Source organism: Mycobacterium sp. URHD0025, assembly GCF_000426065.1.
In the GTDB taxonomy this organism is placed as follows: Bacteria; Actinomycetota; Actinomycetes; order Mycobacteriales; family Mycobacteriaceae; genus Mycobacterium.
In genome coordinates this window covers 57,672-112,386 of record NZ_AUEQ01000015.1, presented here as the reverse complement: position 1 = coordinate 112,386, position 54,715 = coordinate 57,672, and the positions used below count along the sequence as shown (strand labels likewise).

Sequence of the window (54,715 nt, the reverse complement as noted above, 5' to 3'; positions counted from 1 at the left end):
GCCGTCATCTTTATCCGGATCTCGGTGCCATCGGAATGAAAAATGAAGTGCGCGAGCAGTATTCCGCGAAGCCCGGTCGGCCCGCCATGTGCTTCTCGGCCAACCGGGCGCCGGTCGCGTACACCAGGAAGTACGTCATCAAGACCGGGGACAGCACCGTGGCCAGCGACAGCCAGCCGCAGATGCTCGACAGCCACAATCCCCACCAGACGCAGCAGTCGCCGAAATAGTTGGGATGGCGGGTCCAGGCCCACAATCCACGGTCCATGATCGCTCCCCGGTTGGCCGGGTCGGATTTGAATCTGTGGAGCTGATGGTCGCCGACCGCCTCGAACGCCAGCCCGACGGCCCAGATCGATACGCCCACAATCAGAACCGGTCGCAGGGCGGCCGGCGTCGGGCCGAGGACCGACGAAAGCTGCACCGGCAGTGAAACGAACCAGGTTGCCGCTGCCTGGATCACGAACACCTTGCGCAGCACGTGACCGGCCGAATAGTCACCATCGAGCAGCTCCTGATAGCGCGGATCTTCTCCTTTACCCGCGGACTTGAGCGCCATGTGCCAGGACAATCGGCCCGCCCAGACGGTGATGAGTATCAACAGCAGGACGCGCCGGAAGAGATCGCCGGTGCCGAGAACGGCGCTGACGGCGGCGACCACGATGAACCCGATTCCCCAGGCCACGTCGACCACGTTGTACCGCCCGAGTTTTCGGCCGATAAAGAAGGTCGCCCCGTGCACGACGGCCAGTGCGGCCAGGGATACCGCGGTGACGATGAGCAGGTTCACCGGGGTCCTCCTGTCGGGGCGAATGTCCACTGGTAGACGTCGAGATAGCCCGAGGCGAAACCGGCTTCGGAGTATGCCAAATACAGCTCCCACATCCGGGCGAAGACATCGTCGAAACCGAGCGCTGCCACCGTGTCGAGGCGCGAGACGAACTGTTCCCGCCACAGTCGCAGGGTCTCGGCGTAGTGCGGCCGCAGCGACATCATGTCGACGGTGCGCAGCCGGGTGTGCCGTTCGGTGAGACCGATGATCGCTTCGGTCGACGGCAGCAGGCCCCCAGGGAAGATGTACTTCTGTATCCAGGTGTGAGTGCCGCGCGAGGCCAGCATGCGATCGTGTGGCATCGTGATCGCCTGGATGGCGACCAACCCGCCCGGGGTGACGAGCCTGTCCAGTGTTCGAAAATAGGTGGGCCAGAACCGGTATCCCACGGCTTCCACCATCTCGACGGACACTACGGCGTCGTAGCAGCCGTCGACGTCGCGATAGTCGAGCAGGTCGATGTCGACTCGGTCTGACAGGCCGGCCGCCGCCACCCTCTGCCGGGCCAGCCGTTGTTGTTCGGTGGACAGGGTGATCGAGCGGACCTGCGCGCCGCGCTCGGCGGCGCGGATGCAGAGCTCACCCCAACCGGTACCGATCTCCAGAACCCGGCTACCCGGTCCTACACCCGCGGTGTCGAGCAGCCGGTCGATCTTCCGGCGCTGGGCGTCGGCCAGCCCGGCCGCCGTCCCCGGCAGTTGGCCGAACAGCGCGCTCGAGTACGTCATGGTCTCGTCGAGAAACTCCGAGAACAGCTCATTCGACAGGTCGTAGTGCGCCGCGATGTTGCGTCGCGACTGCGCAGGGTCGTTGTGGGTGGCGCGCGGCGAGCGGGGCAGCGTCACAGTCCGGAATCGTTGCAGCCCAGCGGGAATCAGATCGCCCATCGACCTGCCGAACTCGGTGAGCAACCCGACGAGATCGGTTGAATGCCACTCGCCGGCCATGTACGACTCGCCGAACCCGATCAGGCCGTGACAGCCGATCCGCCGGGCCAGGGCCTCCGGCCGGTCGATGACCATGGTGGGCAGAGTCGGATCGGCCGCCCCGATCACGGTTCCGTCAGGCAGCGCCAGCCGTACCGGCAACGTCGCGGTGGCCCGTCGCAGCAGTCGGTCGGCTATGACGCCCGACATCGCGGCTACGGGTCCGCGTGGCGGACGTGCCACGTCCGGCCAGCGGGTCGGATCGACGGTGGGGGGAGTTCCGGTCCGGGTGCTCACAGTGGCCTCCCTTGCTTCTCGGTAACGGACTCAACGGTTTCTTCGGCGGGTCGGGGGACCACCGGAACCCGGCGCAGCCACAACTTGATCCCTTCGAGTCGGATCGCGAGCGCGCCGGCCAGCGGAGCCAGCGGCGCAGTCAGTTGCAAGCGCAAGATCTGCCATGTGTTCGTCGGCCTGCGCTCACCCTGGAGGCTGGCGACGAAGGCCGGATGTCCTTGGCGGTGAAGCGAAATGGTCACGTCGAGATGTTCGTCGGGTAATGGCGCCAGGACCCGGTAGTACCCGTCGACGGCGTTGAACGGCGAGACGTACATGCGCTTGGGCACGCGTGTGGGCCGCCCCGCAGGAAGCAGGTAGGCATGCCGCCGGCCGTAGGTGTTGTGGACCTCGGCGACCACGAAACGCAGAGTGCCGGCGCTGTCGTGGCACCAGTACAGGCTCAGCGGGTTGAACACATATCCCAGCACCCGCGCCTGTAGCAGAGCGGTCACCCTACCGCCGCGGAGATCCACGTCGTGGGACAACAGAAACGTGTCGACACGTTGGCGCAGTGAGTCTTTCGGTCCGCCTGCGAAATGGTCATCGACCTCGAATCGGGCGAACGGTCCGAGCCAACGGGGTAGCCGCGGCATCTGGTCGAGATCGACGTACCAGCTGTATCCGCGGTAGCTGAAGCGATGATGCACGGGGGCTCGGCGCACGTGGGTGATCCTGGTGCGGTACAGCGCTGGGGTCAGCATGCCAGCGGCTCCGCAACCGTCCCGCCGGCCCATCGGGCGCCCAGCCGCTGCGCGGCCCGCAATCCCGACGCGGCACCGTCCTCGTGGAAACCCCAGCCGTGGTAGGCCCCGGCGAAGACGATCCGGTCGTCGTCGAGGTGCGGTAGGAGTTGTTGTGCGGCTACCGATTCGGTGGTGTAAGCCGGATGTTCGTAGACCATCTCGGCCACCACCTTCGTCGGGTCCACCAGATGGGCCCCACCCAGCGTCACCAGGTACCGCCGGCTGCCACTCAGCCTCATCAGTCTGGTGATGTCGTAGGTGACGGTGACGGCGTGATCGACGGGGTCGATCAGATAGTTCCAGGAAGCGCGCGCTTTCGGCAGGCGTGGCAGCACCGACTCGTCGGTGTGCAGCTGAGCCTGATTGAGGCTGTAGGGGATGGCCCCGAGGATGCGCCGTTCGTCCTCGCTCGGGTGGTCCAGCATCAGCAGTGCCTGGTTGGGATGGGTGGCGATGACAGCGGCATCGAACCGCCGCGGCTGGTGTCCGTCGACGGTGACCAGCACGCCGTCTGCGCCTCGGCGCACGGATCGCACGCGTGCGCCGGTGATCGCCTCGGGCAGCCGGGACACGATGGCGTCGACGTAGTTGGCCGACCCGCCGACCACCGTGCGCCACGTCGGGGAACCGAACACCGACAGCATCCCGTGGTGTTGCAGGAAGACGAACAGGTACCGCGCCGGGTAGCGCAGTGCCTCACCGGGCGCGCATGACCACACGGCAGCGACCAGCGGGGTCATGAATCGGTCGGTGAAATACCGGGAGAACCCGTGCCGGTGCAGGAACTCGTCGAGGGTTACCTCGTCTCCGGTCGCCGGGCGTCGCAGCAATTGCGTTGCCAGCCGGTGAAATCGGGTGATCTCGCCCAGCATCAGCAGATAGCGCGGCCGGCCGGCATTGGACCAGCTGGGGAACAACCCGCCCAGGCCGCGTGCCCCGGCATATTCCAGACCGGTGTCGTCGTCGCGCACGGACATCGACATGTCGGTGTCCTGCGTGCGGATCCCGAGTTCGTCGAACAACCGGCACAGGGTGGGATACGTGCGGTCGTTGTGTACCAGGAAGGCCGTATCGAGTGCGACGGTGCGGCCGTCTTCGACGACGTGCTGGGTGTGGGCATGCCCGCCGAAGCGGGCGTCGGCTTCCAGCAGAGTGACGCGGTCGCGCGCGGACAGGACATACGCAGCGGTCAGGCCGGCGACACCGCTACCTATCACCGCAACGGCGCGCCCGCCGGGTTGAATATGTTCCACACCCGGTATTCGGAGCCGGCCCGGACCCGGATGGGAAGAACTTCTACCGGAGTTCGGCGATCACTTTCCCGAACGTCTCGGCATGTGCGATCTGCACGATGATGTAGGTGATGCCGTACTTCTCGCGCAGACCGCGAATGTGGTCGGCCATGGCGCTGACCGAGCCCGAGAGCACCCCGGGGTGCCGCAGGAGCTGTTCGTCGCTGAGCCCCGGCAGGAAATGGCGGGGAACGTTGAGGATCGGCATCTCGCTGCCGGGAGCGGGCATCGCGGTGATGGCGATGTTGAGTTCAAGCTGCTCGAACCGGTCACCGGCAGCGTTGCGCAAGAAGGAAACTCGCTCAGCCAATGGGTCACTGTCGCCGTCGTTGACGCCGTCGCCTCCGGTGAGCCCGATGATGTCGGCGGTCTGGGCGGCCACCGTCAGCAGCCGGTCGCCGTTGCCCGCGACGAGGATCGGGATGTCGGGCGCATGCTCACCCAGGTATTCGATGGTGTGGCGCATATGGTCGATGCGGTCGCGCGCGCTGGGGAACGGCAGTTCGGCGGCCTCGAACTCCTCGCGCACATAGCCCGCGCCGAGGCCGAGGTCGAAGCGTCCGCCGGACAGGTCCCGCAGCGCGGTGGCGTCGCGCGCCAGCAACGCCGGCTTGTAGAAGCCGGCGTTGAGCACGAACGTCCCGATGCGCAGCCTGCCGGTCGCCGCGGCCACCGCGGTCAGGGTCGGGAACGGGGCGGGCGCACCGAGATGGTCGGGCACGTTGAGCACGTCGAAGCCGAGATCCTCGGCCTGCCGCGCTGCGTCGGCGATCTGGGATTGGGATCCGGTGGCGCGCAAGCTGACGCCAAAGCGGAAATCGTTGGGCATCACCCGATCTTAGGCACGGCGGCTGCAGGTTTGGGGGTGTCTTCGGCGGGCAATTCTCAGCCGTGGTGAGTCATCCGACGGTGGGTGTCGAGGAGGAGTTCCTGCTCGTCGATCCGGAGCGCGGCGAACCAATCGCCCGTAACAAACAGGTCGCCGCCTACGCCGCCGAGCACGGGGTGGACCTGCAACTGGAGCTGACCAGCTGCCAGGTCGAGACCACGACGGACGTCATGGACACCAGTGCCGCTCTGCACTCCGAACTGACCCGGTTGCGCCGGATTGCCGGCGAGGCCGCCGCCGGCGGGGCCCAGCTGCTGGCCGTCGGGCTGCCGCCGACCGTGCCGCACAAATTCCCCGTGACACCGACCGCGCGCTACCGCAGGATCGCCCACCACTTCGGCATGATCGCCCACGAGCAGGGCATCTGCGGCTGCCACGTCCATGTCGCGGTCCCCAGCCGACCGCATGCCATCTATGTCAGCAACTGGCTGCGGCCGTGGCTGCATGTGTTGCTGGCACTGACCGCGAACTCGGCGATCTACCGCAACACCGACAGCGGCTATGCCAGCTTCCGCAGCGTGCTGTGGTCGCGGTGGCCGAGCTCAGGCCCGCCGCCGCATTTCGATTCGGCCGCGCAGTACGACGCTGCCGTGGCGATGCTGGAGGGAGCCGGCGCTGCGCTGGACGACGGCATGATCTATTGGGATGTCCGTCCGTCGGCGAATTTCCCGACGGTGGAAGTGCGGGTGTCCGACGTGCCGGCCACCGTCGCCGAGACGGTGTTGGTCGCCACGCTGATCCGGGCCGGGGTGATGACCGCGCTGCGCGGGCACGACGAAGGTGAATCGGTTCCGCGGTTGGCGGATTACCAGATCCGCGCAGCCCATTGGAAGGCCGCTCACGACGGCCTGGACGGTGACGGCATCGATCTGTTGGGCGATCAGGCGACAGTGCCTGCGCGGCAGTTGCTCGACCGGTTCGTCGAAACGGTGCGGCCCGCGCTGTTGCGGTTGGGCGACTACGAGATGGTCCGTGACGAGATCGCCCGGATCGCGGCCGAGGGCAACGGCGCGATGCGGCAGCGTCGGGCCTGGCGGCGGCGGCACGAAATTGCCGACGTGATAAGCGAATTGGCGGCGGCTGTGGCCGACGGCTAAGCGGCCCAGCCGCGCAGGAACTCGACCCAGGAATGCGGAAGTTGGTGATGCGCCGCGCCGGCCAGGATACGTTCCAGATAGCCCGGCCGCGGCGGCCCGGGTTCGACGCGATGGTCGATGTAGACCCAGGCCGGTTCGTGGCCGCCGGCAGTGTGCACGGTCAGCCGGTCCCGGCGATAGCGCACCGGTACGCCCTCGGCGACGTCGAGTGCGGCCAGATCGTGGTCGGTGACGTGCCACAAGACGCCGTGGACCTGTGCTGCGCCGAGCGGCTCGATGGTGGCCACGCCGCGCTGGTTGATCAACCAGCTGTGGCCTTCCAGGCGGGCCGGTCGGGGATGGAGCGCCCCCGGACAGCGCCGGGCCATCTGTGTCACGCACAGATTCGAGCCGTAGGCGAAGTACGGGTGAAGCATTCAGCCCTTCACGGTCAGATAGATCAGCACCACGTTGAGCACACTAATCAACCCGGCTACGCCCCAGCCGAGTGTGGTGGTGACGCGGTGGTTGACGTCGTCGCCCATCAGGGTCGGGTTGCTGGTCAACCGCACCAACGGGATCAGGGCCAGCGGTATGCCGAAGGAGAGCACGACCTGGGACAGCACCAGGGCCCGGCTGGGGTCGACTCCGATGGCCAGGACGACCAGCGCCGGGATCAGGGTGACCAGCCGGCGCAGCAGCAGCGGGTAGGAGCGACGCAGCAGTCCCTGCATGATCATGGCGCCCGCGTACGCGCCGACGGAGGTGGAGGCCAGGCCGGAGGCCAGCAGTCCGATCGCGAACAGCAAGGCGACCGTCGGGCCCAGGGTGTCGCGGACGGCGGCGTGGGCACCTTCGATCGAATCCGTGTTGTCGCGACCCTGCAGGTTGGTTGCCGCGACCAGCAGCATGGCCAGGTTCACCGCACCCGCCAGCAGCATGGCGAGCCCGACGTCGTAGCGGGTCACCCGCAGCAGGCGCCGTCGCCGGGCGCCCGGCTCGGGGTGGCCGTGGCGATCTCGGGCCAGGCCGGAGTGCAGGTACACGGCGTGCGGCATCACCGTGGCGCCGAGCATCGCGGTGGCCAGCAGCAGGCTTTCGGCGCCCTGGAACCGGGGGATCAGCCCGCCCGCGACGTCGGCGGCCGGGGGAGCCTCGACGAACAGGCTGGTCAGAAATCCGATCGCGATGATCATCAGCAATCCGGTGATCACCCGCTCGAACACCTGCTGGCCGCGCTGGTTCTGCAAGCTCAGCAGTAGCAGTGACACCGCTCCGGTGATGACGCCGCCCAGTAGCAGCGGCAGGTCGAACAGCAGGTGCAGGGCGATCGCTCCGCCGACGACTTCGGCGAGATCGGTTGCGACAGCGACCAATTCAGCCTGTATCCAGTAGGCGACGCGGGTCGGGGTGCGCGTATGGTCGGCGACCACTTCGGGTAGGGAACGGCCGGTGACCAGGCCGAGCTTGGCCGAGAGGTACTGCACCAGCCCTGCCATGGCATTGGCCACCACGATGACCCAGACCAGCAGGTAGCCGAACTGGGCGCCCGCGCTGACGTTGGCAGCGACGTTCCCGGGGTCGACGTAGGCGATGGCGGCGACGAAAGCCGGCCCGAGCAGCAGCCAGCTCGGCGTCGTACGCGCCTTGATGTCCTCTAACAACGGCCCTACCTTCTATCCGGGTATGCGAATAGAAAAGTTAGGGTACCCGAAACCTGATCCGGTAATCAGCGGCGGTGCGGGTGACGCCCGCCGCCACCGCCATCGTGGTCTCCGCCGGCGAAGTCGATCGCGATGCCGGGAATGTTGTCGTAGCAGAGCGCGGCATACGCGGGATCACAGGCGTACGGCAGGTACGGGCCAATGACCTTCACCATCCGATGCCAAAGCCTCCGAAACCGAATCCCCAGCCGTACCAAGGACCGTAATTCATCGCCGGCGGCGAGGTGACGATCTGAGTGCTGCCATTGGTCTGGCACTGGGTGGTGTTCGGTCCGATACTGGTGCATTTCGGTGCGGCCGAACCAGCAGGTGCCATGAGGATCGCGAAACACGGCACCGCCAGCAACGCGGCCAGGCATCGAGAGGTATTGGTCATGACCTACTCCGATCGCTGGAGTAAGTCTACGTCTGAATGGTGTCGTCAGCGCTGGTCAGAGAACAAAAAACTCGTCGTCCCAGGGGAACATCCCGTAGCCCGGTTGTGGCGGCGTGGAATCGATCTGCACGTTGCCCTCGGTGGCGCATTCGGTGGTCTGGCCGCCCTCGACCGAGCTGCCGCCCGTCACCTCACACTGCGGCAGCAGGCGAGGTTCACTGGGCGCGCTGGGTTCGGCCGAGGCCAGTGGGGCCAGGGCGACCGCCGCGGAAGCGCCGCCGACGATCAGGCAACCGGTGAGCGTGGTGAGGCGGATTTTCATCGCAGCGATCCTTCCAACGGGGTTCTAGCCGCAGCGTACAGACCCCGACCGGTGATCAACGGCAGATCGAGCGTGGTCCGGATACCCGGATCCGCCGCCACGACCGCCGGGATCGCGTTGACCACCCGCGCCGCCGTGGCGACCAGACCGGCGTGGTTGTGGTCGCCGTTGGGGCTGCTCAGGCACAGGTCAAGGGTGTAGGACGGTTCGCCGGTCACCACCACCCGGTACGAGCCGCCCTCCTGGGCGGGCTGGGGCCACTCCGGGCACAGGTCGTCGCGCAGCCGCGTCACGTGCTCCAGCACCACCGCGGCCTTGCCGTCGCGCATGCCGCGCACCTCGAAACGCAGTGCGGCAGTGGTGCCGGCCGGGATGTGCCCGGCCGCGATGTCGAAGTCCTCCGGCGCCGGGACCCGGGTGTGCTCCTCGGTCACCTCATCGAGCTCGATGCCCAGGCCGGCGGCCAGCTGCCGGACCACCGAACCCCACGCCAGGCTGAGTACGCCGGGTTGCAACAGCATCGGGGTTTCGTCGATCGGCTTGCCGAAGCCCATCACATCGAACATCACCGCCGCGCTGTTGTACGTGGCGTAGTCGACGATCTCCATGCAGCGGATCTGCTCGATCTGCTGACAGGTGCCGGCAATGGCAAGGGGCAGAAGGTCATTGGCGAAACCGGGGTCGATGCCATTCACGAAGATGCTGGCGCTGCCCGCCTGGGCGGCACTCTCGATGGGCTCGATCAGCTCGGCCGGCAGGACTCCCCACGGGTACTGCAGGAACACCGCGGAACTGGCCACCACGTTGACGCCGGCAGCCAGGATGCGGCGGTAATCCTCGAGTGCCTCGGGCAACCGGTTGTCGGCCAGCGCGGTGTAGACCACGCAGTCCGGCTTGTCGGCCAGGATGGCGTCGAGGTCATCGGTGGCCAGGATGCCCGTCGAAACATCAAGGCCCGCAAGCTCTCCGGCATCCTTGCCGGCCTTGGCCGCCGAGGACACCCAGACACCGGTGAGTTCGTAGTCCGGATTGGTGACGAGTTGCGTGAGCGCATGCTTGCCGACGTTTCCGGTGCCGACCGCGGCAACGCGAATGGTCATTGTTCTCCTCAGAGGTCAGGGATGGGCAGATCGAGATTGGGCATATTCAGGCCGCCATCGACTTCGAGCACCTTGCCGGTCAGATAGCTGCCCGCCGGTGACGACAGGTACACCGCGGCGGCGGCGATATCGGCCGGATCGCCGAGCCGGCGCAGCGGGGTGGCCTTCTCCATCGGGTCGCGCAGCGCCTCGTTGGAGGCGACGATGTCGAGGGCCGAGGTGAGGATCGAACCCGGGGCGATGGCATTGACGCGGATGCGGGGACACAGATCCAGTGCCGAGAGCCGGGTGTAATGCGCGAGGGCGGCTTTGGCGGTGCCGTAGGCGGCGAATCCGCGCCCGGCCAGGCGCCCCACCGTGGAGGTGATGTTGATGATGCTGCCGCCGCCGGAGTGTTCGAGCATCAGCGGCACGGCCGCACACGTCAGGGCATGCGCGGTCGACACGTTGAAGGTGAACGCATTGCGCAGATCCTGGGTGGATGTGTTCAGCAGCGGTGCGGGCATGGTGCCGCCGACGTTGTTGACGACGATGTCTAGTTTCCCGAACGCCTCCACCGCGGCGGCCGCGAGTTCGGCGGTGGCCTCGGGGTGGGCCAGGTCGGCGACGACGACGTGGGCCTTGCGCCCGGTCTCGGCGATCTGCTCTGCGACCTCGTCGAGTTGAGCCTGTGTGCGGGCCGCGATGAGCACGTCGGCACCAGCTTCGGCGAAAGCCAGAGCGGTGGCGGCACCCAGCCCGCGCCCTGCTCCCGTGACGATGGCAACTTTGTCGTCCAGTCGAAATCTGTCGAGAATCACCTACACTCCGTTCCCTTGTTCGGCGCCACGCTAGCAGGGTGGGTCGACACGCGTGGAGCGTTTCTGAAACACGTTCTAGTCGTGCGGCATGTCGCTTCGCGAGTCACGTCGGGTTGCCCGAAGCCGCTGCGCGGCCGCGGTGGCGGGCGCACAATTGAGTGGTCAGCTCAAGACGGGGAGCCACGATGGCCCAGCAGCGATATGACTTCTTCGGCGACGTTTTCGCGCGGTATTTCAGGCCCGCGATCGACCACTACCCGTCGACGGCGGGCACCCTCGTCCACCGCCTGCTCGCGTGCACCGATGACCTGCAGGACCGGTTGGCTCAAGCCCGAACGGCCGCGGAGGTGTGGGGTGAGGAGGAGTTGGGGCACCCGGGCCATGTTCATCCGGCATCGGAGTTGTTCGTCATCACCCAGTGCGGCCTGATGTACGGCGCACGGTTCGCCGACGCCCGTCGCGGCCTGTACTACTTGGCGACTCCGCACATGATGTTCGACGGATTCGTCGACCAGATCGAACACACACCCCTGAGTGCGGGAGCGGTGGTCGCGGTCGATCGCCGGTGCAGCCATGACCTCGAATCCGCCCACCCCATGGATGCGGCACTGCGCCGGATTCTGGACGAACACGAGGCGCTGCGGGTCGACGTGCCAGCTTGACGGCGGTTGCGCCGGGTCGATGTAAACGTGTTGTTTCGGCGATGTTCGCTGCGCGTTAACCCGTATGGATTCGGTATGAGTCTGTCGGACAACGGAATTCGGCGACATACGTTTAGCCCACTTCAACGGGATCGGAAGGATGGGCTGAATTCAGTGACACGGAACATGAGAAATGTGCTGGCCGTCGGTGTCGGGCTGTGTGGACTCGGAACGGCGTCGGCTGCGACGGCCGCCGGCGCGCCGAGCGAGGCGTCGGCGAGCGAGACCATCAGTCAGCTGCAGAGTGAGGGGTACCGGGTGATCTTGAGCAAGGTCGGCACCAAAGGCATCGACGAGTGCACGGTGAGTGCTGTCCGTCAAGGACATTCGGTCACCGGGCCGCAGATACCGGTCGGTGCGGCAGGCGTCACGTCGTTCAACCCGGGGCAGAACCTGCAATACACGACGGTGTACGTGGACCTGGATTGCCGCCGCTGAGCTATTTCTTGGCGGCTGACTTTTTGGCCGGGGCCTTTTTCGCAGCCTTCTTCGCCGGTGCTTTCTTGGCCGGCGCCTTCTTGGCGGGCTCCTTGGAATCGCCGCTGCCGCGTGCCTTGACACTGGCCTCCAGCTTGGCCAGCAGGTCGGACACATCCTCGGTCTCGTCGAGTTCTGTGGGCTGCTCTTCGACCGCGAATGCTTCTCCGCCTTCGAGTTTCGCCTGAACGAGCTCGTGCAGCTGTTCCTGGTAGTCGTCGCGGAACCGGTCCGGTTTGAAGTCGTCGGTCATGGACTCCACGACCTGACCGGCCATCTTCAACTCGGCCGGCTTGATCTCGACTTCCTTGTCCAGCACCGGGAAATCGGGATCGCGGATCTCATCGGGCCACAGCAGGGTGTGGATCATCATGACGTTGCGCTTGCTGAAGTCCTTGACCCGCAACGCGGCCAGCCGTGTCTTGTTGCGCAGCGAGAAGTGCACGATGGCCACCCGCTCGGTCTCGGCCAGAGTCTTGGCCAGCAGCACATACGACTTCGAGGACTTCGAGTCAGGCTCCAGGAAGTAGCTCTTGTCGTACATCAACGGATCGAGCTGCTCGGCTGGGATGAACTCGACGACTTCGATCTCGCGGCTGCGTTCCTCGGGCAGCGTGGCGATGTCCTCGTCGGTGATCACCACCATCTGTCCGTCGTCGGATTCGAACGCTTTGTTGATATCGCGGAACTCGACGACCTCGCCACACACCTCGCAGACCCGCTTGTAGCGGATCCGCCCATTGTCCTTGGCGTGGACCTGATGAAACTTGATGTCGTGGTCCTCGGTCGCGCTGTAGACCTTGACCGGCACGTTCACCAGGCCGAAGGCGATCGAACCCTTCCAGATGGATCGCATTTGCCCAGTATGGCTTGATATCGGCGCGTGTGCGAAGAACCACCGGATCGGTGCGCCGCGTCAGGTGCCGTTGACCAGGCGGTACACCGACTCCGGTGGCTGGACATCCGCGCCCAGCCACGGCGCCGGGATCGGATCGCCGGCCACGGTCCGCAATGGCACGACTCCGGCCCACGTGCCGGAAGCGGCCGCGTCCTCGGGCGGATCCGGCGGTGCGTCGCGCACCTTGACCGTCCAGCCTTCGGGCGTGATCGGAAGGGCGATCGTCAGCGTCGCGGCGAGCTCCTTCTTCGTGCTGGACCGCACCTCCGAACTGCGGCCGGGTATCAGCGAATCGCTCATCAGATCCAGCGCGTAGGCGGCCTCACCCGGATCGATGACGGTCAGCTGCCCCCGAACGACAGCTGATCGGTAGTTGGCGGTGGAGTCGAAAAGCGTGTCCGCCACCACGATTCCGTCGAGAAGCGTCACGCAGAACGCGGCGGGCGCCCCTGCCGCGACCTGCCGCAGCGCTCCCGCACCCGTCGACCCGTGCAGGATCACCCGGTCGCCGTCGCGGGCGTAGAGCATGGGCACGACCCACGGCTGTCCGTCCACCACAGTCGCGAGCGTGCCCACGGATGCGGCGTCGAGCACTGCGTCGAGATCGGCCCGGTGGCCGCGGGCGTATTCCTGGAGTCTCCTGATCTGCTTCACCCAACGAATTCTGCGGGGATTCCGGCATGGTCAGAAGATCCAGAATTGGCAAGGAAGTGCAGACCACTATCGTGGCCGGCATGGCGCGCCACGCACCCCCGCTGCACTTGGCCTTGCGGCTGCCCGACGACGGGTCACCGCTGCGCCAGCGCGTCGCGGCGGCCGTCATCGAACAGATCCGGCTGGGCCGGCTCGGTCCCGGCGACGTGCTGCCGTCGACACGCAGCCTGGCCGCCGAGCTCGCCGTGGCGCGCTCGTCCGTGGTCGACGCGTACGACGAGCTCGCCGCTGCCGGCTACACCACCGCTCGGCCGGGATCGGGCACCCGGATCGCCGCCGGCGCTGACGCCGCAGCCCACGCGGGTGCGGCGTCGCACGTCAGCTCGAGCTCGGCCACCGCCGCGTCGCCACCCACCCCGCGTCAGCAGCCGCCCGCGTGGGACCTCACGCCCGGCCACCCCGATCCGCAGCTGATCTCGACCACCGATTGGCGGCGTGCCTGGCGGGCAGCCGCGGCCGCGCCCGTCCCTGCCGTCGCAGCAGGACCGCGCGGGCATGCCGAACTCCGTCTGGCGCTGGCCGGCCATCTCCGTCGCACCCGCGGCATCGTCGCAGACCCCGGCGAACTGATCATCGTGCCCGGCGTGGCCTCGGCGCTGCGTACCGTCACCGCGGCGGCCGGACTGCTCGGACGCGATATCGCGTTCGAGGAACCCGGTTACGACGAGGCGCGGCTGGCGTTCGAGATGTCCGGAGCCCGGATCCGTGCCGTGCCGGTCGACGACGACGGCCTAGACCCGGAAGCGTTGCGCGATTCGGATGCGGCCGTGTATTGCACTCCGGCACACCAATATCCGCTCGGGGCGCGGCTACCGGTGCCCCGCCGTGCCCGTCTGGTCCAGTGGGCTGCCCGGACCGGGAGCCTGCTCATCGAGGACGACTACGACGGTGAGTTCCGGTACGACGTGTCCGCACTGCCCGCATTGCGCGGTATCGCCGGCGGCCGTGACTGTGTGGCCTACATCGGGACCGCGTCCAAGATGCTCACGCCCACCTTGCGGATCGCCTGGCTGTTGCCGCCCGCCGCGCTGCGGGAAGCTGTGGTCCGCACCCTGGAGGCCAGCGGTGAATCAGTCTGCGGGGTCACCACTCTCGCGTTGGCGCGGTTCATCGAATCGGGCGCGCTGACCCGTCACCTGGCCAGGGCGGCACGCACGTACTCGGCACGGCGCGCGGCGCTCGTCGGTGCGCTCGAAACACGGTGCGCGGACATCGAACTGGAGGGAGTCGAGGCGGGCCTGCACCTGGTACTGCGGCTGCCCGACGAGACCGACGACATGGCCGTCGCTGCCACACTGCGAGATCGGGGTGTCACCGTATCGCCGCTGTCGGCGTACTTTTCGGCCGTCCCGGAAAGTGCCGGCGCACAGGGACTGGTGTGCGGATACGCGCGCCTGCCCGAGACACAGGCTCACGCGGTGGCCGAGCTCATCGCGGACGTGATCAGTCGCGTCTGATGCGCTCAGGCCTGCGCCGCGGCGTCTCGCGCGGCGATGTCCGGCAGGTCGGCACCGGGTCGGGCCACCGTCAACGCCGCCGACAGTGCCGCCGATTTCAGGACACCTTCGAGTGCGTCGGTACCGATGCGCCCGAGATCGCGACGGCGGTCGGCGCCGAGCAACCCCAACGTCCACAGGGCATCGAGCAGGCCCGCCATGAAGGCGTCGCCGGCCCCGACGGTGTCCGCCACCTGCACCGGCCGCGCCGGAACCGTCACGGTGCCCGCCCGGCACACCGCGAAGGCGCCCCGCTCACCCGAGGTCACCGTGACGATCGACGGGCCCACCTCCAGCCAGGCCCGCGCGATCTGTTCGGGGGAGTGCCGGGGGTCCATCCAGCGCAGGTCCTGTTCGGAGGCTTTGACGATGTCAGCGCGCTCGACGAGCCGGTCGATGCGCCCGCGGGCAATGTCGTCGTCCCGGATGACGGCCGGCCGGATATTGGGATCGAAGCTGATGGTCGCCGACATCCGGTAGGCGTCCAGCAGAGCGGCGGCAGCGCGACACCCCGGCTCAAGCACGGTGGCGATCGAACCGGTGTGGACCAGCAGAGGCGTGGCCACCTCGGGTGTGCCGGTCAGCTGCCAGTCGATGTCGAAGCTGTACTGGGCCGATCCCGCGGTGTCCAGGGTGACCGTCGCGGAAGGTGTTCGCCCGGCCGTCTTGCTGCCCGAAACCAGTTGCACACCAGAGGTTTCGACGTATTCGGCGATGCGCCGGCCGCGCGCGTCCTCGGCGATGTGGGTGAGGAAGTCGACGCCGCGGCCCAACCGGCCGAGGCCGACGGCCACGTTCAGCGGGCTGCCGCCGACATATTCACCACCGATCCTGCCGTCGCTCTCGACGACGTCGATCAGCGCCTCGCCAATGACCAGGGCCCGGCTCATGGCTCCATGGTAGGTGGGTTGGACTCGGTGGCGGACGGCTTACAGGCGTCCGGTGATGAACGACGCCGCCTGATCGGGGTACGGGGGCAGCTCGTAGGCGCTGTGCGCTGCCCGGAGACGACCACCCTGGACACAGATCGGATCGCCCGGACTGCACAGGTCGATGGCCCGCCCGGCGAACTGCCCGGAGCCCGACAGCGGCGTGCCGAACCGGTTGCCGGGATTGCCGAACACCGCGACCGCAGCGACCCGGTCGGCACCCTCGGGAGGCAACGCGGGAGCCGAACCGATGGTGCCGATCCGGTCACCGATCGGCGGGACGCCCGCCAGCATCGAGACCGCCGCTGCGCCCTGCGAGAATCCGCCCAGCACCACCTGGGTGCCCGGGCATTGCTCGGCCAGCCACGAGATGTGTCCGGCCGCGTCGTTCGCGGCGTCCGCGGTGGTCAGGAAGTTGAGCCCGGCGGGATAGTTCACCGCGTACACGCCGAGGTTGCGGGGCGCGATCCTGGGCGCGAGTTGGTCGACCAGTGCCTGGCCCACCCGGCCGATTCCGGGCGGTTCACCAGTGCCACGGGCGAACACCACCTCGACGTCCGAACACGGGTCGGCCGATGCCGCAGGCGCCGGACCGGTGAGAACCGCGGCCGCAATCGATACCGCCATGGCCGACCGGAGGACTGCGGTGTTCAGCAACATCCACCCATGTTCACATTTTGGCGGCGCATCAGCCCGGTGCATCGTCGAACTGCTGTGAGACGCTGTCGCACAGCTTCCACGCTCCGTCCTCGTTCAGGAAGTACAGCGCCCCCTCCAGAGGCGGATCGGACCGGGTGAACTTGGCCTGCGCGACGTCACCCCGAACGGTCACGTCCGTTACGGTGATCGGTTTACTTCGCGACGGGTCGGGCGACCGGGGGCCCAGAGGGTCCCAGGTATCGAGCTCCAGAAGTTCGCCGGCCTCCTCCGCACACATCAAGTCCAATACTTCCCGCTGATCGTCCGTGTCGACCGCCTCGGCGAAACTGATTGCTCTGGAACGGATCTCCTGTTCTGTCGATTTCGGGCCGCCTGGCAGCGTGAAGTATGCCAACACCCCGCCGGCGACGAGCAACGTGACCACCACAACGGAGGCGATCCACCATCCGGCTCGGGACTTCTTGACGGGCGGTGGGGCGGGCGGCCAGTGCGGCGGTTGCGGATAAGGCGCGTTGAACGGTTGGGGCGGCGGCCAGTGCGGCGGCTGAGGCGGCGGCCAGGGTGGCGGTTGTGACGGAGGCGTGGTCATTGTTCGTCCCAGCGACGCACCAGGAGCTCGTCGAGTTCCGCGGCGAATTCACCGGGCGGATCGAAATTGCCTTCGTAGCCGAGGGTCACCGTCCCGGGTAGGCGACTGTTCACGCAGTAATACAGCTGACCGGAATCCTTCGTGAACCACATCAATTGCGAGGGTGTGGACTCGATCTCGGCAAAACTCTCGCTCGAAAACCAGTCGTATCCTTCAAAGCTCTCCCAGGTGTCTGGGCGCTTGATGCCATAAGACTCCCAATCCTGCCCGGTAAATCCCGGATGCACTTCGCGCAGGAATGTCTGTACGGCATCGGGAAAGCAATCGAAAAATTCCGCAGCGGGCCGTCCGAGGAGGTCAGGATCCCAGCCGAGCCACAATGCCGGAAAGCCATCCCTGTCCCGTCCCGCCGCATAAATGAGAACGTTTTCGAACGCATCACCCAGTTGTCGTCGAAAGACCCTGACATCCGAGAGCTCGTCCCGAAATCGTCGGACAAAGCCGGGGAGCAGCTCCGTGAAATCCGTGCCCCACAGGGACAGGGCGTGGCGACATCTTTCCGATGAGGTGGACGCGGACGCTATCGGTCGCCAATTCTGCGGGATCACTGCCAGTTCCGGTGATTGTGCACCGACAGGCGTCCACGTGGCGTCCCCGCCGCCGACCTCGGCGAGGATATCGTCGACTGCATACTCTGCCACTGCGACCTCCTAAGGGCCCTGGCTCGCGAGGAGCGCATCTATGAGCTTCTGCATGTCGGTCATCTTCTGCGTTTGCAGCGCGACCTGTTCATCCACCCAGGCGGAATCGGCTTTCGGCAGGAGTCGGAGCGGGCTGCCGGAACTCTTGCCCGAATTCGGGCCGCTGCCCATCCATTGCATATTTGCGGGCGTGGTGGCTACGACCATCATGTTGCGGGCATTCAGGTCCTTGAAGCCGGGCATCTGAATGAGGGCGGCAAGTGGAACGATATGGTCGGCCGAAACCCTGGGCGTCGTGCCGTCAGCCAGGAAGCCGTATGTCTGGTCCGGGTATGCCCGATTGGTATCCGTTCCGCTGGGCCGAGCCGAACCATTGAGCGGGACGTCGCCGATCGCCCTCGCTGAAAGTGGATTGTCCTTGCGGATTTCCCGATACAACCCCGACAGATCTTTCGGAACCAGGTGGCGTGCGCGCTCCATGTCCTTGACACTCTGCAGCGGAGTCGGAGACCATCCGGATTCTGCGACGATCTGGCGTTGCACCCCTACATCTCGTATCTTGCCCGGGCTGGGCGGTTTGAACGACGGACCGTCCGGATTTCCGTCGTTGATCAGCCGGACGGCCTCGACGCATCCGCGATCGCGCTGCTGAAGCACCGCCCGCTCGGCGTTCAGTGCATCGGCTTCAGCGTTGTAAGCGTCTACGGCTGCGTGGTCGTACGGATTGGGCTGGTAGCTGTTGTGCTGGCTTCTGCGCTGATCATGGCTGGCTTCGGCAGCTACGAGATCCGGACAGATGTCCATCTTCGTCGTAGTGGCCCACGCTGCTGGTGCCGCGACCGTCAAGGCACTCGTGCACGCCAGGATGGCGAGTATCAGTGCTACGACGAACTTGCATCGATCCATCTCGGCCATCCCCCAAGGCGCGTCCGTGTCCGAACGTCATGTGCGGCACGGGTCTCGATCGTGGTCATTTTAGGCTCAGACAGCCCAGGCCGTGGTCACTGAAACTGATGGGCTTTCGGGTGCACACCTTTTGGGTACATAACCGGAGAAGAACTGCCTGTTCACGGTCGCGTATAGGTTGGGAAGATGGAGCGTTACGAACGGGTTCGGCTGACGAATCCCGACAAGGTGCTCTATCCCGCGACGGGCACCACCAAAGCCGAGGTGTTCGACTACTACCTGAGCATCGCCGAAGTGATGCTGCCGCATATCGCCGGGCGCCCGGTGACCCGCAAACGCTGGCCCAACGGGGTCGCCGAGCCGTCGTTCTTCGAAAAGCAGCTGGCGTCGTCGGCTCCGGACTGGCTGGAGCGCGGCACCATCGTGCACAAATCCGGGACCACGGCTTATCCCATCATCAACACCCGCGAGGGCCTGGCGTGGATCGGGCAGCAGGCCTCGTTGGAAGTGCATGTCCCGCAATGGCGGTTCACCCCCGACGGTGCTCAGGGCCCGGCCACCCGCATCGTGTTCGATCTCGACCCCGGCGAGGGTGTCACCATGCCGCAGCTGTGCGAGGTGGCCCAGGCGGTGCGGGAGCTGATGGGCGATATCGGGTTGACGACGTACCCGCTCACCAGCGGCAGCAAGGGCCTGCACCTCTATGTGCCGCTGGCGGAGCCGATCAGCTCGCGGGGAGCGTCGGTACTGGCCAAGCGGGTGGCCGTGCAACTGGAACAGGCGATGCCCAAACTGGTCACCGCCACCATGACCCGCAGCCTGCGGGATCAGAAGGTGTTCCTGGACTGGAGCCAGAACAACGCGGCCAAGACCACGATCGCGCCCTACTCGCTGCGCGGACGCGAGCATCCGACCGTCGCCGCACCCCGCAGCTGGGACGAGATCGGTGATCCGGATCTGCGGCACCTGAGCTTCGACGAAGTGCTGCAACGGGTTTCCGACGACGGCGACCTGCTGGCCGGTCTCGACGAAAACGCGCCGGTGGCAGATAAACTCACGACCTACCGCAGCATGCGCGACGCCGCCAAGACCCCTGAGCCGGTGCCGCGGGAGTCGCCCGAGACGGGCAACAACGACAAGTTCGTCATCCAGGAGCACCACGCCAGAAGGCTGCACTACGACTTCCGGCTGGAACGCGACGGCGTACTGGTGAGTTGGGCTGTGCCCAAGAATCTTCCGGACACCACATCCGTCAATCACCTCGCCGTGCACACCGAGGACCACCCGATGGAATACCTGACGTTCCACGGCGAGATACCCAAGGGCGAGTACGGCGGTGGCAAGGTCATCGTCTGGGACACCGGTACTTACGAGACCGAGAAGTTCAACGACAACGCACCCGATGGCCCGGACAAGGGTGGTGAGGTCATCGTCACGCTGCACGGGGAGAAGATCTCCGGGCGTTACGCGCTGATCCAGACGGACGGCAAGAACTGGCTGGCGCACCGGATGAAAGAGCAGAAGTCGGCCGATCCCAAGGATTTCGCGCCCATGCTGGCCACCGAGGGTTCGGTGGACAAGCTCAAGGCCACGCAGTGGGCGTTCGAGGGCAAATGGGACGGCTACCGAGTGCTGGTCGAGGCCGATCATGGCCGGCTGCAACTGCGTTCGCGCCGCGGCCGCGACGTCACCGCGGAATATCCGCAGTTTCAGGCGCTGGCGGCCGATCTGGCCGACCATCACGTGGTGCTCGACGGTGAGGCGGTGGCACTCGATGAGCACGGCGTGCCCAGCTTCGGCGAGATGCAGAACCGGGCCCGCTCGACCCGGGTGGAGTTCTGGGCATTCGACGTGCTGTGGCTCGACGGAAGATCGCTACTGCGGGCCAAGTATTCCGATCGACGAAAGGTGTTGGATGCCTTGGCGGTCGGCGGCGGGCTCATCGTGCCCGAGCCGTTGGCCGGTGACGGCCCGGAGGCCATGGAACACGCCCGCAAAAGCCGCTTCGAAGGTGTGGTCGCCAAGAAGCTGGATTCCACCTATCAGCCTGGCCGGCGCTCGGCGTCGTGGATCAAGGACAAGATCTGGAACACCCAGGAGGTGGTGATCGGCGGCTGGCGCCAGGGCGAGGGCGGGCGCAGCAGCGGTATCGGCGCCCTGGTGCTCGGAGTGCCCGGCCCCGACGGTCTGCACTTCGCCGGGCGCGTCGGCACCGGGTTCACCGAGAAAGAGCTGGCCAAGCTCAAAGGCATGCTGAAACCCTTGCACACCAAGGAATCACCGTTCAGCAAGCCCTTGCCGAAGCTCGATGCCAAGGGCGTCACATTCGTGCGGCCCGAGCTGGTGGGGGAGGTGCGTTACAGCGAGCGCACCTCGGATCACCGGTTGCGCCAGCCCAGCTGGCGCGGGCTGCGGCCGGACAAGACGCCGGACGAGGTGGTGTGGGAATCATAGGAACAGATGCCACATAGCGCAGCAGCTCTAATGCGTTGATGGCGCAGGTCGAACTGCTATGCGAGCAGGTGGGTCAACTAGTGATGCATCTGACACAACAGACGGGCGGTTGGACGGGATTTCTGAGGCCCGGCGTCCAGTTACGGCCTGTAGGAGCCAGATCCGTGCGGCCTGGGGGGCACCGAGGCCAGGCGGCGACTTGCCCGCCGCAACTGTCGTCAGTCCAAAGGCTCAGCTTCCCGGATCTGCGCCACGATTCCGTCCGTGTCGAGGAGGTCCCAAACCTCGGCGAACTTGCCGTCTTGGAGGTGATAGAGCGTGAACTCTGAGACAGTGACCCGCCGACCGGTTGCCTCAATTCCTCGAAAGATCCCGCGGTGGGTGCCGGTGACCGTGAAACGAACGACGATATCGTCTCCGTCGACGAGGATGTGCTGCATCTCCCAGTGCCAGTCAGGGAACGCCGTGATCAGCGGGGTGAATTGGGCCGTCACCGCGCCTGGATCCATCGCAACGCCATCAATTTTGATGGTTGGTGTGTAGAACGTGGCCATGGCAGCGAAATCATGTTTGTTGCAGTACTCGAGGTAGGACAGGTACAAATTCAGGTACTCGTCGCGCCGATTCATGGAATTTCTTACCGCCTCACATCATTTGGTGGTGCTCTACTGGAGTCCCGCATCTTGTGAACGACCGTCCGGGCATGGATGCCCTGCGAGGCCCGCAGGGCATCGAAGCACTGGGTTCGTCATGTCATTGACGCGGCCGCCGCGCGACAAACGACTTTCCCATGTCGGACCCGATCATCGGAGGCTCGTACGGACCGCAGCTCGTACGGGTGGCGATTCCTGTGCTAAACACCAGATTTGGGCTGCCAACGTTTTTCATGGCCACGATGACGTCGCCCCTGACGTAGTAGCGGAACTCGTCAATGGCGTGGGTGAGACTCCGCAGGTGAGCGCTTAGCACTTCCGCAAAGCGTTCGATGTCCGGCTTCCCCTTCGCGTCTCCATACTTCGGGAACCACATCTCGGCATCTTCGGTGAAGAGATCGATCATTGAGGGATCTTGACGATCAACGCGTTGGAAGTGCGCATTGATCGACTCAACGCGGCCCTCTTCTTCCATCGGATGACCATACTCCTCATTCTGTGTCGACCGCTACGTAACCTAGACCCGTTCACACGCTCGACAAACCTGGAGTCTGGCCTGCTGAAGCCTTATTTACCCTGGCGATCAACGCTATTGGGTGCTGCAGATCTGTGTCGAACGATACAAAACGAGCGCGGTGGTATGTACTGTGGTTCGATATCGATCAGCGCGCAATGTTGACTGACGGACGCCTACACCCAAACCAAGTCGAAGGAAACCTCATGAAGTACGCCATCATTGGATCAGGCGCGATCGGCTCGGCACTGGCCCAACAATTCACCCGCGCCGGCGTCGATGTGGCTGTCGCGACCTCGAAGGGCCCCACGGCGGTGATACCGCTGCAGCAACGACATGGGCCCAACATCGTTCCGGCCGAAGTCGATGACGCGCTGCTGGCGGAGTTCGTTGCCTTGGCCGTTCCGTTCGAGGCGGTACAAGGGTTGGTCGCGAAGGTGCCCGACTGGAATCGTCGAATCATCATCGACGCCACCAACGCCATCGACTACCGTGACTTCTCGCCGGCCGACCTGGATGGTCGTGAGTCATCGGACTTGGTGGCCGAATGGGCGAAAAATGCGCGTGTCGTCAAAGCTTTCGGTAGCACCTGGGCCAAGGTGTTGGCGCGCGACCCCAGCAACGGTGTCACAGGGAGGCGCGTCACCTTTATCTCCGGCAACGACCCCGCCGCCAACGCCGAGGTCGCCGCGCTGGCCACACAGTTCGGATTCGAACCCATCGATCTCGGACGTAACGACGCCGGCGGCAGGCTGCACTCCTTTGGGGGACCGTTGACCGGACACAGCCTCATCTCCCAGCCCATCATCGGCAACGCCCCGGCCGAAATGGACATCGCTGAGCTGGGCTGATTTCGCGGATACAGTTGCCCTACCTCGGAATAGGATCACTGGATGGGACGTCCGCGCGAGTTCGATCGCGCCCGCGCGTTGCGATGTGCGATGCGCGCGTTCTGGAAGTACGGCGGTTACGAGCGGACCAGCATCAGCCAACTAACCGGGGCCATGGGCATCTCTTCGCCCAGCCTGTACGCCGCGTTCGGCAGCAAGCGCGAACTTTACGACGAGGCCGTCGGACTCTACGCCGAACGGCCTGGAACGCCTCTGACAGCGGCGTTGACCGAAGCCACCGCCTACGACTTCGCGACGCGTCTTCTCGACGCTGCAATCGTTGATTGCACCAAGAAGGGACAGCCGAAGGGATGTCTGGTCAACACAGACCCTGTACTGGTCGACCGGCGCGATAAAGGCCGCACGGTGATCGCCGAGCGACTAGCCCAGGCCATTGACGAGGGCGACCTACCAATCTCAGCTGATCCAGAGGCACTCGCCGAGTACCTAATCATCGTCATCAACGGGCTATCCACAAGGGCACGCGACGGGGTAACGCGGCCCGAGCTCCGCGCCGTCGCCGCCACCATCATGGCCGCCTGGCCACGAAAATAGCGCCGAGTCCAAACAGATATCCCGCCGCCGCGTCCTGAACTCCCCAGAAGATCCGATTCGGGCGTTGCGTAGGTGGGGCGGACTACCGCACGATTCGCTTATCGCATCTCCGCCAGTTGTGTGCGCTCGACGAGATGGCTGCCGCAGCAGGACGCGAAGGAAACGAGATTGAACGGTCGGTGCACTGGTCCGGCGTCGACAGTGCCGAGGACTACCACGCCGCCGGAGCCACCATTTTCGATCACGAGATCGCCCCGGACCCCATTACCGGTATGACTTCATGACCGTCAAGGAGATGTTGTCCTGGCGTGATCATCACAACGAATAAGCATGCCGCCCTTGGCTACAGACCTCACGTCAGGTCAGGGTGATGACGACCTTGCCGGCCTTGGCTTTGCCGTTCTCGACGTAGGCGAGGGCTTCGAGGGTCTGGTCGAAGGTGAACGTTGAGTCGACGACCGGGCGCAGGTGGCCCGCGTCGTACAGGGCGGCAAGCTCTCGAAGCTGTGGCCCGCTCGCGTGCATGAAGAAGAACTCGTAGCGCACACCGAGTTTCCTGGCCGCGCGGCGCACCTTGCGGCTGAGGAACGACAGCACGAATTCGAACGGTTTGGGTGCGCCGAGTTGCTTCGCGAAACCGGCATCGGGCGGGCCGGTGACGCCGATCGCCAGGCCCGCGGGTTTGAGCACGGTGAGCGACTTCATCAGGTTTTCGCCGCCGACAGAGTCCACCACCAGGTCGTAGTCGGAGAGCACCTCGGCGAAATCCTGTGTGGTGTAGTCGATGACGATGTCCGCACCGAGATCGTGGACCAGTTGCGCACGGGCGCCGTTGGCCGTGGACGCGACGTGCGCGCCGAGATGCTTGGCGAGCTGGACGACGGTCGATCCGAGGCCGCCGGCCCCGGCGTGGACGAGAACTTTCTGACCGGGCTTGATCTGCGCCCGTTCGACCAGGATCTGCCAGGCCGCCAGGGCGACCAGTGGTACCGCGCCGGCCTCGGGCATGGACAGGGCGGCCGGCTTGAGCGCGACGTCATCCTGGTCGATCGCGATGTACTCGGCGAAGGTGCCGATGCGAAGATCGCGGGGGCGGGCGAACACCTTGTCGCCCACGCTGAAGCCGCGGACGCCGGCGCCGATCTCGGTGACCACACCGGCGACATCGTGGCCGAGCACAAAGGGCGGCTTGTACTTCAGCAGCTGCTTGAACTCACCGTTTCGGACCATGATGTCCAGCGGGTTGACGCTGGCTGCATCTACCCGGACCAGTACGTCGGTGCTGCCGACCCTCGGCTGAGGTACGTCGGTGGCGCGGACGTCGCTCTTGCCGTATCGAGTGACGACGAATGCCTTCATGTGGTCATTTCCCTTCAGTCCGGCAGTCGAGGAGCAGCTGCGCGTTGACGATGCCGGCGGCGAGGATGTCGTCGGACAATTGCCGGTCGGAGACCGCGCGTGCGAGTTGCAGGGTGGCGACCAGAACGCTGAATAGTCCTACGGCGGCGGTGCGTGCGGCCGACGGTTCGTGTGGAGACAGGTGCGCTGCGATGACGTCGACGATCGACTGCATTCCCTCGGTGTAGGCATCCCGGACCGCGTCATCGCACCGGCCGATCTCATCGAGTAGGGCGGCGTTGGGGCAGCCGGTGTCCGGATGGTCGCGGTGATGTGGCGAGAGGTACTCGCGCACAAATGCTTCCAGCGGTTCCCGGCCCGGGGGTAGCGAACTCAGGTTTTCGCATTGGGCGCGTAGCTGATCGGCCACGACGTTGGCCACCAGGTCGTCCTTGGACGAGAAGTGTGCGTAGAAGGCGCCGTTGGTCAGGCCGGCGTCGGACATGAGCGTGGCGATACCGGAACCGTCGATCCCGTCGCGTTTGAAGCGTCCGCTGGCCGTCTCGATGATCCGGCGTCGGGTCTCGGCTTTGCGTTCCGCGGTGGATCGCGCCATGGCACCTCACCAGTCCTCTCGAGTCTCGTCCTTGCCGATACTAGCACTTTGGCTTACGATCATAATATTATGGTCGTAATACCGCGGCCGCCGAGTCGGGAGTACACCGCAATGACCACCTGGAAAGACGCACCGAACCGCACCATCGAGATCGACGGCGTGACGTTCACCTATCGCGAGCTCGGCACCGGCTCATCGGGCATTCCGGTGGTGTTCCTGCACCACCTGACCGCGGTGCTCGACGACTGGGACCCGCGCGTCATCGACGGCATCGCCGCGCGCCACCGCGTCATCGCCTTCGACAACCGCGGCATCGGCGCCACCGGAGGCACGGTGCCGACCACCGTCGAGCAGATGGGCACCGACGCGATCGCCTTCATCCGCGCCCTGGGCCTCCGGCAGGTTGACCTGTTCGGATTCTCACTCGGCGGCGGCGTCGCCCAGATGGTCGCGCTGCAGGCTCCGGAACTCGTCCGCCGCATGGTGCTGGCAGGCACCGGCCCACGCGGCGCCGGCGGCATCGACAAGATGGCCACCATCGTCGGCGGGGCTTACCTCAAAGCGGCACTCACGCGCAGTGATCCGAGGAACTTCTTGTTCTTCCCGCGTACTCCCGAAGGCAAGTACGCCGCGACGCAGTACCTGGGCCGGCTCAAAGAGCGGACGCAGAACCGCGACAAGCGAATCTCCTTGCGGGCCGGCATCTCTCAGATCAGGGCCATCCGGCACGCCGGAAAAAGCGCACCCGACGACCTGTCCGTCATCACCCATCCCGTCCTGGTCGCCAACGGAGACAACGATCTGATGGTGCACAGCAGCCACTCGGCGGACATGGCGCGTCGACTGCCCGATGCGCAACTGAAGATCTACCCGAACTCCGGGCACGGCGGGGTGTTTCAGCATCACGAGACCTTCGTCGCCGACGCTCTGCGTTTTTTGGACAGCTGACTAGACGCCGAGACTGGCCGCGGCGATCGCCTCGTCCATACCTCGCGTCGCCAGCACGTCGGCCAACTCGTTGTCGGCGATACCGGAGTGCCCCTTCACCCAGAACCACTCGACCTCGTGTCGCGCACAGGCGGCCTGCAGCCGCTGCCAGAGGTCGACGTTCTTCACCGGCTGCTTCGCGGCGGTCAGCCAGCCGTTGCGCTGCCAGCCGAGCACCCACTTGGTGATGCCGTTGCGCACGTAGGTGCTGTCGGTGTGGAGATGCACCACCACCGGCCGCGTGAGCGCTTCGAGCGCCATGATGGGCGCCATCAGCTCCATCCGGTTGTTGCTCGTCACCCCGGGCTCTCCGCCGTACATTTCGCGCACGTGCTCGCGCAGGCGCAGCACGGCTCCCCATCCGCCCGGGCCGGGGTTCGGGCGGCAGCCACCGTCGGTATGGACCACTACGACGTCGCTGCTGAGGTTTCCGGCGTCGGTCATGCGCTGAGGATAGGCAACGGCATCGAGCGGCCGGCGTCCCGACACACGTCAGCGGTCGGGAGTCGCGGAGATCACCGCCGTGTGGACCGACATTCCGAAATTCTTGTGCCGGACCGTGCTGATCCGCCGGCCCGGTTGGACGGCGTCTTTGATCGGCGCGGTGTGGTCGCCGAAGTACCCGGCTGTCGCGTCGATATCGGCGACGACATAAGTGATTCCCCACAGCGTCGAGGGACCGCGACCTGCCGACCCCGGTGAACCGACCACCTCGAGGATCACCTCGCCGAGCCGGAAGAAGACCTGGCGCATCGGGCGGCCGCCGAGTTCCCCGTCCCGCTCGCGGCGCGGAGCCAGATCGGCAGCGGCCATCGACGCGATCGTCCGATCCAGGTCGGGAGACAGCAGCACGACGTGGTCGATTGCGGTGACGCCGTTGGGGTGCATGGCCGGCGGTGCGATGGCCGAGTCCGACGTGGAGGTGCTCCGCGTCGTCGGGATGCCGTCGAGGTGGTCGAAGGAACCTTGCGGCGGCAGGCCGCGCAACGACCACCCGATGATGCCGGTGCCGCGGTCGGTCCCGCCCAGCCGGATGCGCACGTCGCCGACCCGGCATACCGGGCCGGCATCTCCGCCGGGATCAACACTGAACCCGGCGCGCGTCCAGGCATCCGGAGGGTCAGCGACCTCGAGCTCGTCCACGGTGACGGTCATGGACGTGAAATCCTATCCGGCCCGGTCCTACCTGCGTGGCGGGCGTAAGACTTTCATGGCCAATCGCATGACCGGCTCGGGCACGCGATCCTTGGCGGACAGCGCGGCATCGGCGGTGCGGGTGCGCAGGGGTGTTCCGCGGCCGAACCACCGGTTCAACGGCCCGCCGGACGGTTCCAGGTCGACGTGCAGCGGCGGTTTTCCGTCGGCGGCGCCCAGCGCGTGCGCGATCACCATGCGCTGGATCTCGCTTGTACCCTCAAAGATGGTGTACAGCTTGGCATCCCGGTACCACTTCTCCACCGGGTGATCCGTCACGTATCCCCAGCCGCCCATGGTCTGGATGGCCCGCTCCGTGGTCCTCACGGCAGCCTCGCTGGCGGCCAGCTTCGACATCGAGCCCTCGCCACGGTCGAACGGCACGCCGGTCGCGGCCATCCAGGACGCTCGCCAGGTGAGCAGCCGGGCGGCGTCGATCTGGGTGGCCAGGTCGGCGAGCGGGAACGCGACGCCCTGGTTGTCGATGATCGGGCCACCGAAGGCAACCCGGCGGTTCGCGTATTCGGTGGCGTATTCCAATGCCGCCCTGGCGATTCCGAGGGCCTGGGCCGCCACCATCGGCCGAGTCTGTTCGAAGGTTCCCAAGGTTGCGGACCCGGAATTCCTGGCTCCCTCGACCGCCTCGCGAGCCCGCGCCAGCTTCCGCTCCAGCTTTTCGTGACCGCCGAGCAGATTGCCGGCCGGTACCCGGACGTCGTTGAACTTCAGCTCGGCGGTGTGCGAGGCGCGGCAACCCAGCTTGTCCAGTTTGCGCACCATCTCCAGCCCTGGCGTACCGCCCTCCACCACGAACAACGCCTGTCCCTTGTGGCCGAGGTCCTTGTCGACCACTGCGTTGACGACGTGCACGTTGGCGATACCGCCGTTGCCGATCCACATCTTGTGGCCGTTGATGATCCAGTCCGCATCCGCGCCGGGCCCGCTACGGACCGCGTACGTGCGGAGGTTTCGCACGTCGCTGCCGCCCTCGGGTTCGGAGATCGCCAGCGCGGCGAGTTTGAGATCACCCGCGGTGCCGAAGCATTCGGGCGCCCACTGCAGCATCTGCTCCGGGGAGGCGGCCTGGCCGATGGCAGACAGCGCCAGCGCCGGCATGACGATGGCCAATCCGATTCCGGCGCAGCCCCAGAACAGCTCCTCCATGAACATCGGCAGAGACAACCCCGTGGGATCGCCGATCAGGTCGCGATAGAAGAGCGGGCTGTAAAAGCCCCGTAGAGCCGCTTCTTCGAGCACCGGCCACGGGAACTCCTGCCGCTGGTCGTATTCGGCGGCGACCGGCCGGATGACCTGTTCGGCGAACTCGTGTGTGCGGCGGGCGAGGTCGTGTTGCGCCGCGGTGGGGGCGATATCAAATGCCACGACGTGTGGAGTACCCACTGCCGGAGCCGCCGAACGTTCATGGGGACCTCAGTCGGATGGCTGAGCGGCAGCCGCTATCCGTTGCCGCGCCTCGGCCGGCGAGATTCGCAGCCTTCTGGCGAGAACGGCGGCCGGATCGAACCGTGGCGGTGACGCGGTGTTGGTGGCCACCATCCGTCCGAGCAGCCGTTGCTGGGCGGTCGCCAACCGTTTCTCCCCGGCGTCGAGCCGGCTCAAAACCTCGTGGAGTTCCGACCGCGTCAGGGCGTGCACCGACAGCGCGTCGATTTCTTTGCAGGCGGCGTGCAGGTGATCGAGAGCTTCACCGACAATCGTCCGCTCGATGTCCCTCTCGGAGACCAGTATCGAACTCATGTTCGGTACCGTACGCCGGCCCACCGACAAGCCAGGCGCTCGCGCGAGACCCCCAACCCAAAACAAATCGGCCGCACAAATTGTGCGGCCGATTGCAGACACTGACTTTCGCCGAACCGCTATGTCCGGAAATGGTGCGGTCGGCCAATGCGTGCCCTGTTTTATTCCCGACTCAGCATGCGATGTCTACATATGCCGTCTTCGAAATGATGGTGGTATTGATAGAACTTCCGCCCCTCGAATCGTCGGTGGCATGGGTCTGCCCCTGGCGCACGCCGAGCACCGTGCAGTTGGCCAGCGGTGCCGTGCCGGTACGGTTGACGATCACGTGATATCCACTGGTCTGGAGGCTTTTCACGGTTTGTTCGGCCGACTGTCCGGTCGGTGCGGCAGCGGCGATGCCACCGAAGAATGCTCCCGCGGCCAGCGTGCCCGCGGCTAATGTGGCGATGGTGGATGACTTCATTTCCCAACCCTCCGTTGCAGGCCGCACCGGAAGTCCCACTACTTCCGGTCACTGCCTATTACGTTTAATCGGGATCGGAGTTCGAAAATTCCAGAATTCTCAGCTGAAAATGTGGAATTTCTCAGGAACGTAGGGTGACCAGTGGTCGCATCTCTGCTCGGAGGTCGACCGTCGCAAGACCGATCTCGGACGACAAAGACCGGCTCGGGCAGTCGCGAGCTGTGACATCGTTGAAAGATGAGTAGTGACGGGTACAGCGTCGATGACGACGACCAGTTGACCCAAGAGGACACCCTCATCGACCGAGGTGTCGACGACTTGCTGGACGAGGGGTATTCGCCGCCGGATCGCTGGCGCGAACCGCGTGATCACGAGACGCTCGATGAGCTGCTGGCCGAGGAGGAGCCCGATCCGGCGATGCGGCTGGACGAATCCGATCAGTTCGACGAGCAGGCCGGTGACGATGAAGTCGGCGATCGGCGTTCGGGTCGCCTGGTTGCACCCGATGCGGGTTTCGGCGCGGACGACGAGGCAGAGCTCCTCGGGACGGACGTCGGCATCGACGGCGGCGCGGCATCGGCCGAAGAAGCCGCGGTCCACATCATCCCGGAGTCGTCACCGGGTAGTGGTCCTCTTCTGGAGTAGCACAGACACGGTGAATACCAGCAGGCCACCGATCGCGAGCAGCGAGCCCGCGGCGGCCGGCGCGGTGTAGCCGAGACCGGCCGCGATCACCAGGCCGCCCACCCAGGCGCCTGTGGCATTGCCGATGTTGAGCGCCGAATGATTGAGTGCCGCCGCCAGGGTCTGGGCATCGTGGGCGACGTCCATCAGGCGGGTCTGCAGCGCCGGGCCGACGGCTGAGCCGGCCGCACCGACGCCGAACAGCAGCGGCAGCGCGGTCCACGGGCTGTGTGAGCCGAGCGAGAAGGCGGCGAGCAGGATCGCGAGGGCGCCGAGGGACAGGTACAGCGCGCGGATCACCGAGGTATCGGCCAACCGGCCGCCGATCAGGTTGCCGACGACCATGCCGAGGCCGAACACCATCAGCGCCACGGGAACCGCAGCGCGGGGCAGGCCGGTCACATCGGTCATCGTGGTGCTGATGTAGGTGTACACCGCGAACATGCCGCCGAAGCCGATCATGCCGACCAGCACCGCCAGCCATACCTGTGGGCGGCGCAGCGCGCCGAGTTCGGTCATCGGGCTGGTGACGTGCATGGCGCGCAGCTGTGCCGGCAACCAGCGCCACTGGGCGGCCAGGGTGATCACGCCTATGGCGACCACCAGGCCGAAAGCGCTGCGCCAGCCGAGGGCCTGGCCGAGCCAGGATGCCAGTGGAACGCCCAATACCGTCGCGACGGTCAGGCCGCACAACACATAGGCCACGGCTTTGGCCCGGTTCTGCGGGCCCATCAGATGGGCGGCCGCCAGCGCGGCGATCCCGAAGAACGCGCCGTGCGGAAGGCCGGCGACGAACCGGGCGAGCACCAGCGTCAGATACGTCGGGGCCAGCATGCTGGCGAGGTTGCCGAGGGTGAAGACCGCCATCAACGTGAGCAAAAGGGCCTTGCGGGGCCAGCGGGCGGTGAGCGCGGCGATGACGGGCGCGCCGACCACGACGCCCAGCGCGTATGCGGAGATGACATGGCCCGCGGTGGGCTCGCTGATGCCGAAGCCGGCCGCGATGTCGGGCAGCAACCCCATCGCCACGAATTCGGTGGTGCCGATACCGAAGCCGCCGAGGGCCAGGGCGAGCACCGCCAGCAGTCGCACCGTGGGATCTGGCGCAACGATGGCGAGCGGGCGTTCGAGGGAAGTCGTCATTCGGGGGCTTTCCGAGTTTCGCGGATCCGGGGACACCGGACTTGGGCTCTCGGACGGCGTTGGACGAGAACGGCGGGTGCAACGCTATCGGCGCGGTGAGTGTTCCCTCAAACGGCAGCTCGAAGTGCGCCGCTTTCTACACCTGGGCGGTTGATCGGCGCGGGCCGCGACCCAGGTGTGGAAAACGGCGCACGTAAAGCCCGCCGGGCCCTGGCTACACCTTGGCGATGACGTTCTCGGCGAACTTCTCCAGATGGCGGATCTTGCGGTCGAGGGGCTCGGGGTCGTCGCCCATGATGTAGGGCAGACGGAAGCCGACGATCACGTCGGTGACGCCCTTGTCCTCGAGCCGTTTGATCCCGTCGAGGGTGAATGCGTCTCCTGAGATCACGTGGATCTCGAAATCGCCGGTCTGACCTTCCTCCGCGCGGATCTGGTTCAGCCGGGTCAACAGCTGGTCGAGCTCCTCGGGGCTGCCGCCGCCGTGCATCCAGCCGTCGTTGCGGGCCGCGCGGCGCAGGGCGGCATCGGCGTGTCCGCCGACGAGGATCGACACCGGCTTCGACGGCGCCGGCGTCATCTTGGTCTTGGGGATGTCGTAGAACTCGCCGTGGTATTCGAAGTACTCACCGCTGGTCAGTCCGCGGATGATGTCGATGCACTCGTCCATCCGCTTTCCGCGTCGCGCGAACGGCACACCCATCAACTCGTAGTCCTCGGGCCACGGGCTGGTGCCGACGCCGAGGCCCAGCCGGTTGTCGAACAGGGCATTGAGCGAGCCGACCTGCTTGGCCACCAGGGCAGGCGGACGGATCGGCAGCTTGAGCACGAAGAAGTTGAACTTCAGCGTGGTGGTGACCGCGCACAGAGCCGAGGCCATCACGAAGGCTTCGACGAATGCCTTGCCGTCCAGGAACTCCCGGTTGCCGTCAGGGGTGTACGGGTACTTCGAATCGGACTCGAACGGGTAGGCGACGCTGTCGGCGATCGTCATGGCGTGATAGCCGGCCGCCTCGGCCGCCTGGGCCAGCGGGATGTAGTAGGTGGGATCGGTCATGGCTTCGGCATAGGTGAACCGCATACGGCAAGACTAGAACGTGTTCTAGAACTGGCGGAGGGGAATGGCCCGATGGGCAGCTTCGGATGGTTGCGGGCGGGGTGCGTTCAGCGCAGGATGACGGTAGCTCGACGAACCTGAACGAGCGGAGCGCAGCTGATGGCGACTGATCGTGACGCAACCGCCGATACGGATTCGGTGCCGCTGGCACGCGCCGAAGCGGCCCGCCTGCGAAGTGACGAATTGGCGCACCGGCGCGCTGACCTGGCCCAAGGATTGGCGCCGACCACCGAGGACGTCGCGCTGGCGCAGTTGCGGGCCCGGCAATCGCGGCTGAAGGCGGCGACTGCGCATCACTCTGCGGCGCTGCGGCATGTGGAGGCGGGTCAGGCTCACCTCCGGGCCGCGGCGGCCCATGAACAGGCGGCGATGCTGGCAGGCGACGATGACGGCGAACGCCACCAGGACGCCGCCGAGAGACACCGTGCCGAAGCCGCTCGGCACGATGATGCCGCGACCGTTGACGAGACGGCGGCAGCCGCAGATGAAGGCCGAGCCGGCTAGGTCTGATTTTCCATCAACAGCAGTGCGCCTTTGACGCCACTCTCATCCGATCGAAATGCCGTGCAGATCACCCTGATTCGCGTGGCACGCCCACGACGGTTCATGGTGTCGACGGTGACCTCCCCGGTGTGATCAGAGTCGACGAACGCATTCCCGATCAACGGCCTCACCGTATCGAGCGGCAGGTTGATGTCCAACGAGGTGAGCGGAACGCCGGTGGCCTCGTCGGCTCGAAGGCCCCACAGATCCTCGCAGTAACGGTTCCACACCACCACGCGCATCTCGCGATCGACCACCATCAGGCCGAGATGGATCGAGTTGACCAGAGAATCCAGAAACGTTCGGGCATCGTCGAGTTCGATGCTCCGCTCCCGCAGGGTGTCGTTGATCGTGTGGAGTTCGTCGTTGGTCGATTGCAACTCCTCGTTGATCGTCTCCAGTTCTTCGTTGGTGGACTGGAGTTCTTCGTTGGTGGTCTCCAGCTCCTCGACCGTCGATTGGAGTTCTTCGTTGGTGGTCTCCAGTTCTTCGTTGGTGGACTGCAGTTCCTCGTAGGCGGCTTCGAGCTGACGATTGGTCTGCACCACCTTGTCCACCAAGGCGCGAGTGGCGGTGACGTCGAAGAACACGATCGACACTCCGAGCAACCCGTTCTCGTTGTCTACCAACGGATTGACGTGGATCTCGAACCACACCATTTCGGAACCGGGCCGTTGCCATTTGACATCCTGGATCCGGGCCGGCCTGCGCTCGACCTTGGCTTGCTCGATGTAGGCCCGCAGTTCGACCGGCCGGTATGAAACCTCCAGATCGCGCAACAGCCGGCCGATATCGCGCGCCGACAACCCGAATATCGACTCGGCCTGCTGGTTGATCATCGCCACCGTGTCTTCGCCCGTGACCACGATCTGGGCGACCGGGCCGGCCCGAAAAGCCAACTCGCGCACGGTGGTAAGGCCCGCCAGCTCACCATGTCTCTCGTACATCGACGCGGCGGGGTCGTAGCGGTCGAGACCGTTGTGTGAACCGGCTGCCTTCCGGAACACCCGGTGCTTGAGATTCAGCGGGGTGAACCGGTCCGCATGGCTCAGCAGCATCTCGGCGTGCCCGAGGAACAGTGTGCCTTGGGCGGCGAGCGCGAAATGTAACCGCCCGAGCACATTTCGCTGCGTTTCGGAGTTCAGGTACATCAGCGAGTTGCGGCACACCAGTAGGTCGACGCGGGATATCGGCGCATCCTTGACCAGATCGTTGCGGCCGAATATGACGGCACGCCGCAGGTCTTTGTGAAAGACATAGCGGCCGTTGGCCATTTCGAAGTAGCGGGCAAGATAATGGGGCGGAACCGACTCGACGGCACGCTCGTCATAGGAGGCCGCCCTGGCTTCGGTGAGAGCCTCCTCATCGATGTCGGTGGCATAGATCTTGACCCGCTCGCGGAAGACATCCGGACCGAGCGCCTCGGCCAGCAGTATCGCCAGCGTGTACGCCTCCTGACCCGAGGCGCAGCCTGCGCTCCAGACGCGGATGGGATCGTCGGGCCCGCGCTCGGCCAGCATTCGCGGGATCACGTCGGTGCGGACGAACTCCCACGCCTCCGGGTCCCGGAAGAAGGACGTGACGTTGATCAGGATCGTGTTGAACAGCGCGGCGAACTCATCGGAGCTGGCCTGCAGGACATCGAGATACCGCTCGAATGTGTCGTATCCGGCCTGATCCATCCGGTGCCGAACCCGCCTCATCAGGGAGGTGCGCTTATAGCCGGTGAAATCGAATCCGCGGGCGTCGCGCAGATAACGCAGCAGCGCTTCGAAGGCCTCGTCGGTCGTGTCCATGTCGTCCTGTTTCATGCCCTGTCCACCGTCAACCCGCTGCCGGAATGTCGTGGCTGACACTACTCGGGACTAGAGGTAACTCTCGGGATCGAGGACGGCCCACACGGTCTTGCCGGTCGACGTCGGGGTGCTGCCCCAGGTGCGTGACAGCGCGGCGACCACCGCGAGGCCCGACACCGTGTCGCCACCGCGACCGGGGTGTTCACGCCGAGTGGCCGGTGTGTGGCTGTTGTCCTCGACGGCGATGGTCAGTGTCTCGCCCCGGCTCTCGACAACGAGGCTGGGTGCGCTCTGAGTGTGCTCCAGAACGTTCTCGACGAGTACGTCCACGACCAGGGTGGCCACCGAGACCATTTCGCTCTGTGACCAGGTCAGCAGCCACTCTGTGATCAGCCGCCGGGCCTTACCGACACTGGAGTGCAACGCCGGAAGCTGGGCCCGGGCACGCCGACGGTGCCGGTTGGCGTCCTCGTCGCAGATTGCCGATCTCGCGGCCTCGACTGTCGGATACGCGGGCACGTAGCGGGTGATGCCGTTGCGGGCTATCGCATCGCGCCCCTCCTGGTGCTCGCACACGAGGATGACGGGGATGTCGGGCCAGACGCTGACGTGCCAGCGGGCACTGGTGAACACGGCCCAAGCCGACTCGGAGGGAACCGACAACTGGGTGGCGTCGACGATGACGGCGCTCGGTTCATCCAGTGCGGCTTTGATGATGGTGTCGCGAAGTTCTCGGTAGGTGCTGCCGTCGAGGGTGCCGGCCGCGATCAGCACCGCGGCTCGGTCCACGACCTGTCGGGTTACTGCGACGGTGCTGCGCGCGTTAGCCACCGGTGTCCTCCGCGCTCTGGCTGACAGCCGACAACCGTTGGCTGAGCACCGTCATCGCATGTTCGGCCTCGTCGGCCAGATGCGTGTACCTCTCGGCGATCGAAGCCAAGCCGGCCTTCTCCGCCAGTCGGCGGGACATCTTCGATTTCTCCTGAAGGCTGCGCAGGGCGATCCACAGGGCGCGCTCGACCTCTTCGTCACGGGCTCGCAACAAGGCATCGGGCGTCCAGGCGTGGCCGACTCGGCATCGGTAATTGCCCTCGCTGATGGCGGCCAGCGAACCGTTGCAGTCCGGGCAGATATAGCCGGACGGAGGCCCCAAGGTCTCGCTGTCGAACTCGGTGGCAAAGCGCGCCGCCTTGGCGATCCGGTTCTCCAACTCCATGGATGGGTCGCGTTCCATCTCGTGCTCCTCGCCGTGATGTTCGGCCAGTGTGGTGATCAGCCGGCCCATCTCGGCGACCGGGACCTGGTGGTCGACCACCCCGGCGGCAACGGCGTTGGCCGGCATGGCGGGAAACAGTGCGTCAGAAGGAGATTGGGCGATGGTGACGCCGCCACGGGATTTGATCGCCGCCGAGCCGAGCACACCGTCATCGAGCACGCCGGAAAGCAGAATGCTCATGGCGCGGCGACCGTAGGCCAATGCCGCCGAGCGGAACAGGGCATTGATGGCGGGGCGATGGCCGTTCTCCGTGGGACCCTCGGTCAGCAGGATCCGATGGTCCTCTACCAGTAGATGCCGGTCCGGCACCGCCACGTAGATGGTGCCGGGTTTCAACTCCGCACCGTCCGTCGCGCTCACCGACGGCAACGGTCCCGCTCGATCCAAGATCTTGGCCAGCGCGCTGGGGGCGTTCGCCGGCAGATGCAGCACGACGAGCACCGCCTGCCTGAGGTCGGGATCCAGGCCCGAGACCAATCGGGTCAACGCTTCGACACCGCCGGCCGATGCGCCGACGGCAATCAGTTCCAAGCTTTCGTCTGTCTCTGTCATCACTGGCTCTTTCGCCGTGTACCCAAACTACGCTTTGGCAACCGCCGTGGATGCGCACGGTCGGGCATGATGACCGGGTGCCCGCCTGGCTGACCCGCAATGTCCGGGTGCTGTCGGCGGTGTCCTTCCTCCAGGACACCGCAAGCGAACTTCTCTATCCGCTGCTGCCCATCTATTTGACGGCGGTGCTGGGTGCGCCGCCTGCCGTGGTGGGCGCCGTGGAGGGCGCGGCCGAGGGTGCCGCGGCGATGACCAAGCTGGCCGCGGGGCCGCTCGGCGACCGATTCGCCAAACGTCCTTTGATCGCCACCGGCTACGGCATGGCGGCGCTGGGAAAGGTCATGGTCGCCGCCGCGGGTGCATGGTCCGGTGTGCTCGCGGGACGCGTCGTGGACCGCCTGGGCAAGGGCATCAGGGGAGCGCCACGTGACGCCCTGCTGGTCGCCGACGTCGACGCCACCGCCCGCGGTCGGGTATTCGGATTCCACCGGGCCATGGACACTTTCGGCGCGGTCGTGGGTCCGCTGTTGGGTCTGGTCGGCTACGAACTGCTCGACCATCAGATCGCGCCACTGCTGTGGGTGGCGGTGGTCCCTGCGGTGCTCAGTGTGGCGCTGGTGTTCCTGGTCTCGGAAAAGGGCAGAGGAAAGCGTTCCGAAAAAACCCAGCCGGTGTTCTCCCGCATGCGCGACCTGCCCGGGGGGTACTGGCGCGTGACGGCCGTGCTGGTGGCGTTCGGCCTGGTGAATTTCCCGGATGCCCTGTTGTTGTTGCGGCTCAACGACATCGGCTTCTCGGTCGTCGAGGTGATCTTGGCCTATGTCACCTACAACGCCGTCTACGCCCTCTCCAGCTTCCCGGCCGGGCTGCTCGCCGACCGGATCGGTCGGCTACCGGTGTTCGGAATCGGTCTGGTGTTCTTCGCGATCGGCTACGCCGGGCTCGGGCTGACCACTGATCCGCTGTTGGCCTGGTTGCTGATCGGGTCCTACGGATTGTTCACGGGCTGCACCGACGGGGTCGGCAAGGCCTGGGTGTCCTCGCTGGTCGGCTCCGGCCTGCAGGGGAGCGCGCAAGGAGTCTTCCAGGGGCTCAGCGGCTTTGCCATGTTGGGCGCCGGGGTGTGGGCCGGGCTGCTCTGGACCGCTGTTCCAGGTCAGCCCGGCCAACTGCCGCTGTTGATCTCGGGGATCGGCGGGGCGGTGTTCGCGATCGGTTTGCTCGGCCGCGCGGCGCTCACCCGGCGGCGCTGACCTCCACCTCGTCGAGTTCGAACGGTGGTTCGCCGACGCCGGCGATCGAGTGCGTGCCCTGCGAGGTGCGCTCGGTGATGCGGGCGGCGACCGTACGGGTTCCGATGCTCAGCCGTACGGGCCCGGCCGCCACGGTGCTCGGTGCGTCGAGAATGGTTCCACGCCAATGGTATTGACCATCGATCGGATCCAGATGACCGGCCAGCCGCACGTGAACCCGCCGATCGCCTTCACCGTTGTCCAGGATGGCGAACCCGTCGTACACCTCTTCGGTGACCCCTTCTCCGGAACTCTCGGCAGGCGTGGCAGCTGTGGTGAGGGGCAGCGGTGCCGTCGCCGGGAGGAATCCGGAGCGCCGCCACATGCGGCGTCCGATGCGGCCCATCAGCCCGACCTCTTCCAGGAAGGCGGCCAGCGGTGCGAAGCCGGAGATCTGTACCTCGCGACGGTGGGCGCTGGCGCGGGCCATCCGGCGCGCGGCCCGGGCATCCAGGCCGACGCGCGCGTACTGCACCTTGTTGGTGAACAGGTAGCGGAAGAAGAAACCGCCGACACCGTTGAGATTGGCCACCCATGCGCGTTTGTACCAACGCATCGACGGAGTGCGCTGGCGCAGGCCGTCACGTGCGAACTGGATGTGGCGGGCCTCCTCGGTGACGTGGATCCGCATCAGGCGCTGCACCATGGGCTGCAGTTCGGGGTCGTCCATCATCTGCCGCTGAAGCGAGTCGAAGATCTCTTCACCGATCAGCGCGGCCACCCACAGCGCCGAGCCGCGGAAGAAGAACGGCAGCGAGTTGATGATCATGCGTTGGTACAGCCGCGGCCGCACCGGTTTCGCGCCGATCTTGTCGATGGCCTTGCCGAACATCACCATGTGGCGGGTCTCGTCGCCGAGTTCGGTGAGCTCGTAGTGCGTGGAATTCGAGGTCGGGTCCTGGTGCATCATCTTGCGCAGCAGTGCCTGGTTGAGGATGTTCTCGAACCAGATGCCCGCCGAGAGGGTGTTGGCCAGCTCCTCGCGTGACAGCTCGATCTGCTCTTCGCGGGACATGCTGTCCCACAACGGAGTTCCGTACAGGGACACGATCGTCGGCGGCAGGAAGAACTTGTCCGGATCGATCGGCGCCTGCCAGTCGATGTCCACCACGGGTGCATACGACTTGCGAACCGAACCCTTGAGCAGGCGCTCGGAGAACGCGTCCCGCCGCGCAGCGTTGGCCGAGCCTTCGCCGGGTCTGACCGAAGTTGTCACCGTTGACTGTCCCTTCGTTTGTGGTCCCCCTCACTCCGACGTTATGTACCGACAATGCGTGATGTCAATACCCCGGGTACCGGATACTTGGGGTACCCGGTTTCGATTCGGATAACCTTCGACTGTGCGTCGCATCCATGTCATCGGAATCGGAGCCGGTGACCCGGACTTCGTCACGGCCCAGGCCATTTCCGCGCTCAACGACACGCAGGTGTTCTTCGCGATGGACAAGGGGCCCCGCAGAGGCTCAGCTGACGATCTCGTCGCCGTGCGCAAGCAGATCTGCGACCGTTTTATCACCGAACCTGGCTACCGCTTCGTCGAATTGGTCGATCCGCCACGCGCAGCGGCCGGCGACGTGCCGGGCTACCGCCAGGTCGTGGCGGACTGGCACGCCGAGCGGGCCCGGATCTGGGCGGCGGCCATCGAGACCGAACTCGGACCCGATGGCACCGGGGCATTTCTGGCCTGGGGTGATCCGTCGCTGTACGACAGCACGCTGCGGATCCTGGAGATGGTCGGGGAGCACGTCGACTTCGAGTACGACGTCATTCCGGGCATCACCGCGATCCAGGTGCTGACCGCGCGTCACCGCATCCCGCTCAACGACGTCGGCGAACCGGTGCTCATCACGACCGGACGCCAGCTGCGCGAGCACGGGCTGACCGGAAGCGCCGTGGTGATGCTCGACGCCGACTGCTCGTTCCAGCAGTGCCCGCCGCAGACCCGGATCTGGTGGGGTGCCTATCTGGGCACCCCCGATGAGTTGCTCTACGCGGGCACGGTCGGCGAGATCGGCGACGAAATCGTCGCCGCGCGTGCCGAAGCCAGGACCCGCCACGGCTGGATCATGGACACGTACCTGCTGCGCTCGGCAGACTAGACCGCCATGAGCTCATTTCTCCTGCGCGCCGCGATAACCGGATTCGCGCTCTGGGTCGTCACTCTCGTCGTGCCGGGGATCTACTTCATCGGCGGTGACACGACCATTGCCAGGGTCGGCATCATCTTCGTCGTCGCGGTGATCTTCGGTCTGGTCAACGCGTTCATCAAGCCGATCGTGCAGATTCTGTCGATCCCGCTCTACATCCTGACGCTCGGTCTGATCCACATCGTCATCAATGCGCTGATGCTGTGGATCACGTCGTGGATCACCGACAACACCACGGGTTGGGGTCTGCACATCGACCAGTTCTGGTGGACCGCCATCTGGGCGGCCATCGTGCTGTCCCTGGTGAGCTGGCTACTGTCGTTCGTCAAGGCTCTCGCGTAGGGCCAACGCCTGCTCGCTGAGCGCGGCCGCGGTATCGGCGGCCGCCTCCGCGCCGGCCTCGGTGTCACGATCACGCTCGGCGCCCCAACAGGCGGCCAGCGTCCGGTAGGCGAGTTGTTCGGTGGCCACGACCGTCGGCCACATGCGTTCGGCCCCAAGCCGTTGCACGGCTGAACCGCCGACGCTCGCGTCGTAGGCCGGCAGCAGCTCCATGGCGCGCAACTGCAGATCGCGCCGATGGGTCCGGGCTGCCGGTGAGGTGGCGTCGTCGGCCGCCAGGTGGGGCAGGGTGGTGGTGACCGCCTCCAGCGTGGCGGTGATCGCATGGCGCAGGCCGGTCGGGTGGCGCAGACGTTGGGTCGCCCAGTACACCGCAAGGGCCACCGCACAGCCGATCAGGGTGTCGCTGCCGCGGGTGAGCAGCAGCTCGCCGAGATTCTCGACGGGTTGACCACCGGAGGCGATGGTGAGCGCGGCGGGCGTGATGAACACGACGGCGAGGGTGTAGTTGCGCACCACGTACATCTCGATGACGAACTGCAACGCCCCGATCACCACTACCAGCCACAGGCCCTGCGGGTGCAGCGCGAGGATTCCGCCCGCCACGCCGAGGCCCAGCCAGGTGCCCAGCGTCCGCTCGACGCCGCGGGCCACCGTGCGTTGCCAGTCGAAGCCTTGGTGCAGCATGAGCACCGCGGCGGCCATCGCCCAGTACGCATGCGACATCGTCAGGGCCTGCGAGATCAGAACGGCGATGACGCCCGAGATCGCGACCGCGACGCCCACCCGCACCGCCAGCTGCAGTGACACCGAGCCGGGCGTCACCGCCCTGCGCAGTAGTTGCAGCGCGCTCGGCCGACCGAGCGGAATCCCTTCGGCGCCATGCTCATCGGTGACGGCGTCGGCCGGCACGGTGGCCAGGTGCCGTGCCAGGGCCGCGCTGTCGGGTGCCGGCCGATCACCCTTGTCCGCGGCCCGCATGGCCTCGGCGAACAGCCCGTGCAGGCGGCGGTTGACGACCCGCAGCCGGTACAGCGCCTGGTCTGGTTTGGGTTGTACCGGTTGATAGTTGACCAGGGTCACCCACGCGGTGTGCAGGAGAAGCGCGGCCCGGTGTCGCGCCGCGGCCTGCTCGCCTGGGTCGCCACCGATGTGGTCGATGTAGGCCGCGACGGCCGCGGCCGCCGCGGCGACCGCTGCTTTCTCCGGTCCGCGCGGTCTGATCAGCGCGCCGGACATGTGCACCAGCCAGGCGAACGCGCCGCCGGCCAGGACGAGCGCGGCGTGATGGCCCGGGCTCAGATGCAGTGTCGCCGGGGTGCCGGTACCGGCTGCGCACGCCAGCACCAGCATGTAGGCCCCCGGTGGTCCGATGCTCAGGGCATGGCAGACCAGCGTGGCCACCGCGGCGATCATCGTCACGGTCAGCACGCCCAGCCACGGCGTGGACGACGCCCAGTCCCCGAGTGCCACCGCGGCGGCGAAGCACACCACGACCACCGCCAGGTATCCACCGCGATTGAGGTAGGGCCGGCCGCTGCCGTAGAGCGAGGTGAATCCGCCGATCGTGGCGATCAGGCCCGCGGTGGTGTCGCCGGCCAGCCAGCCCACCAGAACGGGTACCGCCATGCAGATTCCGGCGCGCAACGCGAACGGCCAGCGGCGCGGCACGCTGTTGATCACGAAGATGTTGCGCATCGGGTTGGTCGCTCTCGGAGCAGGCCGGTCGGACATGTCTACAGCATGCTCGGCGTTTCGCTGACACACTGGAGCCATGCCTGAACTGCCCGAAGTGGAGGCGCTGGCCGATCACCTACGCCGGAATGCGACGGGCCGGGTGGTCACCCGGATCGATGTCGCCGCGTTGTCGGTCCTGAAGACGTTCGATCCGCCGGCGACGGCGTTGCACGGTCAGACGGTCACCGGCGCCAATCGTTGGGGTAAGTACCTCGGTCTCGAGGTGGACGCCGGGTCGGGGCCTCTCTACCTCATCACGCACCTGTCCCGGGCGGGTTGGCTGCGCTGGTCGGACAAGCTGGCGACGACGCCGCTCAAGCCGGGCAAGGGACCGATCGCGTTGCGTGTGCATCTGGGCGAGGGGGTCGGCTTCGATCTGACCGAGGCCGGAACCCAGAAACGGTTGGCGGTGTGGGTGGTCGCCGATCCGCTCGACGTGCCGCAGATCGCCTCGCTGGGACCCGATGCGCTGTCGCTGGATTCGGCCGGTCTGGCGGGTGTGCTGGCCGGGCAGAGCGGGCGGATCAAGACGGTGATCACCGATCAGAAGGTGATCGCAGGCATCGGCAACGCCTACAGCGACGAGATCTTGCACGTGGCGAAGTTGTCGCCGTTCGCGACTGCGGGCAAGCTCACCGATGCGCAACTCGCCGCGCTGCACGACGCGATGATCTCGGTGCTCACCGACGCGGTGACGCGTTCGGTGGGCCAGCAGGCCGCGACGCTCAAGGGGGAGAAGCGATCCGGTCTGCGCGTGCATGCCCGCACCGGACTGCCGTGCCCGGTGTGCGGGGATACCGTGCGGGAGGTGTCTTTCGCCGACAAGTCGTTCCAGTACTGCCCGACGTGTCAGACCGGCGGCAAGGTGCTGGCCGACCGGCGGATGTCCAAGCTGCTCAAGTAACGGCCGCTTTTCTGACAGTTGTCTAACTCGGTTATCCTGCTGCGATGACCCGTCAGAAGATCCTCATCACCGGTGCCAGTTCTGGTCTCGGCGCGGGCATGGCCCGTCAATTCGCGGCCAAGGGCCGTGATCTGGCCTTGTGTGCCCGCCGCACCGAGCGGCTCGACGAGCTCAAGGCAGAGCTGGCCGATCGGCATCCCTACATCAAGGTCGCGGTGGCCGCACTGGACGTCAACGACCACGAGGCCGTGCCGCGGGTGTTCGGTGAATTGTCCGAGGAACTCGGCGGCATCGACCGGGTGATCGTCAATGCCGGCATCGGTAAGGGCTGGCCGCTCGGTGAGGGCAAGCCGTGGGCCAACAAGGCCACCATCGAAACCAATTTGATCGCCGGTCTGGTACAGATCGAGACGGCGCTGGAGATGTTCAAGAAGTCCGGAAGCGGTCACCTGGTGCTGATCTCGTCGGTGCTCGGCAATACCGGTGTGCCGGGCGGCAAGGCCGCGTACTGCGCTTCGAAGGCAGGGATGACGTCTCTGGGCGAGTCGCTACGCGCCGAGTACGACAAGGGCCCGATCCGGGTGACTGTGATCGAACCGGGCTACATCGAGTCGGAGATGACCGCCAGGTCGGCGACCACCATGCTGATGGTCGACAACGAGACGGGCGTGCGCGCGATGGTCGAGGCCATCGAAAAGGAGAAGGGCCGGGCCGTGGTGCCGCGCTGGCCGTGGGCGCCGCTGACCCAGGTGCTGCGGTTGCTGCCGCCGAAGTACACCAAGCGCTTCGCCTAGTCACAGATGTCACACCCGTCCCAAATTCCAGGGTGGGTGGCGATGTGCCCGGCTGTTAGCGACTTTTCAGCGACAATCGCCACCTGAGTAACACCAGTATCGGTAGGCACATTGTCGCTGCGCGTTTTCGCCGCTCCAGCACTGCTGGTCCCATCAGCCTCATCTGTCCAACGCCCGGCTATCAGCGACACCGTCGCTGGCAGTCGGGCAACCTGAAATCTGTTGCTGAAGAGGCTGAAGTCAACTGAAGTGATATGAGTGCTGATCGGGCCTGGGTTCAGAGTGGCCCAGGGTGCTGATGGGGCGATTGTCGCTGAAAAGTCGCTAACAGGCGGGCAGATCGACCATCTGTTCAGCCGCCCGACACGCCGAGCCCGAGAAGCGCTCCTGCGTGGTGTGTCGGCAGTGGTGATCGGCGTCGTGTTCGGCACCAAGGGCGCCACTGCATTCGCCACTACATTCGCCGTGGCGTTCGCCACCCGAGTGGGGCACCGGGTTTCGGCTCGGGGCGAACCTGGGTAGACCACCGTCATGACATCAAAACTGATCGCCTCGATGTTCTTTGCAAGCGCTGCGGCCGGCGCGGTCGCATTCGCCCCTCTTGCGGCGGCTGACCCACCACCGCCGCCCCCGTGTATGAACGCTGACGGCACGTCCTGCGCCGATATGGGCACTGCCGGTCCCGGCGGCGCCAGCGGCCACATCCCGGGTGGCCCGGGTGGTACCGCGGGCCCGGGTGGCGCCAGTGGCGCGATTCCCGGTGGGCCCGGCGGCGCGGCCGGACCGGAAGGCGCTACGGGCGAGATTCCGGGTGGCCCGGGTGGTACCGCCGGCCCGGGTGGCGCCAGCGGTGCGATTCCCGGCGGCCCCGGAGGTACGGCCGGTCCCGGCGGTGCCAGCGGGTGCATCCCGAATGTGGGCTGCGCGACGATCCCCGGACCGTAAGTAGTGCCTCAGGCCGAGCGTCCGCGTTCGACCCGGTACCGGCGCACCAGGGCATCGGTCGATGAGTCCGACTGCTTGCCCGGTGCCTCCGGTTCGGTGATCACCGGTAGCAGCGCCTTGGCCTGCGTCTTGCCCAGCTCGACGCCCCATTGATCGAAGGAGTCGATCCCCCACACCACTCCCTCGGTGAACACCTGGTGTTCGTAGAGGGCGATGAGCTGGCCCACCACCGACGGCGTCAACCTGGTTGCCAGGATTGACGTCGTCGGTCGGTTTCCGGGCATCACCTTGTGCGGCACCACCGCAGCCGGAGTGCCTTCTGAGGCAATGGCTTCCGCAGTCTTGCCGAAAGCCAGCACCTGGGTCTGCGCGAAGAAGTTGCTCATCAGCAGGTCGTGCATGCTGCCCGTGCCGTCGGCCGTGGGCAGGTCATCGGTGGGTTCGGAGAAGCCGATGAAGTCGGCCGGCACCAGCCGGGTGCCCTGGTGCAGCAATTGGTAGAAGGCGTGCTGACCGTTGGTTCCCGGTTCACCCCAGAAGATCTCGCCGGTCTCGGTGGTGACAGCACTGCCGTCCGCGCGCACCGATTTGCCGTTGGACTCCATGGTCAGCTGCTGGAGATAAGCCGCGAACCGGGACAGATCGTTGGAGTAGGGCAGCACCGCACGCGATTGGGCGCCAAAGAAATTGGAGTACCACAGCCCGATCAGCCCGAGCAGGGCCGGAGCGTTCTCGGCAAGGGGTGCGGTGCGGAAATGCTCGTCGACCAGATGGAATCCGGCCAGGAATTCGGCGAACCGCTCGCGGCCGATCACCGCCATCACCGACAACCCGATCGCGGAGTCCACCGAGTACCGGCCACCGACCCAGTCCCAGAAACCGAACATGTTGTCCGTGTCGATGCCGAACTGGTCGACGAGTTTCGCGTTGGTCGACACCGCCACGAAATGCTTGGCCACCGCGGCCTCGCCGAGCGAGTCCACCAGCCAGCGGCGCGCGGCCGTGGCATTCGTCAGCGTCTCGAGGGTCGAGAACGTCTTGGACGCCACGATGAAAAGCGTTGTGGCCGGGTCCAGGTCGGCCAACGTGGCAACCAGGTCGGCGGGGTCGACGTTGGACACGAAGCGGGCGGAGATGCCGGCGTCGGCGTAATGGCGCAGCGCGTCGTAGACCATCACCGGTCCGAGGTCGGAACCACCGATGCCGATGTTGACGACGGTCTTGATGCGCTCGCCCGTGGCGCCGGCCCACTCACCGCTGCGCAGGCGGTCGGTGAACTCGCCCATGCGGTCGAGCACCTCGTGGACGTCGGCCACCACGTTCTGGCCGTCGACGGTCAACGACGCGTCGGCAGGCAATCGCAGCGCGGTGTGAAGCACCGCGCGGTCCTCCGAGGTGTTGATGTGTTCCCCGGCGAACATCGCATCGCGCCGGGCTTCCAGGCCGGCGGCGCGGGCCAGATCGGCCAGCAATTCCAGGGTCCGGCGCGTGACGCGGTGCTTGCTGTAGTCGATGTAGAGGTCACCGACGGTCAGCGCGAGTTCGGTGCCGCGGTTCGGATCTTCCGCGAACAGCTCGGTCAGATGGACTTCGCGAATCTCGTCGTAGTGCTTCGACAATGCCTGCCATGCGGGGGTTGCGGTGATGTCAGCACTCATTCCTGCGACCTTAGTGCGGCGCTCGATTCAAGGGTGTACATGATTGATGTATGGCCATTGAAGACTTGATTTCATCCGTGCCCACGGGTCTCTGGATCGGTGGTGAGGAACGCCAGGCCGCGTCGACGTTCAATGTGCTCGACCCCAGCGACGATCAGGTGTTGGCCACGGTGGCCGACGCGACCGCCGCCGATGCCGTTGCCGCATTGGACGCCGCATGTGCGGTGCAGGCCGAGTGGGCGGCGACGGCTCCACGCAAACGCGGCGAGATTCTCCGTTCGGTGTTCGAGAAGATCACCGAACGGGCCGACGACATCGCCGCCCTGATGACCCTGGAGATGGGCAAGGTGCTCGCCGAGAGCAAGGGCGAGGTCACCTACGGCGCCGAGTTCTTCCGCTGGTTCTCCGAGGAGGCGGTGCGCATCGCCGGCCGCTTCACACCGGCACCGGCCGGCACCGGGCGCATCCTGGTCACCAAGCAGGCCGTCGGCCCCTGTTACGCCATCACGCCGTGGAACTTCCCACTGGCGATGGGTACCCGCAAGATGGGTCCGGCGTTCGCCGCGGGCTGCACCATGATCGTCAAACCCGCGCAGGAAACCCCGCTGACCATGCTGCTGCTCGCCAAGCTGATGGATGAGGCCGGCCTGCCGAAGGGCGTCCTGTCGGTGCTGCCGACCAGCAACCCGGGCGGGGTCACTTCCGCGCTGGTCGACGACGGCCGGCTGCGCAAGCTGACCTTCACCGGCTCGACCGGTGTGGGCAAGGCGCTGGTGAAGCAATCCGCCGACAAGCTGCTCCGCACGTCGATGGAACTGGGCGGCAACGCCCCCTTCATCGTGTTCGACGACGCCGATGTCGACGCGGCCGTCGACGGCGCGATCCTGGCGAAGATGCGCAACGGTGGTGAGGCCTGCACGGCGGCGAATCGCTTCCACGTGGCCAACGCCGTGCGGGAGGAGTTCACCGACAAACTCGTCAAGCGGATGAGCGAGTTCACCCTCGGCAAGGGCATCGACCCCGCGTCCACGTTGGGCCCTCTGATCAACTCCAAGCAGGTCTCCACCGTCACCGAACTGGTCTCCGACGCGGTGTCCAAAGGCGCGACCGTCGCGGTCGGCGGCGTCGCACCCGGCGGGCCGGGCAACTTCTACCCGGCCACGGTGCTGGCCGATGTTCCCGCCGATGCCCGCATCCTCAAAGAGGAGATCTTCGGTCCGGTCGCCCCGATCATCGGCTTCGACACCGAGGACGAGGGTGTGGCCGCCGCCAACAACACCGAATACGGCTTGGCTGCTTACGTTTACACGCAGTCGCTGGATCGCGCGTTGCGGGTGGCCGAGGGCATCCAATCCGGCATGGTCGGCATCAACCGCGGTGTCATCTCGGATGCGGCCGCGCCGTTCGGCGGTATCAAGGAATCCGGCTTCGGCCGGGAAGGCGGCACCGAGGGCATCGAGGAATACCTCGACACCAAGTACATCGCCCTGACGAAATAGCCCTGGCTCGAGAAGTCCCCCGACACGCCGGTGTCGGGGGACTTCGACGTCTGCCCGGCGACGATAGTCTTGGCGTTCAACGCAAGACGGGAGGGCATGACGTGACTGCGGCGCCAGTCCGTGCTGCCAGCCGGCGTCGGCGTGCTTCCGTCCGGCGTGACATCCCTGCACTCGACGGCATCCGTGCCGTCGCCGTGGCTCTCGTGCTCGCCGGCCACGGCGGAGTGCCGGGTGTGGCCGGCGGGTTCATCGGCGTAGATGTCTTCTTCGTGCTCAGCGGATTCCTGATCACCTCACTGCTGCTCGACGAATACCGGCGCACCGAGCGCATCGACCTCAAGGCGTTCTGGGTCCGCCGGGCCAAGCGCCTGCTGCCCGCCATGGTGCTGATGACCTTGGCCGTCGTGATCGCCCGCCCGCTGTTCCCGTCGGATGCGGTGACGTCGCTTCGCGACGATGCGGTCGCGGCGTTCTTCTGGATGGCCAACTGGGTTTTCGTGGCTTCCGATACCGACTACTTCAGCCAGGGCGCTCCGCCGTCGCCGTTGCAGCACACCTGGTCGCTGGCGGTGGAGGAGCAGTACTACGTCATCTGGCCACTGCTGGTGCTGGCCGCCGCGCTGCTGGTGCGCCGCCGCTCGACCGGCGCGGTGCGGGTGGTCGTTTTCGCGCTGGCGGTGCTCGGCGTGGTCGGCTCGGCCGCGGCGTCGATCTGGCTGTCCGGCGATCCCGCCGAGCTCAATCGCGTGTACTTCGGCACCGACACCCGCGCCCAGGCGCTGTTGATCGGTGCGGCGGCCGCGGCGCTGCTGGTGCGCGACTGGTCAGCGCTGACCGTGTCGGGCACGTTGATCCGGGCCCGTTGGCGGCGCTGGGTCGCCTGGATCCTGCCGGTGATCGGAGTCGCTGTGCTGGCGCTGGCGGCGCACCTGGCGACCGGCAGCGCCGACGAGTTCCACCACGGTCTGCTGATCGCGGTGGCGCTGGGCGCGGTGCTCGTCGTCGCGCCCGTCGCGCTGGATCAGGACGGTTACGTCGCCCGGGCCCTGGCCTGGTACCCGCTGGTCACCCTCGGTGTCATCTCCTACGGGGTCTACCTGTGGCACTGGCCGATCTTCCAGATCCTCAACGGCGAACGCACGGGCCTTGAGGGTTGGTCGCTGCTGGCGCTGCGGTGCGCCGTGACCGTCGCGGTGTCGTGGGTGTCGTGGTGGGCGATCGAGCAGCCGGTCCGGCACTGGCGCCCGCAGCATGTCCCGATGCTGCGGTTGTCCGCGGCTACCGTGGCCACCGCTGCGGTGGTGACGATGGCGGTCGTCCCGGTAGGCGTTCCGACCCGGCCCCCGGGTCCGGATGTGATGGCCGCCGCGGCATCCGAGCAGGACGTCGGTGCCGAGCGAGCCGTCCCGGTGGGACCGCCCCCGGTGCTGGCTCCCGGCACCCGGACCGTCGCGGTGTTCGGTGACTCGGTGGCCTGGACGCTGATGCGCTACCTGCCCGCCACGCCCGGATTTCACTTCAGCGACTACACGACCATCGGCTGCGGCATCGCGCGTGGCGGTCCGTACCGGTCGGCCGGCGAGACGTTGAACCAGAAGCCCGAGTGCGATTCCTGGCCGGAGCGCTGGGCGCAGCGGATCGCCCATGACCGCCCCGACACCGTGCTGCTGATGATCGGGCGCTGGGAAGCCGTGGACCGGATGTGGCGCGGGCGGTGGACGCACATCGGCAACGAGTCCTACGACGCTTATCTCAAGGGTGAGCTGGCGCGCGCGCTGGACATCCTCAGCTCGACCGGGGCGCGCGTGGTGATGACCACGGCGCCGTACAACCGGCGCGGTGAGCGGTCGGACGGCACGCTGTATCCCGAGGATCAGCCGGGCCGGGTGCAGGCCTGGAACACCATGCTGCGGACCGTGGCCGGGCAACGGCCGAACGTGTCAGTGCTGGATTTCAACGCCAAGCTGAACCCGGACGGCAAGTACACCGCGAAGATCAACGGGGTCCGGATGCGCAGCGACGGCGTGCACCCGACGTCCGAGGCGGTGCAGTGGCTGACCCCGTGGCTGCTCGATTCGCTCAAGCAGCCGGCGAGGCCCACGGGCTGAGGGTCAGTGCCCCAGCCGGCCGCGGCCGAGTTGCAGTATCAGGATGGCCAGGTCTTTGCCCTCGGGGCCCAGCACGCTGTAGCGCTCGATGACCTGCATTTCACGGCTGTGCACCAGACGGGTGCCACCGGAGGCCATCCGGGCTTTGCCGATCATTTTGGAGACCTCGGCGCGGCGCTGGATTGCGGCGAGGATGGTGGCGTCGAGTTCGTCGATCTCCCGACGCAGGTCATCGATCTCAGGCACACGCTGATAGTCCCAGTCGGCCCGTGCCAGCGCAAAACTGTCCCCGCTCGGCGGTAAGTTTGAACGCAAGATGACCACTTCCCCCGTCGCCTCCCCAGCTGCTGCAGATGTTGATGAACTTCTTGACGGCTTGAATCCTCAGCAGCGCCAAGCGGTGCTGCACCAAGGCTCGCCGCTGCTGATCGTCGCGGGCGCGGGGTCAGGGAAGACAGCGGTGCTGACCAGGCGTATCGCCTATCTGCTGGCCGCCCGGGACGTCGGGGTGGGGCAGATCCTGGCCATCACGTTCACCAACAAGGCCGCCGCCGAGATGCGTGAGCGGGTGGTTCAGCTGGTGGGCCCGCGGGCTCGAAACATGTGGGTGTCGACATTCCACTCGACGTGCGTGCGGATCCTGCGCAACCAGGCTTCACTGCTGCCGGGGCTGAACTCCAACTTCTCGATCTACGACTCCGACGATTCCCGGCGCCTGCTGATGATGATCGGCAAGGACATGGGGTTGGACACCAAGCGGTACTCGCCACGGCTACTGGCCAACGGCATCTCCAACCTGAAGAACGAGCTGATCGGCCCGGAGCAGGCAGCGGCCGAGGCGTCGGAGGCAGCCGAGGAGATGGCCGGCATCATCGCCCAGGTCTACGGCGAATATCAGCGCCGGCTGCGCGCGGCCAATGCGCTGGACTTCGACGATCTGATCGGTGAGACGGTCGGCATCCTGCAGGCCTTCCCGCAGATCGCCCAGTACTACCGGCGCCGGTTCCGCCACATCCTGGTCGACGAGTACCAGGACACCAACCACGCGCAGTACGCGTTGGTGCGCGAGTTGGTGGGCCACCATCTCGACGAGAACGACGGGGTGGCGGCGTCGGAACTGTGCGTGGTGGGTGACGCCGATCAGTCCATCTACGCGTTCCGCGGCGCGACGATCCGCAACATCGAGGACTTCGAGCGCGACTACCCGGACGCGACGACGATCCTGCTGGAGCAGAACTACCGCTCCACGCAGACCATCCTGAACGCGGCCAACTCGGTGATCTCCCGCAACACCGGCCGCCGGGAGAAGCGGCTGTGGACGGAGGAGGGCGAGGGCGAGTTGATCGTCGGCTATGTGGCCGACAACGAGCACGACGAGGCCCGCTTCGTCGCGGAAGAGATCGATTCGCTGGCCGACAGCGAGGGCCTGAAATACTCAGACGTCGCGGTGTTCTACCGCACCAACAACTCCTCGCGTGCGCTGGAAGAGGTGTTCATCCGCGCCGGCATCCCGTACAAGGTCGTCGGCGGCGTGCGGTTCTATGAGCGCCGCGAGATCCGCGACATCGTCGCTTACCTGCGGGTCCTGGACAATCCGGGTGACGCGGTGAGCATGCGTCGCATCCTCAACACCCCGCGCCGCGGCATCGGTGACCGGGCCGAGGCCTGCGTGGCGGTGTACGCCGAGAACACCGGGGGCAGCTTCAACGATGCGTTGCAGGCCGCCGCCGAGGGTCGGGTGCCGATGCTGAACTCCCGGTCGGAGAAGGCCATCGCTTCGTTTGTGCAGCTGCTCGACTCGCTGCGCGGCAAGCTCGATGACGAGCTGGGCGACTTGGTCGAGGCCGTGCTGGAGCGCACGGGGTACCGCCGCGAGCTGGAGGCCTCCAGCGATCCGCAGGATCTGGCCCGGTTGGACAACCTCAACGAATTGGTCAGCGTCGCACACGAATTCAGCACCGATCTGGCCAACGCCCGGGCCCTGGCCGAACAGGATGAGGGTGAGCCCGTCGACGAGGACATCCCCGACACCGGTGTGCTGGCCCAGTTCCTGGAGCGGGTGTCGCTGGTGGCGGACGCCGACGAGATTCCCGAGGACGGCGCGGGTGTGGTGACGATGATGACGCTGCACACAGCCAAGGGGCTGGAGTTCCCGGCGGTGTTCGTCACCGGCTGGGAGGACGGCATGTTCCCGCACATGCGGGCACTGGGCGATCCCGACGAGCTGTCCGAGGAGCGACGGCTGGCGTATGTCGGCATCACCCGGGCGCGCAAGCGGCTGTATCTGAGCCGGGCCAAGGTGCGTTCGTCGTGGGGGCAGCCCATGCTGAACCCGGAATCGCGGTTCCTGCGCGAGATTCCGGAGGACCTGATCAATTGGCGACGCGTCGAGCAGCCGTCGTCATCACTGAGCGCGCCGGTAGGGAACGCCGGCCGCTATGGCACCCCGCGTCCGTCGCCGTCACGGCCCGCACCCGCTCGCAACCGTCCGGTGATCACGCTGGAGCCCGGTGACCGGGTCACCCACGACAAGTACGGACTCGGCCGCGTCGAAGAGGTTTCGGGCGTGGGTGAGTCGGCGATGTCGCTGATCGACTTCGGCAGCGCGGGCCGCGTCAAGTTGATGCACAACCACGCGCCGGTGACGAAGCTCTAGGCGGAACGCGCCGGCGGGCATCAATCTGCCATCAGGCTCTGACGAGTTTGTCCAGCCGAAAGATGTGACTGTTTTCGGGCGCCAGTCCGAGCAGCAGGGCCGCGGCGACAGCGGTGAAAACAGAGGCGCTGAACGGTGTTTCGAAGCCGGCGAAGACGAACATCGAGATACCGAAGACGGCCAGCAACGCCGCGCTGCCGAATGACACCCAGCGGAGGCCGACCCCCAACAGCAATCCCACGGCCAGGGTGACCTCGGCGACCGTCGCGAGCCAGGCCGTCAGGTGCAGCAATCCACCGGTCAGGTAGGGCGCCAGGACGTGAACGTAGGCGGTGAAGGACTCGAAGTTGCCCCAGGCGACATTCGGCGTGCCCGCCGGACCCCACAGGCCGAACCGGTCGGCGACGGCGGACAGGAATGCGAGAGCCAGCGCCAGCCGGGCGAAAACCGTTGCCGCGTGGAGTAATCGCTGATTGCCAGGTTCCTGGCGCGCGTCAGGCATGCGTCAAGGATGTCTGACGGGCTGCGCCACTGCAATACCGCGAGATCTACGTCAGGGCCGTTGACCCTGAGATTCACGACCCTGACGTCGATTTCGGTGAGGTCTCGCGTCCGCCATGGTTCCACGGCCCGTCCGCCAACACGGCGGGCGCGCCCAGACGCGGCTCGGCAAGGGGTGGAATCGTGGCCAGAACCCGGTTCTGGTCCAGGCGGGAACCAGGCGTGCGGCCACCACCCCAACCGACCATTGCCCGGTATCCGCCGAGCAAGCCGGCGCCGCTGACCGCCGATTCGGAAGCATGTGGGCTATCGGCTCCCACGGGTGTGGAAACCGGCGAGACGTAGAGCGCATCGGTGGGGCAGTAGGCCTCGCACATGAAGCAGGTCTGGCAGTCGGACTGGCGCGCGATGACGGGCAATCCGTCGGGACCGCGGTCGAACACATCGGTGGGGCACACCTTGATGCAGACATCGCACTTGATGCACGCGGATCCGCTGACGATCTCGATCACGCCACGGCCTCCGAGGAGAGGAGTTGCGGGGCGACAGGGTCGGGTGTGGTCCAGACCGTGTCGAGACCGCCGACGAGGATGCGGTGCTCGTAGCGGTGATCGGACTCGGGCACGTCCTCACGGCGGTGCAGACCCCGGCTTTCGGGTCGGGCCAGTGACGCCGCGGTGATCCAGCGCGCCACCGCGACCATGGCCTGCGCCTGACGCTGCTTGTACACATCGCGGGAGGGGACCGGCGCAAGACCGTCGGCGATGTCATGCCAGACACGCTCCAGCGCCTCGGCGGACTCCTGAAGCCGCTCTTCGGATTTCAGATAGCTGCGCTGCGGCGGCAGGACATGCGACTGCGCGACGGCCACCACCTCCTCGACGGTGGGTGCGCCCGGGCGCGAGCGCGGGACCGTCCCGGCAGGCTCAGTCACCTGCCCGCGGTGACGGCGGCTGAACTCGGCGGCACCGCGACCGGCGAAGGTGCCAGAGGCGATGGCCCACGACCCGTTGCGGCTGCCACCGCCGGACAATGAGCCGGTGATGAGTTCGCGGGTCGCCGCATCGCCTGCCGCGTAAAGGCCGGGAACCGATGTCGCACAATCG

60 protein-coding genes and 2 pseudogenes (2 of these 62 only partly in view) are annotated in these 54,715 nt (G+C 66.3%); 21 read left to right on the top strand and 41 right to left on the bottom strand.

All coding sequences use genetic code 11. From position 1 onward, the window contains the following. The 6 genes in view from H977_RS0123645 to H977_RS0123620 are tightly spaced (at most 43 nt apart) and all read right to left on the bottom strand, a layout consistent with a single transcriptional unit that may run on beyond the window. A protein-coding gene (locus H977_RS0123645; protein ID WP_036476962.1) for a sigma-70 family RNA polymerase sigma factor crosses the window boundary here: on the bottom strand, positions 1-8 show its 5' portion. It extends 574 nt beyond the left edge of the window; only the first 8 of its 582 coding nucleotides appear in the window; the start codon lies at positions 6-8; its stop codon lies off the left edge, out of view. A gap of 2 nt (positions 9-10) precedes the next feature. Continuing rightward, entirely contained in the window at positions 11-778 is a 768-nt protein-coding gene (locus tag H977_RS0123640; RefSeq protein ID WP_029110183.1) for a DUF1295 domain-containing protein, read from the bottom strand. A gap of 8 nt (positions 779-786) precedes the next feature. Beyond that, entirely contained in the window at positions 787-2,055 is a 1,269-nt protein-coding gene (locus tag H977_RS0123635) for a class I SAM-dependent methyltransferase (RefSeq protein ID WP_029110182.1), read from the bottom strand. Beyond that, positions 2,052-2,798: a DUF1365 domain-containing protein gene (locus H977_RS33805; RefSeq protein WP_036476956.1), complete on the bottom strand. Its 747-nt coding sequence runs from the start codon at positions 2,796-2,798 to the stop codon at positions 2,052-2,054. The genes H977_RS0123635 and H977_RS33805 overlap by 4 nt, the downstream gene beginning before the upstream one ends. Then, entirely contained in the window at positions 2,792-4,093 is a 1,302-nt protein-coding gene (locus H977_RS0123625) for an NAD(P)/FAD-dependent oxidoreductase (RefSeq protein WP_051289032.1), read from the bottom strand. The genes H977_RS33805 and H977_RS0123625 overlap by 7 nt, the downstream gene beginning before the upstream one ends. A 43-nt stretch (positions 4,094-4,136) precedes the next feature. Then, entirely contained in the window at positions 4,137-4,961 is an 825-nt protein-coding gene (locus tag H977_RS0123620; RefSeq protein ID WP_029110180.1) for an LLM class F420-dependent oxidoreductase, read from the bottom strand. A gap of 62 nt (positions 4,962-5,023) precedes the next feature. On the opposite strand from H977_RS0123620, the gene H977_RS0123615 reads away from it, so the two are divergent. Next, positions 5,024-6,118 (top strand): glutamate--cysteine ligase, encoded by a 1,095-nt coding sequence (locus H977_RS0123615; protein ID WP_036476951.1) that lies wholly within the window; start codon positions 5,024-5,026, stop codon positions 6,116-6,118. Positions 6,119-6,123: 5 nt separating this feature from the next. Here the strand turns inward: H977_RS0123615 and H977_RS0123610 are convergent. The 7 genes and pseudogenes from H977_RS0123610 to H977_RS0123580 all read right to left on the bottom strand — a co-directional run. Beyond that, positions 6,124-6,534, bottom strand: a pseudogene (locus tag H977_RS0123610) (gamma-glutamylcyclotransferase family protein); the annotation flags it as partial. Continuing rightward, positions 6,535-7,761 (bottom strand): Nramp family divalent metal transporter, encoded by a 1,227-nt coding sequence (locus H977_RS0123605; protein ID WP_029110177.1) that lies wholly within the window; start codon positions 7,759-7,761, stop codon positions 6,535-6,537. It abuts the pseudogene before it with no gap. 65 nt (positions 7,762-7,826) lie between these two features. Then, complete coding sequence (locus tag H977_RS35405) at positions 7,827-7,973, bottom strand: hypothetical protein (protein WP_155946798.1); 147 nt, start codon at positions 7,971-7,973, stop codon at positions 7,827-7,829. Further along, the gene (locus tag H977_RS0123595; RefSeq protein WP_029110176.1) at positions 7,970-8,197 is read right to left on the bottom strand and encodes a hypothetical protein; all 228 of its coding nucleotides are present in this window, start codon (positions 8,195-8,197) and stop codon (positions 7,970-7,972) included. Before H977_RS0123595 ends, H977_RS35405 begins: the two co-directional genes overlap by 4 nt. Before the next feature lie 55 nt (positions 8,198-8,252). Then, the gene (locus H977_RS0123590; protein ID WP_029110175.1) at positions 8,253-8,519 is read right to left on the bottom strand and encodes a hypothetical protein; all 267 of its coding nucleotides are present in this window, start codon (positions 8,517-8,519) and stop codon (positions 8,253-8,255) included. Beyond that, positions 8,516-9,619, bottom strand: a complete 1,104-nt coding sequence (locus H977_RS0123585; RefSeq protein WP_029110174.1) for an NAD(P)H-dependent amine dehydrogenase family protein — start codon at positions 9,617-9,619, stop codon at positions 8,516-8,518. The genes H977_RS0123590 and H977_RS0123585 overlap by 4 nt, the downstream gene beginning before the upstream one ends. 8 nt (positions 9,620-9,627) lie before the next feature. Continuing rightward, entirely contained in the window at positions 9,628-10,419 is a 792-nt protein-coding gene (locus H977_RS0123580) for an SDR family oxidoreductase (protein WP_029110173.1), read from the bottom strand. Positions 10,420-10,604: 185 nt separating this feature from the next. Here H977_RS0123580 and H977_RS0123575 point away from each other — a divergent pair, with 185 nt between their 5' ends. Next, a complete protein-coding gene (locus tag H977_RS0123575; protein ID WP_029110172.1) occupies positions 10,605-11,081 on the top strand; it encodes a hypothetical protein in 477 nt (158 codons plus the stop codon). A gap of 165 nt (positions 11,082-11,246) precedes the next feature. After that, positions 11,247-11,558, top strand: a complete 312-nt coding sequence (locus tag H977_RS0123570; RefSeq protein ID WP_029110171.1) for a hypothetical protein — start codon at positions 11,247-11,249, stop codon at positions 11,556-11,558. A gap of 1 nt (position 11,559) precedes the next feature. Here H977_RS0123570 and ku read toward each other — a convergent pair whose 3' ends face one another. Together ku and H977_RS0123560 are read right to left on the bottom strand one after the other, a co-directional pair. Next, the gene (gene ku / locus H977_RS0123565) at positions 11,560-12,453 is read right to left on the bottom strand and encodes a non-homologous end joining protein Ku (RefSeq protein ID WP_029110170.1); all 894 of its coding nucleotides are present in this window, start codon (positions 12,451-12,453) and stop codon (positions 11,560-11,562) included. Positions 12,454-12,513: 60 nt separating this feature from the next. Next, on the bottom strand, positions 12,514-13,149 hold the full coding sequence (locus H977_RS0123560; RefSeq protein ID WP_029110169.1) for a pyridoxamine 5'-phosphate oxidase family protein: 636 nt from the start codon (positions 13,147-13,149) through the stop codon (positions 12,514-12,516). A gap of 80 nt (positions 13,150-13,229) precedes the next feature. On the opposite strand from H977_RS0123560, the gene pdxR reads away from it, so the two are divergent. After that, positions 13,230-14,666, top strand: a complete 1,437-nt coding sequence (pdxR, locus tag H977_RS0123555) for a MocR-like pyridoxine biosynthesis transcription factor PdxR (protein WP_029110168.1) — start codon at positions 13,230-13,232, stop codon at positions 14,664-14,666. A gap of 5 nt (positions 14,667-14,671) precedes the next feature. Here the strand turns inward: pdxR and H977_RS0123550 are convergent, their stop codons facing one another. The 5 genes from H977_RS0123550 to H977_RS0123530 are packed head-to-tail and all read right to left on the bottom strand — an operon-like array spanning position 14,672 to position 18,499. Further along, entirely contained in the window at positions 14,672-15,595 is a 924-nt protein-coding gene (locus H977_RS0123550; protein WP_029110167.1) for a carbohydrate kinase family protein, read from the bottom strand. A gap of 39 nt (positions 15,596-15,634) precedes the next feature. Then, complete coding sequence (locus H977_RS0123545) at positions 15,635-16,294, bottom strand: cutinase family protein (protein WP_081681823.1); 660 nt, start codon at positions 16,292-16,294, stop codon at positions 15,635-15,637. A gap of 28 nt (positions 16,295-16,322) precedes the next feature. Further along, a complete protein-coding gene (locus H977_RS0123540) occupies positions 16,323-16,883 on the bottom strand; it encodes an Rv0361 family membrane protein (RefSeq protein WP_155946797.1) in 561 nt (186 codons plus the stop codon). Further along, positions 16,880-17,584 (bottom strand): hypothetical protein, encoded by a 705-nt coding sequence (locus H977_RS0123535; protein ID WP_029110164.1) that lies wholly within the window; start codon positions 17,582-17,584, stop codon positions 16,880-16,882. Before H977_RS0123535 ends, H977_RS0123540 begins: the two co-directional genes overlap by 4 nt. 9 nt (positions 17,585-17,593) lie before the next feature. After that, complete coding sequence (locus tag H977_RS0123530; protein WP_029110163.1) at positions 17,594-18,499, bottom strand: hypothetical protein; 906 nt, start codon at positions 18,497-18,499, stop codon at positions 17,594-17,596. A 177-nt stretch (positions 18,500-18,676) separates the two neighbouring features. Here H977_RS0123530 and H977_RS0123525 point away from each other — a divergent pair, with 177 nt between their 5' ends. Next, positions 18,677-20,944: an ATP-dependent DNA ligase gene (locus H977_RS0123525; RefSeq protein ID WP_029110162.1), complete on the top strand. Its 2,268-nt coding sequence runs from the start codon at positions 18,677-18,679 to the stop codon at positions 20,942-20,944. Positions 20,945-21,162: 218 nt separating this feature from the next. Here the strand turns inward: H977_RS0123525 and H977_RS34525 are convergent, their stop codons facing one another. After that, complete coding sequence (locus H977_RS34525; protein ID WP_051289031.1) at positions 21,163-21,573, bottom strand: ester cyclase; 411 nt, start codon at positions 21,571-21,573, stop codon at positions 21,163-21,165. A 124-nt stretch (positions 21,574-21,697) separates the two neighbouring features. Further along, the gene (locus tag H977_RS34520) at positions 21,698-22,072 is read right to left on the bottom strand and encodes a nuclear transport factor 2 family protein (protein WP_051289030.1); all 375 of its coding nucleotides are present in this window, start codon (positions 22,070-22,072) and stop codon (positions 21,698-21,700) included. Positions 22,073-22,317: 245 nt separating this feature from the next. On the opposite strand from H977_RS34520, the gene H977_RS33790 reads away from it, so the two are divergent. The 3 genes from H977_RS33790 (at position 22,318) to H977_RS34965 (ending at position 23,840) form a co-directional block, all read left to right on the top strand. Beyond that, positions 22,318-22,962 carry an NADPH-dependent F420 reductase gene (locus tag H977_RS33790; protein WP_051289029.1) on the top strand — a complete coding sequence of 215 codons (645 nt, stop codon included), beginning with the start codon at positions 22,318-22,320 and terminating at the stop codon, positions 22,960-22,962. A 42-nt stretch (positions 22,963-23,004) separates the two neighbouring features. Next, positions 23,005-23,556 (top strand): TetR/AcrR family transcriptional regulator, encoded by a 552-nt coding sequence (locus H977_RS0123505; RefSeq protein WP_029110161.1) that lies wholly within the window; start codon positions 23,005-23,007, stop codon positions 23,554-23,556. 134 nt (positions 23,557-23,690) lie between these two features. Continuing rightward, positions 23,691-23,840 carry a hypothetical protein gene (locus H977_RS34965; RefSeq protein ID WP_231396051.1) on the top strand — a complete coding sequence of 50 codons (150 nt, stop codon included), beginning with the start codon at positions 23,691-23,693 and terminating at the stop codon, positions 23,838-23,840. Between the two features lie 73 nt (positions 23,841-23,913). On the opposite strand, the gene H977_RS0123495 is transcribed toward H977_RS34965, so the two are convergent. Together H977_RS0123495 and H977_RS0123490 are read right to left on the bottom strand one after the other, a co-directional pair. Further along, positions 23,914-24,915, bottom strand: a complete 1,002-nt coding sequence (locus H977_RS0123495; RefSeq protein WP_029110160.1) for an NADP-dependent oxidoreductase — start codon at positions 24,913-24,915, stop codon at positions 23,914-23,916. Positions 24,916-24,919: 4 nt separating this feature from the next. Continuing rightward, complete coding sequence (locus H977_RS0123490) at positions 24,920-25,510, bottom strand: TetR/AcrR family transcriptional regulator (RefSeq protein WP_029110159.1); 591 nt, start codon at positions 25,508-25,510, stop codon at positions 24,920-24,922. Positions 25,511-25,621: 111 nt separating this feature from the next. Between H977_RS0123490 and H977_RS0123485 the strand changes: the two genes are divergently transcribed. Then, a complete protein-coding gene (locus tag H977_RS0123485; protein ID WP_029110158.1) occupies positions 25,622-26,458 on the top strand; it encodes an alpha/beta fold hydrolase in 837 nt (278 codons plus the stop codon). Here the strand turns inward: H977_RS0123485 and rnhA are convergent, their stop codons facing one another. The 5 genes from rnhA to H977_RS0123460 form a co-directional block, all read right to left on the bottom strand. Next, positions 26,459-26,941 (bottom strand): ribonuclease HI, encoded by a 483-nt coding sequence (gene rnhA / locus H977_RS0123480; RefSeq protein WP_029110157.1) that lies wholly within the window; start codon positions 26,939-26,941, stop codon positions 26,459-26,461. A gap of 48 nt (positions 26,942-26,989) precedes the next feature. Beyond that, a complete protein-coding gene (locus H977_RS0123475) occupies positions 26,990-27,652 on the bottom strand; it encodes a VOC family protein (protein WP_029110156.1) in 663 nt (220 codons plus the stop codon). Positions 27,653-27,679: 27 nt separating this feature from the next. Next, positions 27,680-29,074 carry an acyl-CoA dehydrogenase family protein gene (locus H977_RS0123470; protein WP_029110155.1) on the bottom strand — a complete coding sequence of 465 codons (1,395 nt, stop codon included), beginning with the start codon at positions 29,072-29,074 and terminating at the stop codon, positions 27,680-27,682. A gap of 48 nt (positions 29,075-29,122) precedes the next feature. Continuing rightward, on the bottom strand, positions 29,123-29,449 hold the full coding sequence (locus tag H977_RS0123465; protein WP_051289028.1) for a hypothetical protein: 327 nt from the start codon (positions 29,447-29,449) through the stop codon (positions 29,123-29,125). Between the two features lie 172 nt (positions 29,450-29,621). Next, positions 29,622-29,915 (bottom strand): hypothetical protein, encoded by a 294-nt coding sequence (locus H977_RS0123460; RefSeq protein WP_029110153.1) that lies wholly within the window; start codon positions 29,913-29,915, stop codon positions 29,622-29,624. Between the two features lie 237 nt (positions 29,916-30,152). Between H977_RS0123460 and H977_RS0123455 the strand changes: the two genes are divergently transcribed. Beyond that, on the top strand, positions 30,153-30,560 hold the full coding sequence (locus tag H977_RS0123455; protein ID WP_029110152.1) for a DUF5709 domain-containing protein: 408 nt from the start codon (positions 30,153-30,155) through the stop codon (positions 30,558-30,560). Here H977_RS0123455 and H977_RS0123450 read toward each other — a convergent pair. Both H977_RS0123450 and H977_RS0123445 read right to left on the bottom strand, forming a co-directional pair. Beyond that, positions 30,531-31,742: an MFS transporter gene (locus H977_RS0123450; protein ID WP_029110151.1), complete on the bottom strand. Its 1,212-nt coding sequence runs from the start codon at positions 31,740-31,742 to the stop codon at positions 30,531-30,533. The two genes, H977_RS0123455 and H977_RS0123450, sit on opposite strands and share 30 nt — an antisense overlap. A gap of 214 nt (positions 31,743-31,956) precedes the next feature. After that, positions 31,957-32,823: an LLM class flavin-dependent oxidoreductase gene (locus H977_RS0123445; RefSeq protein WP_029110150.1), complete on the bottom strand. Its 867-nt coding sequence runs from the start codon at positions 32,821-32,823 to the stop codon at positions 31,957-31,959. Positions 32,824-32,958: 135 nt separating this feature from the next. On the opposite strand from H977_RS0123445, the gene H977_RS34515 reads away from it, so the two are divergent. Beyond that, the gene (locus H977_RS34515) at positions 32,959-33,363 is read left to right on the top strand and encodes a hypothetical protein (protein WP_051289027.1); all 405 of its coding nucleotides are present in this window, start codon (positions 32,959-32,961) and stop codon (positions 33,361-33,363) included. Here H977_RS34515 and H977_RS0123435 read toward each other — a convergent pair. The 3 genes from H977_RS0123435 to H977_RS0123425 all read right to left on the bottom strand — a co-directional run bounded on the left by H977_RS0123435 (position 33,360) and on the right by H977_RS0123425 (position 37,026). Beyond that, positions 33,360-35,198, bottom strand: coding sequence for a CheR family methyltransferase (locus H977_RS0123435; protein WP_029110149.1), 1,839 nt, complete (start codon positions 35,196-35,198; stop codon positions 33,360-33,362). The genes H977_RS34515 and H977_RS0123435 overlap by 4 nt on opposite strands. A 69-nt stretch (positions 35,199-35,267) precedes the next feature. Then, the gene (locus H977_RS33780) at positions 35,268-36,029 is read right to left on the bottom strand and encodes an STAS domain-containing protein (protein ID WP_051289026.1); all 762 of its coding nucleotides are present in this window, start codon (positions 36,027-36,029) and stop codon (positions 35,268-35,270) included. Next, positions 36,022-37,026, bottom strand: a complete 1,005-nt coding sequence (locus tag H977_RS0123425) for a chemotaxis protein CheB (RefSeq protein WP_029110148.1) — start codon at positions 37,024-37,026, stop codon at positions 36,022-36,024. Before H977_RS0123425 ends, H977_RS33780 begins: the two co-directional genes overlap by 8 nt. A 50-nt stretch (positions 37,027-37,076) precedes the next feature. Between H977_RS0123425 and H977_RS0123420 the strand changes: the two genes are divergently transcribed. Beyond that, entirely contained in the window at positions 37,077-38,279 is a 1,203-nt protein-coding gene (locus H977_RS0123420; RefSeq protein WP_029110147.1) for an MFS transporter, read from the top strand. Here the strand turns inward: H977_RS0123420 and H977_RS0123415 are convergent. Further along, positions 38,263-39,534 carry a diiron oxygenase gene (locus H977_RS0123415; protein ID WP_029110146.1) on the bottom strand — a complete coding sequence of 424 codons (1,272 nt, stop codon included), beginning with the start codon at positions 39,532-39,534 and terminating at the stop codon, positions 38,263-38,265. The two genes, H977_RS0123420 and H977_RS0123415, sit on opposite strands and share 17 nt — an antisense overlap. Positions 39,535-39,658: 124 nt before the next feature. Between H977_RS0123415 and cobF the strand changes: the two genes are divergently transcribed. Together cobF and H977_RS0123405 are read left to right on the top strand one after the other, a co-directional pair. Further along, positions 39,659-40,417, top strand: coding sequence for a precorrin-6A synthase (deacetylating) (gene cobF / locus H977_RS0123410; RefSeq protein WP_029110145.1), 759 nt, complete (start codon positions 39,659-39,661; stop codon positions 40,415-40,417). A 6-nt stretch (positions 40,418-40,423) separates the two neighbouring features. Beyond that, positions 40,424-40,807, top strand: coding sequence for a phage holin family protein (locus tag H977_RS0123405; RefSeq protein WP_029110144.1), 384 nt, complete (start codon positions 40,424-40,426; stop codon positions 40,805-40,807). Here H977_RS0123405 and H977_RS0123400 read toward each other — a convergent pair. Beyond that, positions 40,778-42,541: an FUSC family protein gene (locus H977_RS0123400; protein WP_029110143.1), complete on the bottom strand. Its 1,764-nt coding sequence runs from the start codon at positions 42,539-42,541 to the stop codon at positions 40,778-40,780. The two genes, H977_RS0123405 and H977_RS0123400, sit on opposite strands and share 30 nt — an antisense overlap. Positions 42,542-42,581: 40 nt before the next feature. Here H977_RS0123400 and H977_RS35900 point away from each other — a divergent pair. The 4 genes and pseudogenes from H977_RS35900 to H977_RS34960 all read left to right on the top strand — a co-directional run. Further along, a pseudogene (locus tag H977_RS35900) lies at positions 42,582-42,836 on the top strand (DNA-formamidopyrimidine glycosylase family protein); the annotation flags it as partial. 144 nt (positions 42,837-42,980) lie between these two features. Continuing rightward, positions 42,981-43,448: a zinc finger domain-containing protein gene (locus H977_RS35895; RefSeq protein WP_231396052.1), complete on the top strand. Its 468-nt coding sequence runs from the start codon at positions 42,981-42,983 to the stop codon at positions 43,446-43,448. Between the two features lie 44 nt (positions 43,449-43,492). Continuing rightward, on the top strand, positions 43,493-44,242 hold the full coding sequence (locus tag H977_RS0123390) for an SDR family oxidoreductase (RefSeq protein ID WP_029110141.1): 750 nt from the start codon (positions 43,493-43,495) through the stop codon (positions 44,240-44,242). Positions 44,243-44,773: 531 nt separating this feature from the next. After that, positions 44,774-45,187: a hypothetical protein gene (locus H977_RS34960; protein ID WP_231396050.1), complete on the top strand. Its 414-nt coding sequence runs from the start codon at positions 44,774-44,776 to the stop codon at positions 45,185-45,187. 8 nt (positions 45,188-45,195) lie between these two features. On the opposite strand, the gene pgi is transcribed toward H977_RS34960, so the two are convergent. Beyond that, a complete protein-coding gene (gene pgi, locus H977_RS0123380; RefSeq protein ID WP_029110139.1) occupies positions 45,196-46,845 on the bottom strand; it encodes a glucose-6-phosphate isomerase in 1,650 nt (549 codons plus the stop codon). Between the two features lie 50 nt (positions 46,846-46,895). Here pgi and H977_RS0123375 point away from each other — a divergent pair, with 50 nt between their 5' ends. Further along, positions 46,896-48,344, top strand: coding sequence for an NAD-dependent succinate-semialdehyde dehydrogenase (locus H977_RS0123375; protein WP_029110138.1), 1,449 nt, complete (start codon positions 46,896-46,898; stop codon positions 48,342-48,344). 101 nt (positions 48,345-48,445) lie between these two features. Continuing rightward, positions 48,446-50,452 (top strand): SGNH/GDSL hydrolase family protein, encoded by a 2,007-nt coding sequence (locus H977_RS0123370; RefSeq protein ID WP_029110137.1) that lies wholly within the window; start codon positions 48,446-48,448, stop codon positions 50,450-50,452. Between the two features lie 3 nt (positions 50,453-50,455). On the opposite strand, the gene H977_RS0123365 is transcribed toward H977_RS0123370, so the two are convergent. After that, positions 50,456-50,728, bottom strand: a complete 273-nt coding sequence (locus tag H977_RS0123365) for a chorismate mutase (RefSeq protein ID WP_029110136.1) — start codon at positions 50,726-50,728, stop codon at positions 50,456-50,458. Positions 50,729-50,768: 40 nt separating this feature from the next. Between H977_RS0123365 and pcrA the strand changes: the two genes are divergently transcribed. Further along, on the top strand, positions 50,769-53,108 hold the full coding sequence (gene pcrA, locus H977_RS0123360; protein WP_029110135.1) for a DNA helicase PcrA: 2,340 nt from the start codon (positions 50,769-50,771) through the stop codon (positions 53,106-53,108). 31 nt (positions 53,109-53,139) lie between these two features. Here the strand turns inward: pcrA and H977_RS33775 are convergent, their stop codons facing one another. The 3 genes from H977_RS33775 to H977_RS0123345 form a co-directional block, all read right to left on the bottom strand. Next, positions 53,140-53,610 (bottom strand): hypothetical protein, encoded by a 471-nt coding sequence (locus H977_RS33775; protein WP_051289024.1) that lies wholly within the window; start codon positions 53,608-53,610, stop codon positions 53,140-53,142. A gap of 73 nt (positions 53,611-53,683) precedes the next feature. Beyond that, a complete protein-coding gene (locus H977_RS33770; RefSeq protein ID WP_051289023.1) occupies positions 53,684-54,121 on the bottom strand; it encodes a 4Fe-4S dicluster domain-containing protein in 438 nt (145 codons plus the stop codon). Beyond that, positions 54,118-54,715: the 3' portion of an FAD-dependent oxidoreductase gene (locus tag H977_RS0123345; protein ID WP_029110134.1), read on the bottom strand. It continues 995 nt past the right edge of the window; 598 of the gene's 1,593 nt are visible here — the last part of the coding sequence; its start codon lies off the right edge, out of view; the stop codon is at positions 54,118-54,120. Before H977_RS0123345 ends, H977_RS33770 begins: the two co-directional genes overlap by 4 nt.

Excerpts from the sequence above, each read along its gene's own strand:
- pgi (WP_029110139.1), bottom strand. The coding sequence starts at position 46,845 with ATGAGTGCTGACATCACCGCAACCCCCGCATGGCAGGCATTGTCGAAG.
- H977_RS0123595 (WP_029110176.1), bottom strand. The coding sequence starts at position 8,197 with ATGACCAATACCTCTCGATGCCTGGCCGCGTTGCTGGCGGTGCCGTGT.
- H977_RS34965 (WP_231396051.1), top strand. The coding sequence starts at position 23,691 with ATGGCTGCCGCAGCAGGACGCGAAGGAAACGAGATTGAACGGTCGGTG.
- H977_RS0123425 (WP_029110148.1), bottom strand. The coding sequence starts at position 37,026 with ATGACAGAGACAGACGAAAGCTTGGAACTGATTGCCGTCGGCGCATCG.
- H977_RS0123585 (WP_029110174.1), bottom strand. The coding sequence starts at position 9,619 with ATGACCATTCGCGTTGCCGCGGTCGGCACCGGAAACGTCGGCAAGCAT.
- H977_RS0123475 (WP_029110156.1), bottom strand. The coding sequence starts at position 27,652 with ATGACCGTCACCGTGGACGAGCTCGAGGTCGCTGACCCTCCGGATGCC.
- H977_RS0123570 (WP_029110171.1), top strand. The coding sequence starts at position 11,247 with ATGAGAAATGTGCTGGCCGTCGGTGTCGGGCTGTGTGGACTCGGAACG.
- H977_RS0123400 (WP_029110143.1), bottom strand. The coding sequence starts at position 42,541 with ATGTCCGACCGGCCTGCTCCGAGAGCGACCAACCCGATGCGCAACATC.
- H977_RS0123505 (WP_029110161.1), top strand. The coding sequence starts at position 23,005 with ATGGGACGTCCGCGCGAGTTCGATCGCGCCCGCGCGTTGCGATGTGCG.
- H977_RS0123525 (WP_029110162.1), top strand. The coding sequence starts at position 18,677 with ATGGAGCGTTACGAACGGGTTCGGCTGACGAATCCCGACAAGGTGCTC.
- pdxR (WP_029110168.1), top strand. The coding sequence starts at position 13,230 with ATGGCGCGCCACGCACCCCCGCTGCACTTGGCCTTGCGGCTGCCCGAC.
- H977_RS0123620 (WP_029110180.1), bottom strand. The coding sequence starts at position 4,961 with ATGCCCAACGATTTCCGCTTTGGCGTCAGCTTGCGCGCCACCGGATCC.
- pcrA (WP_029110135.1), top strand. The coding sequence starts at position 50,769 with ATGACCACTTCCCCCGTCGCCTCCCCAGCTGCTGCAGATGTTGATGAA.
- H977_RS0123575 (WP_029110172.1), top strand. The coding sequence starts at position 10,605 with ATGGCCCAGCAGCGATATGACTTCTTCGGCGACGTTTTCGCGCGGTAT.
- H977_RS0123455 (WP_029110152.1), top strand. The coding sequence starts at position 30,153 with ATGAGTAGTGACGGGTACAGCGTCGATGACGACGACCAGTTGACCCAA.
- H977_RS0123435 (WP_029110149.1), bottom strand. The coding sequence starts at position 35,198 with ATGGACACGACCGACGAGGCCTTCGAAGCGCTGCTGCGTTATCTGCGC.
- H977_RS0123465 (WP_051289028.1), bottom strand. The coding sequence starts at position 29,449 with ATGAGTTCGATACTGGTCTCCGAGAGGGACATCGAGCGGACGATTGTC.
- H977_RS33805 (WP_036476956.1), bottom strand. The coding sequence starts at position 2,798 with ATGCTGACCCCAGCGCTGTACCGCACCAGGATCACCCACGTGCGCCGA.
- H977_RS0123450 (WP_029110151.1), bottom strand. The coding sequence starts at position 31,742 with ATGACGACTTCCCTCGAACGCCCGCTCGCCATCGTTGCGCCAGATCCC.
- H977_RS0123590 (WP_029110175.1), bottom strand. The coding sequence starts at position 8,519 with ATGAAAATCCGCCTCACCACGCTCACCGGTTGCCTGATCGTCGGCGGC.
- H977_RS0123460 (WP_029110153.1), bottom strand. The coding sequence starts at position 29,915 with ATGAAGTCATCCACCATCGCCACATTAGCCGCGGGCACGCTGGCCGCG.
- H977_RS0123540 (WP_155946797.1), bottom strand. The coding sequence starts at position 16,883 with ATGACCACGCCTCCGTCACAACCGCCACCCTGGCCGCCGCCTCAGCCG.
- H977_RS34960 (WP_231396050.1), top strand. The coding sequence starts at position 44,774 with ATGACATCAAAACTGATCGCCTCGATGTTCTTTGCAAGCGCTGCGGCC.
- rnhA (WP_029110157.1), bottom strand. The coding sequence starts at position 26,941 with ATGACCGACGCCGGAAACCTCAGCAGCGACGTCGTAGTGGTCCATACC.
- H977_RS0123375 (WP_029110138.1), top strand. The coding sequence starts at position 46,896 with ATGGCCATTGAAGACTTGATTTCATCCGTGCCCACGGGTCTCTGGATC.
- H977_RS0123445 (WP_029110150.1), bottom strand. The coding sequence starts at position 32,823 with ATGCGGTTCACCTATGCCGAAGCCATGACCGATCCCACCTACTACATC.
- H977_RS0123390 (WP_029110141.1), top strand. The coding sequence starts at position 43,493 with ATGACCCGTCAGAAGATCCTCATCACCGGTGCCAGTTCTGGTCTCGGC.
- H977_RS0123530 (WP_029110163.1), bottom strand. The coding sequence starts at position 18,499 with ATGGCCGAGATGGATCGATGCAAGTTCGTCGTAGCACTGATACTCGCC.
- H977_RS0123550 (WP_029110167.1), bottom strand. The coding sequence starts at position 15,595 with ATGAGCCGGGCCCTGGTCATTGGCGAGGCGCTGATCGACGTCGTCGAG.
- H977_RS0123490 (WP_029110159.1), bottom strand. The coding sequence starts at position 25,510 with ATGGCGCGATCCACCGCGGAACGCAAAGCCGAGACCCGACGCCGGATC.
- ku (WP_029110170.1), bottom strand. The coding sequence starts at position 12,453 with ATGCGATCCATCTGGAAGGGTTCGATCGCCTTCGGCCTGGTGAACGTG.
- H977_RS34515 (WP_051289027.1), top strand. The coding sequence starts at position 32,959 with ATGGCGACTGATCGTGACGCAACCGCCGATACGGATTCGGTGCCGCTG.
- H977_RS33775 (WP_051289024.1), bottom strand. The coding sequence starts at position 53,610 with ATGCCTGACGCGCGCCAGGAACCTGGCAATCAGCGATTACTCCACGCG.
- H977_RS0123485 (WP_029110158.1), top strand. The coding sequence starts at position 25,622 with ATGACCACCTGGAAAGACGCACCGAACCGCACCATCGAGATCGACGGC.
- H977_RS34525 (WP_051289031.1), bottom strand. The coding sequence starts at position 21,573 with ATGAATCGGCGCGACGAGTACCTGAATTTGTACCTGTCCTACCTCGAG.
- H977_RS0123405 (WP_029110144.1), top strand. The coding sequence starts at position 40,424 with ATGAGCTCATTTCTCCTGCGCGCCGCGATAACCGGATTCGCGCTCTGG.
- H977_RS34520 (WP_051289030.1), bottom strand. The coding sequence starts at position 22,072 with ATGGAAGAAGAGGGCCGCGTTGAGTCGATCAATGCGCACTTCCAACGC.
- H977_RS0123420 (WP_029110147.1), top strand. The coding sequence starts at position 37,077 with ATGCGCACGGTCGGGCATGATGACCGGGTGCCCGCCTGGCTGACCCGC.
- H977_RS0123545 (WP_081681823.1), bottom strand. The coding sequence starts at position 16,294 with ATGTTGCTGAACACCGCAGTCCTCCGGTCGGCCATGGCGGTATCGATT.
- H977_RS0123495 (WP_029110160.1), bottom strand. The coding sequence starts at position 24,915 with ATGAAGGCATTCGTCGTCACTCGATACGGCAAGAGCGACGTCCGCGCC.
- H977_RS33790 (WP_051289029.1), top strand. The coding sequence starts at position 22,318 with ATGAAGTACGCCATCATTGGATCAGGCGCGATCGGCTCGGCACTGGCC.